This is a genomic window from uncultured Streptomyces sp. (assembly GCF_947488945.1).
GTDB lineage: Bacteria > Actinomycetota > Actinomycetes > Streptomycetales > Streptomycetaceae > Streptomyces.
In genome coordinates this window covers 282,503-339,837 of the sequence record NZ_CANLBS010000009.1, presented here as the reverse complement: position 1 = coordinate 339,837, position 57,335 = coordinate 282,503, and the positions used below count along the sequence as shown (strand labels likewise).

Genomic DNA, 57,335 nt, shown 5'->3' with positions numbered 1-57,335 from the left:
CGTGGGACTGTCGTTCCTGATCTCGCTGATCTTCCAGCAGGGGTACGTCGGGCTGCCGGTCGCGATGGGGGCCGACGGATTCACCAGCTCCGACTTCGGCACCGCCATCGCGGTCAACGGGGTTCTGATCGTCGCCGTCCAGATCCCCGTCACCCGCATGATCCAGAACCGGGATCCACGCCGGCTGCTGGTGGCCTCGGCGCTGCTGGCGGGCTACGGGTTCGGGCTGACGGCGTTCGCCGGTTCGCTCGCCGTGTACGCGATGACCGTGTGCGTGTGGACCCTCGCCGAGATCGTCAACGCGCCGACCCAGTCCGGTCTCGTCGTGCAGCTCTCGCCCACCCATGGGCGGGGCCGTTACCAGGGCGTCTACACGATGTCCTGGTCGGTCGCCGCACTGATCGCGCCGCTCATGTCCGGCGTGGTGATCGACCGCTTCGGTGCCGAGTGGCTGTGGGGGGCCTGCGCGGTGCTCGGCACGGTGGCGGCGCTGGGCTACTGGGCGCTGATGCGGAACCTGCCCGCACCGGGCGAGCTCCCGGCGGCGGCGGACGCCGCGCCGGAGGTGGTGGTGCCGGTCGAGGCGCCGACTGTCGTGGTGCAGCCGCTCCCGGAGGCCGCCACCCTGCCGTCCGGTCCGGCCGCGCGGTCCACCGGGGCCGTCGCGATCGTCGCGGCCGTGTCCCCCGCGGACCGGACCGGACCGGTCGCGCCGGGGCCGCGCTCCCACGACCGGTAGCCGGACCGCGGACCGCGGACCGCGGACTAGGGACACGCGCTACGGCGGCGAGGTACAGCGACGGTACGGCGGCGAGTTACGCCGACGGGACGAGGGCGAGGCGCGGCGACGGGGCAGGCAGAGCGGCGAGGTACGGGCACGGGGGCGGGCCGGGGTCCCGCGGCGGGAGCACCCGCCGCGGGACCCCGGCCCGCCGGTCGGGTCCGGTCAGCCGCCGCACTGGCAGGGCGCGCCGGACTGGCAGCCGCACCCGCAGCCCGAGCCGCAACCGCAGGCTCCCAGGAGCGGCAGGCGCACCGCTTCCGCGGGCGCCTCGGTCGGGGTTTCGGTCGTCGGGGAGTCGGCCATGGTTCCTCCTCAGGGCATACCGCGGGCCGGCGCGCGGGGCGCCGCACACCGGCGCCGTACGCGTCGCGCGCACGGCGGGGCGTGACGTGGTCGTACCGCCCCGTCCATTGCATGCCCAGCCGGGAGGGCGCATCAACGGCGCACACGCGCAGAGCCGGGCGGGTCGGACAGAACGGGTGGGGCCTGCGGGCCGGAACCGGCCCGTGCACGCGGAGGCCCGGCCCGTCCGTGGGGACGGGCCGGGCCCGGGGTCCGGTCCGCGACGAGGGCTCCGCGGCGGTCAGGCCCCTTCGGTCTGCGTGCCGGCCTGGATCTCGTCGGCGTGCTCGCCGGTGACCAGGTAGACGACGCGCTTGGCCACCGAGACCGCGTGGTCGGCGAACCGCTCGTAGTAGCGGCCGAGCAGGGTGACGTCGACGGCGGTCTCGATGCCGTGCTTCCAGCGGTCGTCCATCAGGTGCTGGAAGAGCGTGCGGTGCAGCAGGTCCATCTCGTCGTCGTCCTGTTCGAGCTGGAGTGCCAGGTCGACGTCCTTGGTGATGATCACCTCGGCGGCCTTGGCCATCAGCCGCTGGGCGAGCTGGCCCATCTCCAGGATGGTGGCGTGCAGGTCGTGCGGGACGGCCTGCTGCGGGAAACGGAGCCGGGCCAGCTTGGCCACGTGCTGGGCGAGGTCGCCCGCCCGCTCCAGGTCGGCGCTCATGCGCAGGGAGGTGACGACGATCCGCAGGTCCGTGGCGACCGGCTGCTGGCGGGCCAGCAGCGCGATCGCGCGGGCCTCCAACTCGTGCTGCAGGTCGTCGACCCGCTGGTCGGCGGCGATCACGGTCTCGGCGAGATTGAGATCGGCGTCGAGCATGGACGTGGTGGCCCGCCCGATCGCCGAGCCGACGAGCCGGGCCATCTCGACCAGGTCGTCGCCGATCGAGTCGAGTTCCTCGTGGTAAGCGTCGCGCATGGAAGTCCCTCTCCAGTCCTTCGGGGCCGGGGTCGCTTGCCGGACCCCCACGCTCCCACGGTGCGGCGGGAACGCGTCCGGTTCCGACCGCCGAAATGAATCAACCCTTTATCCCAGGTGAACTCTGGGCGACGAGTGTTCGAGTTGACACTCGAATGGCTGGGAGGAGGGCTGAACACCCGCATAACCTGGACACATGGACGTGAACGCGGCGGTCGCCGCAGCTGCCGCGATCGCCGGTCTCGCAACCGGTGTGATCGCCATGCTGGCGTTCCGCTGGAGCGAACGCGAACAGAAACGCCCGACGCGCGCCTCCGTGCGGCCCGAGAGCGGCGCCCCGCTGCCGCCCGGGGTGGACACCGTCCTCTCGGTCCTCAGCTCCTCCGCGGTGGTGCTGGACGAGAGCGACAGCGTGGTCAAGGCCAGCTCCGCGGCGTACGCGCTGGGCCTGGTGCGCGGCGGCCGGCTCTCCGTCGAGGCCATGCTGAACATGGCCCGCGACACCCGCAGGGACGGCGAGATACGGCAGGTGGAGCTCGATCTGCCCCGGCGCGGCACCGGCCGGGGAGAGGCCCTGGCGGTCTCCGCCCGGGTCGCCCCGCTGGGCTCGCGGCTGGTGCTGCTGCTGGTCGAGGACCTCACCGAGGCGCGGCGCATAGAGGCGGTGCGGCGCGACTTCGTCGCCAACGTCAGCCACGAGCTCAAGACCCCCACGGGCGCCCTGTCGCTGCTCAGCGAAGCGGTGATGGACGCCTCCGAGGACCCCGAGGCGGTGGAGCGGTTCGCCGGCCGGATGCAGATCGAGGCGACCCGGCTCACCAACCTCGTACAGGAGCTGATCGACCTCTCGCGGGTGCAGAACGACGACCCGCTGGAGGACTCCGAGTCCGTGCGGGTGGACGAGCTGGTGGCCGAGGCCATCGACCGGTGCCGTCAGCAGGCCGGATCGAAGCAGATCACCATGGCCTCGGGCGGCACCGCGGAACTGCGGGTCTGGGGGAACCGCGGTCAGCTCGCCGCCGCGCTGGGCAATCTCGTGGAGAACGCCGTCAACTACAGTCCCGCCCGGACCCGGGTCGGCATCGCCGCCCGGCGTATCGTCGCCCAGGGCGGGGGACTGATCGAGATAGCCGTGACCGACCAGGGCATCGGCATCTCCGAGAAGGACCGTGAGCGGGTGTTCGAACGTTTCTACCGCGTCGACCCCGCCCGGTCCCGCGCCACCGGTGGCACCGGTCTCGGCCTCGCCATCGTCAAGCACGTGGCCGCCTCGCACGGCGGGGAGGTCACCGTCTGGAGCTCGGAGGGACAGGGCTCCACCTTCACCCTGCGGCTGCCGGAGTCGGGCAGCGTCAGGGAACGCACGACCGGCGGACAGCTCTTCGTCGTCCGGGACGACGACCGGCCGTCCGAGACCGACACCGATGAACCCATTCCTGCCCCGGAGGCTCTTCCGTGACCCGAGTGCTTGTCGTCGAGGATGAGGAATCCTTCAGCGACGCTCTGTCCTACATGCTGCGCAAGGAGGGTTTCGAGGTCGCCGTGGCGGCGACCGGGCCCGATGGTCTCGACGAGTTCGAGCGCAACGGCGCCGACCTCGTCCTCCTCGACCTGATGCTGCCGGGGCTGCCCGGCACCGAGGTGTGCCGACAGCTCCGCGGCCGCTCCAACGTCCCGGTGATCATGGTGACCGCCAAGGACAGCGAGATCGACAAGGTCGTCGGGCTGGAGATAGGAGCCGACGACTACGTGACCAAGCCGTTCTCCTCGCGGGAGCTGGTGGCCCGCATCCGCGCGGTGCTGCGGCGCCGCGGCGAGCCCGAGGAGGTGACCCCGGCGGCCCTGGAGGCCGGCCCGGTCCGGATGGACGTGGACCGCCACGTCGTGACGGTGGGCGGCGGCAAGGTCGACCTGCCGCTCAAGGAGTTCGACCTGCTGGAGATGCTGCTGCGCAACGCGGGCCGGGTGCTGACCCGGATGCAGCTCATCGACCGGGTGTGGGGCGCCGACTACGTGGGCGACACCAAGACCCTCGACGTCCACGTGAAGCGGCTGCGCGCCAAGATCGAGCCCGACCCGGGCGCGCCGCGCTACCTCGTCACCGTCCGCGGCCTGGGCTACAAGTTCGAGCCGTAAACCGGGCGCCGGTCCGGCCCGGCCACCGATGCGCGAAGGGGCGCCTCCGTGGGGAGGCGCCCCTTCGCGCGTGCCGGGGACGGGGCCCCGGCGGGGTCACTCGGCGGCGGACTCGGACCCGGTGGCGTCGGGGGAGGCGGACTCCGATGTGGTGGCGTCGGGGGTGGCCGACGCGTCCGCCGACTCCGAGGCGGACGGCGACGGGCTGCCGGCGGCCGAGGGCAGCGCGCTCGGACCGAAGCCCTCGAAGAAGCCGGTGGCCGGCACGACGGTGGCGCCCAGCTGGATCTCGCCGGTCTCGCTGAGGTGGAAGACCACCGACTGGACGTTGCCGTTCCGGGTGGCCTCGCGGCCGTTCTCGATCACGGCGGAGGCGTTGCCCTCGCCGCCGATGATGACCCGGCCGCCGGCCGGGATCTCGATCGGGCCGTCGCCCTTCGCGGCGTGCAGTTCCACCGGGGCGTCGGAGCCGGGCAGCTCGACCGACTGGAGCGTCTCGGCCTTGGTGCCGCCGTTGAACAGCGTCGCGGCGACCACGGCCGGGCCCTCGGCGTCGTGCTCGGGCTGCGTGATCACGTTCACGTTCTGGATCTTGATGGTGCCGACCGAGGTGGCGGCGTTGTCCGGCTTCACCTCGAGCGTCTGCGCATCGTTGCCCGCACCGCACGCGGTGAGCGAGACGATCGAGACGACGAGGGCAGTGGCGGCGAGGGCGCCGTGTCGAAGGCTGCGGCTCACGGCGGCGGCAACTCCTTGAACGTTCGGACTGCGGACTTCGGAATGTGCTCGGGTGGGGCGGTGCGGACGTACCCCGGGGACCGCGGGAACGAGTGGACGTAAAGCCGTCCTAAGGGTGTGTCAGCGGCCTTAGGCTACCGAGCCGCTGTCACCGGTCCGCACCCGACCCGCCCCAGTGGCGCCGGGGACTTCGGACGGCGGCCCGCCGCCGGACGCGGAACCACCCCGACGCGCCCGGGAGTCCGGCCGTTCGCAGAGGTCGGCGGCCGGCAGACGCGCCCGGGGCCCCAGCCGTCCCCAGAGGTCGGCAGAGGTGCGCCGCGGAGACGCGAGGGCCCGGCTCGCCGGGTACGGCGGGAGCGTCGTACCGGGGCGCGCAGGGTACGGAGGGGCCGTCGGGCGGGATCCAGCGGCGCGGTGCGGGGCCGGGCACGGGACGGCGTGCGGGCGCGACATGTGCTGTTCACATAACCCGAATGATCAATTCTTCGGGTGGGCGCATTCGCGGCGGAAAGCGAACTCGCGCCATGGCTTGATCAATTCCATTGATCGCCGAAAGTGGGATCGACCGGGTGGCCGTTCTTCGAACGGAGTAGGGAAAACGAGGGCTTCCGAACCCGACAAATCGGGATCTTTGGGCCGTCCGGCGAGGGGCCGCGCCTACGTGGCGACCCCGATTCCATTCGGCTGCACAGGGGCTCCCACCTGCGAATACCGCCTTCCGGAAGCCGTCCGCAGCACGTGCCTGTTGGTGTTGTCAAGCCCCGAGATATGCCCTGACCTGCGAAAACACCATTCAGGAGAAGCCGTTCTCGTGTTACTCTGGATAGCCACGGAAGGGGTACCTGTCACATGACGTTCAAGGTTGGCGACACCGTGGTCTATCCCCATCACGGGGCCGCGCTGATCGAGGCTATCGAAACTCGCCAGATCAAAGGCGTGGACAAGACCTACTTGGTGCTCAAGGTCGCCCAGGGCGATCTGACGGTTCGTGTGCCGGCGGACAACGCGGAGTTCGTGGGCGTGCGCGACGTGGTCGGGCAGGAAGGGCTGGACCGGGTCTTCGAGGTGCTTCGCGCGCCGTACGCCGAAGAGCCGACGAACTGGTCCCGTCGCTACAAGGCAAATCTGGAGAAGCTCGCCTCGGGTGATGTCATCAAGGTCGCGGAAGTTGTGCGTGACCTGTGGCGTCGTGAGCGTGAGCGCGGACTCTCCGCAGGTGAGAAGCGCATGCTCGCCAAGGCCCGCCAGATTCTGGTGAGCGAGCTCGCTCTCGCGGAGAACACCAACGAGGACAAGGCCGAAGCTCTGCTGGACGAGGTCCTCGCGTCCTGAACCGGTTCGTCCGGTCCGAATTGCATGTGCAGCGGTGCCCGCTGACCAGCCGTTTTCACGGTGCGTCGCCGGGCGCTGCTGCATGTCCGGACCCGGTTCGGCGCCTTCCGGAAGGCGTCGACAAGCCGTGTCACGGACATCGCATGGGGTCCGGAGGTCACTTTCCGGCCATCGCGTCCTGACGTGATGCAGCCATGTTCTTTTGTGTCCAGCCACGTCGGGGGTGCGGGCTGTCCGGGTGAGCCGGCGCTGCGACTCGCTCGACCGGGTCACGGAAGGGGTCCGGTCGGGCGGAGGCGTGGCGCCCGCTCGCTGTGGGCCCTACCCACGTCCCCCGTGGAAACAAACCTGCCGAAGCCTCGGAGTGCAACTCGATGTCATCGATGTCACCGTCGCCGGAAGATCAGCGGACGTCCGGCGGCACGCCGGCGCCCTCCGGCGCACCGTCCGGGCGCGTCGCCGCCGTCATCCCCGCCGCCGGCCGCGGCGTCCGGCTCGGTCCCGGAGCGCCCAAGGCACTGCGCGCGATCAACGGCACGCCCATGCTGATCCACGCCGTGCGCGCCATGGCCGCCTCCCGCGCCGTCTCGCTCGTCGTCGTGGTCGCCCCGCCGGACGGTGCGCCCGCCACCAAGAACCTGCTCGACACGCACGCCCTGCCCGAGCGCACCGACTACGTCGTGGTGCCCGGCGGCGACACCCGGCAGGAGTCGGTGCGTCTCGGCCTCGACGCGCTGCCGGCGGACATCCGGCACGTCCTGGTCCACGACGCGGCCCGCCCCCTGGTGCCGGTGGACACGGTCGACGCCGTCGTCGAGGCGGTCCGCGAGGGCGCTCCGGCGGTGGTGCCCGCACTGCCGCTGGCCGACACCGTGAAGGAGGTCGAGCCGGGGGAGCGGGGGAAGCCGGAGCCGGTGCTGTCGACGCCCGAGCGGGCCAGGCTGCGCGCCGTGCAGACCCCGCAGGGGTTCGACCGGGACGTCCTGGTGCGGGCCCACGCCACCGCGACGTTCGACGGCGAGGGCGCCACCGATGACGCGGGCATGGTCGAGCGGCTCGGCGAGCCGGTGGTCGTGGTGCCCGGCCACGAGGAGGCGTTCAAGGTGACCCGCCCGCTCGACCTGGTGCTGGCGGAGGCCGTACTCGCGCGCAGGAGGGCCAACGATGGCTTCTGAGAACCGTCCGGTGATTCCGCTCGTCGGGGTCGGGACCGACATCCACGCGTTCGAGGAAGGCCGCGAACTGTGGTGCGCCGGCCTGAAGTGGGAGGGCGAGGGTCCGGGGCTGGCCGGTCACTCGGACGCCGACGTGGTGGCGCACGCCGCCTGCAACGCCCTCTTCTCCGCGGCCGGACTCGGCGACCTCGGGCAGCACTTCGGCACCGGGCGCCCGGAGTGGTCGGGGGCCGCCGGGACCGTCCTGCTGGCCGAGGCGGCGCGCATCGTGCGGGCCGAGGGGTTCGAGATCGGCAACGTGGCCGTTCAGGTCGTCGGTCTGCGGCCGAAGATCGGCAAGCGCCGGGAAGAGGCGCAGAAGGTGCTGTCCGAGGTGGTCGGCGCCCCCGTCTCGCTCTCCGCCGCCACCTCCGACGGCCTGGGCTTCACCGGCCGGGGCGAAGGCGTCGCCGGCATCGCCACGGCGCTCGTCTACCGGCCCTGAACCTCCGGGTGCGGTCGGGGCCCGGCCGCACCCGGCGCGTCCCGCCCGGGCCCGTCCCCCGTCCCACCTGGCGCTTCCCCCGCCCGGCGCGCACTCGGACCGTCCGGTGCGCCGTCCTGGCCGTCATGCTCAGGGCCACGCCCCACCGCTTGTTGCACATGGGTTGCACGTACGCTGGTGTGGCGAACGGGTCGAACGACCCGGCGCGCGGGCCGAGCGCCGGTGCGCCGCACGAGGTGAGAGCGAGGGGCCGGTGGCGAGCGCGACCACGATGCCGGTGGGCAGGACGAGCGCGACCGGCCGTGCCGGTCACGGTGTGCGGGACGCGGGCGCGGCGGTCCGGGGCGACGGTTACGTGCTGCGTACCGCGACCGTCGAGGACGTCGGCGGCGCCCGTGCCGTCATGCTCGACACGGTCTACCGGGACCTCGCTTCCGGCTACGTACCGCGCTGGCACGCCGACATCATCGACCCCGAGGCCGCCTATCTGCGGCCCGCCCGCTGCACCCTGCTGGTGGTCGAGCACGGCGGCGGGATCGTGGCGACGGGCGCGGTGCGCGACCGGGGTCCGCAGGCGCCGCCCAACCCGCGGTGGGTCGCGGACCGTTTCCCCTCCGGCTCCACGGCGCAGCTCTGCCGCGTCTACGTGCGGCCCGAGCACCGCCGGCACGGGCTGGCCCGTCGGCTGGTCCGCGAGCTGAGCGCCTTCGCGGCCGCGGCGGGCGGCTACACCTCGCTGTATCTGCACACCGACCCCGCGGTGCCCGGCGCGGAGCCGTTCTGGCGGTCGCTGGCGGTCGAGGTCTGCGACGAGCGGGCGTTCCCGGGCGGCGGCCAGGGCATCATCCACTTCGAACTGCCCCTGCCGGGGCCGGTGTCCGGCGACGTGCCTCCCGCCGGCTGACCGCCCGGTTCCGGCCGCATTTTTAAATGACAATCGTTTTCATATAAGGTCGCTGCCATGCCCACGCCCCGACGCCGCCCGCTGCCCCTGGCCCTCGCCACGGCGGTCCTGCTCGTCCCGCTCGCCGCCGCCTGCTCCTCGGACGGCGGCGGCTCGTCCGCCGAAGGCGGGCGCGTCCGGGTCGTCATGGCCTTCCCGCCCGCCCAGGCCATGTCGCCCTACGGCGACGACGCCGTGACCCTCAGCCGCCTCGCGGTGGTCGAGGGACTCACCACCCTCGGCGCGAACGGCGACGCCGAGCCCTCGCTGGCGGCGTCCTGGAAGCAGGACGACGACCGCACCTGGACCTTCACCCTCCGCGACGCGCGGTTCCAGGACGGCACCGAGGTCGACGCGACCGCGGTCGCCCGCTCCCTCACCGCCGCGGCGAAGGCCTCGCCGCTGCCCCGGGTCCTCTCCGACACCCGGCTGACCGCCACGGCGCAGGCCGACGGGACCGTACGGATCGTCACCGGGGACCCCGACCCGCTGCTGCCCCAGCGGCTGGCCAACCCCTCCCTGTCGGTCCTGTCCGCAGCGGCCTACCGGGACGGCAGGGCGGACCCCGTCGGTCACGCCACCGGGCCCTTCACCCTCAGCAAGGTCGATGGCGCGGTCAGCGCCACCCTGGAGCGCAACGACCGCTACTGGGGCGAGAAGGCCGCGGCGCCCGGCGTCGACGTGACCTTCGCGGCCGACGGCACCGCCCGCGCCAACGCGCTGCGCACCGATGCCGTGGACGTCGCGGAGTACGTCCCCGTCTCCCAGGCGTCCCTCCTCGGCGACGACCTGGTCCACTCCTTCCCCTCCGCCCGGACCAACGGCATGTCGCTGAACACGGCCCACGGCGTCTTCGCCGACCCCGCGATGCGCGCCGCCGCGCGCGCGGCCGTCGACTCGAAGGCGCTGGTGGGCGGCGTGTACGAGGGCCGCGCCGACACCGCGCAGGGCCTCCTCGGCCCCGGTGTCCCGTGGGCCGCCGACCGGCGCACCGCACCCACCGGCCGTACCGCCGCCGCGCCGCCCGCAGAGGTGGCGAAGACGGGGCAGATCACCCTCGCCACCTACACCAACCGCCCCGAGCTGCCCGAGGTCGCCACCCTGGTCCAGCAGCAGTTGGAGAAGCGCGGCTTCACCGTCAAGCAGGTGGTGCGCGACTACGCCCAGCTGGAGGCGGACGCGCTGGCGGGGAAGTACGACGCCTTCATCCAGGCCCGCAACACCCTGCTGGACACCGCCGACCCGGTCTCCTACCTCGCCTCCGACTTCACCTGCGACGGCAGCTTCGCCATCTCCCAGCTGTGCGACCGGAAGGTCGACGCCGCCGTGGACGAGGCCGCCTCGCTCACGGACACCGACGCGCGCCACGCGGCCGTGATGAAGGCCGAGGCGGCGATCCTCGGCACCGACGCGCTCGTCCCGCTCGTCCACGAGCGGTTCGTGCAGGGGTACGACGGCGACCGGGTCGACGGCGTCGCCCTCGACCCGATGGAACGGACCCTGATCACCGCCGACACCCGCGTCCGCTGACCGCCGTGGCACGGGCGGCCGGGCGGCTCTGCACGCTGCTCGCGGTGGTGTGCCTCGTCGGGCTGCTGCCCTGGCTGACCCGCACCGACCCGGCGCTGACGCTGCTGCACGCCCGCTACGCGGACCGGGAACCCACCCCGGAGACCCTGGACGCCATCCGGGCCGAGACCGGCCTGGACGGCGGCCCGCCGCACGTCCTGGGCGGCTGGCTGGGGGGCGTGCTGCGCGGCGACCTCGGTGAGTCCTGGGTGTCCGGGCAGCCGGTCGGACCCGACGTCGTCTCCGCGCTCGGCGTCTCGCTGACCCTGATGGGCGTCTCGCTGGCCGTCGCCCTCGTCCTGGCCTTCGCGCTGAGCGCCACCACTCTGCGCCGGGGATCCCTGCACCGGCCCGCGGCCGCCCGCGCCGGGGTCGGCGCGGCGGTGCTGGCCGCGCTGCCGGAGTTCCTGCTGGCCGCCGTGCTGGCGGCGGTCCTCGCGGTCCGGCTCGGCTGGTTCCCGGCGATCGGCTGGGGCGGCCCGGACCACCTGGTGCTGCCCGCGGTCGCCCTGGGCCTCCCCGCGGGCGCGCTGCTCGGCCGCCTGCTGGACGACGCCCTGCCCGGCGCGTTCGCGGAGCCCTGGGCACGGGTCGCGCAGGCCGGCGGGATACCGGCCGGGCGCGTCGCCCGGCACGCCCTGCGCCGCACCCTGCCAGGTCTGCTGCCCCAGCTCGGCCTGGTCGTCGTCGGGCTCACCGGCGGCGCGGTGGCCGTCGAGACCCTGTTCACCATCCCCGGCCTCGGTTCCACCGCCCTGTCCGCCGCCCTCGCCCAGGACCTGCCGGTGCTGCAGGCCTGCGTCCTGGTGCTGCTGCTCCTCGGCGCGCTCGCCGGGCCCGCCGCCCGCGCCGGGTCCCGGCTGCTGCTCGGCCCCGCGCTCGCGGACGCGGCGCTGCCCGGCCTGGTGGCGCCGCGTCCGGCCTCACGGCGGCTGCTCGCCGTCGCCGCGTGCGCGCTCGGCGCGCTCTTCGTCGCGGTGACCGTGGCCGGGTTGCTGCGCGACCCGCTGCACGCCGACGCAGCGGCCCGGCTGCTCGGCCCCTCCGCCGCCCACCCGCTGGGCACCGACTCGCTCGGCCGGGACCTGCTCGCCCGGCTCGGCCACGGCGCGACGCGCACCGTGCTCACCGCGCTCGCCGTCTCCGCCGCCACCCTGCTGCTCGGTCTGCTGCTCGGCGTGGCCCGCGCCGGAGCGCTCACCGAGACCGCCAACGCGCTCCCCGCCGTACTCGCCGGACTGGTGGTCGCCGGGATCGCCGGCCCCGGCGCGTGGGGGGCCGCCCTCGCCGTCGCCGCCGTCGCCTGGGCCCCGCTGGCCGCCCACACCTCCTCCCTGTACGAGCAGGAGCGCGCCGCCCCGCACGTCTCGGCCGCCGTCGCCCTCGGCGCCGGCCGGTGGCACCTGCTGCGCCGCCACGTGCTGCCGGGCGTCCTGCCGCCGGTCGTGCGCCACGCCGTGCTGCGGATCCCCGCGATCGCGCTCGCGCTGGCCTCCCTGGGCTTCCTCGGCCTCGGCGGGCAGCCGCCCGAGCCGGAGTGGGGCGCCATGCTCTCCGAGAACATGGCGTACGCCGAGCGTGCCCCGTGGGCGGTCCTCGCCCCCGCCGCGGCGCTCGCCGTCCTCGGCGCGCTCGCGGTACTGACCTCGGCGGCGGTACGGGGACGCGCCCGGTGAGCCGCACGGACGCCGCCCAGGCCGCCGTACGCCCGGCGCGTGCGCCTCTCACGCCCTATCTGCGCCTGCTCGCCTCCACCCAGCTCGCCTTCAACGTCGGCTTCTACGCCGTGCTGCCCTATCTCGCCACCCATCTGGGCAGCGGCCTCGGCATGGCCGGCTGGCTGGTCGGACTGGTGCTGGGGCTGCGCACCTTCAGCCAGCAGGGCCTCTTCGTGGTCGGCGGGGCGCTGACGGACCGCTTCGGACCCCGGCCCGTGGTGCTGACCGGCTGCGTGCTGCGGGTCGCCGGGTTCGGGTGGCTCGCGTTCGCCGGATCGACCGTCACGGTGGTCGCCGCCGTGCTGCTCATCGGGTTCGCGGCCGCGCTCTTCTCGCCCGCCGTCGAGTCCGAGGCCGCCCGCGAGGCGGTGCGCCACGAGCGGGACACCGGGGCGCCGCGCGCCGGGGTTCTCGCCGTGTTCTCCGCCGCCGGGCAGGCCGGCGCGTTCACCGGCCCGCTGCTGGGCAGTCTGCTGCTCCTGCTGGACGGCGGCTTCCTGGCCGCCTGCCTGGCCGGGGCGGCGGTCTTCGTCGCGGTCTTCGCCGGTCACGCCCGGCTGATGCCCCACCGCCCCCGGGCCGCCCGCCCCGCGCCGGATGCGCGCGCCTGGCGGGAGGTGTTCGGCAACGGGCCGTTCCTGGTGCTCTGCCTCGCGTACGCCGGCTATCTGGTCGCCTACAACCAGCTCTATCTGTCGCTGCCGGCCGAGGTCGAGCGGGTCACCGGCTCGCAGGCGGCCATCGGCTGGCTGTTCGCGCTCTCCTCACTGCTGGTCGTCCTGGTGCAGGTGCCGCTGACCCGCTGGTCGGCGTACCGGCTCGCCCCGCGGACCGCGCTCGTCACCGGGCTGACGGTGGTCGCCACCGGGTTCGCCGCCGTGCCGGTGACACCGGGCGGCCCCGGCGGGCTGCTGCCGGCGGCGGCGCTCGTGGTGCTGCTGACCCTCGGACAGATGCTGCTGGTGCCCGCCGCCCGAGGGCTGGTGCCCGATCTGGTCGACGACCGGCGGCTGGGGCTGGCGACCGGGGCGATGTCGTCGGTCTCCGGGCTGCTGGTGCTCGGCGGCAGCGCCGCGAGCGGCGCGCTGCTGGGCGCGCCGGGACCGGTCCTCTGGACCGCGGCGGCAGCGGTGCCGCTCGCGGGCGCCGCGCTGGCGCTCACCCTGCCGGGGCGGCGCGTTCGGAACACCGGGCGGCCCGGCCGCCGAAATACCGGGCGGGGGCGTGGCGTTCCGGGGTAGGAGTGATCCGTACCACCGTGAGCCCGGTTACATCCGCAGCCCCTGGAGGACGTACCCCATGACCGCCGCACTCTCCGACGCGCTCAAGAACCTGCTGGACGGCCCCGTCTTCGTCAACATCGCCACCATCCAGCCCGACGGGAGCCCCCAGGTGTCCCCGGTCTGGGTGAAGCGGGACGGCGACGACGTCCTGATCTCCACCACCGCCGGCCGCCGCAAGGAGAAGAACCTGCGCCGCGACCCCCGCGTCACCGTGCTGGTGCAGCCCTTCGACTCCCCGTACCAGTACGCCGAGATCAGGGGCGAGGCGGCGCTGACCACGGAGGGCGGCCAGGAGCTGATCGACGAGCTGTCGGTGAAGTACACCGGCAAGCCGTACGCGGAGTTCAACCCGGCTTCCGCGCAGGACGGCGAGCGGGTCGTCGTCCGGATCACCCCGCGCAAGGTCGTCGGCGGCGTCTGAGACCGGGCTCCGGGAAGCGCCGGAGCGCTTTCCGGGCCCCGCCGGACGCGTGCATGCGCACAGCCGTCCGGACACCGGCGCAGAAAATCGCCCCGCGATTCCGCAGGAGTCGCGGGGCACTGGTGCGGGCCTACTACCCTTGAGGGGTGACTATTCGCCTGTACGACACCAGCGCCCGGCAGATCCGTGACTTCGTCCCGCTCACCGCGGGCTGTGTCTCGATCTACCTCTGCGGCGCCACGGTGCAGGCGGCCCCGCACATCGGGCACATCCGGTCCGGTCTGAACTTCGACATCATGCGCCGCTGGTTCGAGTACCGCGGGTACGACGTGACCTTCGTCCGCAACGTCACGGACATCGACGACAAGATCATCAAGAAGTCGGCGGAGCAGAACCGCCCCTGGTGGTCGATCGGGTACGAGAACGAGCGCGCGTTCAACAACGGCTACGACGCGCTCGGCTGCCTCCCTCCGTCGTACGAGCCGCGCGCCACCGGACACGTGACCGAGATGGTCGAGATGATGCGCGGGCTCATCGAGCGCGGCCACGCCTACGAGTCCCAGGGCAACGTCTACTTCGACGTGCGCTCGTTCCCCGGCTACCTCGAGCTCTCCAACCAGGACCTGGACGACCTGCGCCAGCCGTCCGGGGAGGGTGAGACCGGCAAGCGCGACCCGCGCGACTTCGCGATGTGGAAGTCCGCCAAGCCGGGCGAGCCGAGCTGGGAGACCCCGTGGGGCCGCGGCAGGCCGGGCTGGCACCTGGAGTGCTCCGCCATGGCGCACAAGTACTTGGGCACCGCCTTCGACATCCACGGCGGCGGGATCGACCTGATCTTCCCGCACCACGAGAACGAGATCGCGCAGGCCAAGGCCTACGGCGACGAGTTCGCGAAGTACTGGGTGCACAACGGCTGGGTCACCATGTCCGGCGAGAAGATGTCGAAGTCGCTCGGCAACTCGGTTCTGGTCAGCGAGATGGTCAAGGCGTGGCGCCCGATCGTGCTGCGCTACTACCTCGGCACCCCGCACTACCGCTCCATGATCGAGTACAGCGAGGAGTCCCTGCGGGAGGCGGAGTCCGCCTTCGCCCGCATCGAGGGCTTCGTGCAGCGCGTCACCGAGAAGGCGGGCGAGACCGTCCCGCCCGCCACCGAGGTGCCGCCCGCCTTCGCCGAGGCGATGGACGACGACTTGGGCGTCCCGCAGGCGCTCGCGATCGTCCACACCACCGTCCGGCAGGGCAATTCCGCGCTCGCGGCCGACGACAAGGAGGCCGCGGTCGCCCGCCTCGCCGAGGTCCGTGCGATGCTCGGGGTACTCGGCCTGGATCCGCTCGACCCGCAGTGGGCGGGGGAGAGCGACCGGGGCGAGGATCTGCACGGCGTCGTGGACACCCTCGTACGGCTGGTGCTCGACCAGCGGCAGTCGGCGCGCGAGCGCAAGGACTGGGCCGCGGCGGACGCCATCCGGGACCAGCTCAACCAGTCCGGACTGGTCATCGAGGACAGCCCGACCGGCCCCCGCTGGACGCTGGGACCGCGCTGAGCACCCTGAGGATCACGCGCCCCACCGGCGCGAATGTGCCGCCCGGACCTCCGGGCGGCACACTTTCACTTGTAGAAGCACGTCTGAAGCAACGAAACAGGTAGGTCATGGCCGGGAACAGCCAGCGCAGGAACCGCCGCACGTCCAACAAGAAGGGCATGCAGGTCGGCAGCGGTGGTCAGCGACGCCGTGGTCTCGAAGGCAAGGGACCGACGCCGCCCGCCTCCGCCCGCAAGGGACACAAGAAGAACCGCGTGGCCAACGCGCAGGCGAAGCAGGCCGCGGCCCGCCGTCCCGCCCCGCGCCGCGGCGGCGTCAAGGGCACCTCGGAGATGGTCGTCGGCCGCAACCCGGTCTACGAGGCCCTGCGCGACGGCGTGCCGGCCGTGACGCTCTACGTGCAGCAGTACATCGACAACGACGAGCGGGTCCGTGACGCGCTCAAGCTCGCGGGCGAGCGCGGCAACATCAACCTGATGGAGGCCCCCCGCCCCGAGCTGGACCGGATGACCAACGGCCTGAACCACCAGGGCCTCGTCCTCCAGGTCCCGCCGTACGAGTACGCGCACCCCGAGGACCTCACCGCCGCCGCGTACGACAACAACGAGGACCCGCTCATCGTGGCCCTGGACGGGGTCACCGACCCGCGGAACCTGGGCGCCATCGTCCGCTCCGTCTCCGCGTTCGGCGGGCACGGCGTGGTCGTCCCCGAGCGCCGGGCCGCCGGCATGACCGCGGGCGCCTGGAAGTCGTCGGCCGGCACCGCCGCCCGCACCCCGGTCTCGCGGGTCACCAACCTGACCCGCGCGCTGGAGGGCTACCAGAAGGCCGGCCTCACGGTCGTGGGCCTCGCCGCGGACGGCGAGCACACGGTCGAGGACCTGCCGGAACTGGGCGGCCCCGTCGTCATCGTCATCGGCAGCGAGGGCAAGGGCCTCGGCCGCCTCGTCGGCGAGACCTGCGACTACCGGGTACGGATCTCCATGCCGGGTGGCGCCGAGTCGCTGAACGCCGGCGTCGCCGCGGGCATTGTGCTCTACGAGGTGGCCCGCCGCCGCGGCTGACCACCCCCGCACGCACGCCGACGGGCGCCGGAGCACCTCGCTCCGGCACCCGTCGGCGCGTTGCCGGACACCGTCCGCCGGTACCGCGACCACCGCGAAGGGTGGCGGCCGTTGTCGCCCAGAACCCGGCGCGAACCGGCCCCACCTGCCGGAACGCAATCGGCCGCCCGGCGTACGACGTCGGGGAACCGCGCCTCCCGGGTATGCGGAACGAGTGAGTCCGGAAGGTGTTGACGGGTCTCGGACACAGAGTGCCGGTCAAGCAGTGTCCTAACCACACGTCACTCGGTTAGATGAGTGTGGACACCAGAACGCCTCGGTTCGACGACCAACCCGCCCTGAGCATGACCAAGGTGGACAGCGACCCCGCGCAGGTCATCGTCAACCACGCCAGCTTCCGGGTGCAGCTTCCCCCGGGTCAGCGCGCACGGCTGCGCGGTGCCGCGCCGGCCGGCGCCCGCATCCCGGCCATGGCCGGAGCTCCCGGCCGCCGACGGGCGCCCGTCGTGTGGAGCGGCCGGTCGGAGCCGGGCGACCCCGGGGCGAGCGGCCTGCTCCAGGCGGTGCGGAACTCCTCCGCCGAGCCGTACGCCGCCGGCGCCACCCAGGTCATCCCGCGCCTCGACGAGACCCAGCCCAACCCGGTGCTGACCGCCCCGAAACAGCCCGGCGGGCCCGGCCCGCTGCTGCCCCCGATGCGGCGGGCCGTCGGCGCGTACGACGACCTCCACGGCGACGACTACGACGCCGAGGAGACCGAGGCGGCCGACGACTCCGAGGCCCGCGAGCGCCGCTCGGCCGACTCGGTCCGGCACGCCTACTACCCGGGCCGCCGGATGAACCTCGGCGTGGTGCTCCTCCCGCTCCGCGTCTTCCTCGGCTTCATCTCGATCTACGCCGGGATGGGCAAGCTCTGCGACCCCGTCTACTTCGACGGCGGCGAGCGCGGCTCGATGGTCAAGTGGCTGAACCAGCTCCACCCGTGGGCGATGGCGGAGCCGCTGCGCGACTTCGCGCTCTCCCACCCGGTCGGGGCGGGCCTGACCATCGCGTTCCTGCAGGTGGTCGTCGGCGTCCTCACCGTCCTCGGCCTGTGGCAGCGGGTCGCCGCCGGAGTCGGCGTACTGCTGTCGGCCGCGCTGCTGGTCACCGTGAGCTGGCGGACGGTCCCCGCCTACGAGGCCCCCGACATCATCTTCCTGGCGGCCTGGAGCCCGCTGGTCATCGCGGGCGCCCCGGTCTACTCGGTCGACGGCCGCCTGGCGAGCGAGGCGTGGCGCAGGCTCGGCCCGCGCGCCGAACTGTTCGACCTGCGCCGCCGGGTGCTGCGCCGCGGCACGGTCGTGGCGACCGTCGTGGTCGGCCTGACGCTGCTCGTCGGATCGATGCTGGGCGGGGCGGTCCGCTCCACCGAGGTCGTGACCGTGCCGGGGCCGAACGACAACCCGGTCAACCAGCTGCCCGGCCGGCCGCTCCCCGACGAGAGCGGCGACGGCCGCCGCGCCTCCCGCGCCCCGCAGGAGCGCACCCCGGAGCCGACGCGCTCCGCGCCCGCCACGGCCCCGGCCGAACAGCCCGCCACCCCGCAGGCCACCGCGGGCTCCGGACAGTCCACCGGCGGCGCGCGGACGGAGCCCGCCGCCACGCAGGGCACCGTGCAGGAGGCCCCGCAGCAGCAGGAAGCCCCGGCGCCCCCGCCGGCCACCGGCTCGGGCCCGGCGACGTCCGGCTCGGCCTCCACCGGCGGTGACTCCGGTGGCAGCACCGGGGACACCGGCTCCTCCGACCCCACGGGCGGCACCACGACCGGAGGCGAAGGCTCCACCTCCGGCGGTGGCAAGAACCCGATCGGCGGCCTCCTCGGCTGAACCGGGCTGTGGCCGGGCTGGACCGGGCCGGAGGCTGTAGGGACCGGTCGGAACATCACGGAGGGGCGGTACCCGGATCACCGGGGACCGCCCCTCCGTCGTCGTGCCCCTCCGTCGTCGTGCCTCTGTCGTCTCGTGCCCTTCCGTGCGTGCGTGCGTCGGCGGGCGGGGGCCGCTGCGGACGTTGAGGGGCGTCCGGCTCAACCGCTCTGGGCGCTGAGTTCCTTGGCGGCCTCAGTGAGGTCCTTCGCGGTGTCGATGGCCCGCCAGTACGCCCCGTGGGGGAGCGGGAACCCGGCCAGCCGGCGCTCGCGGGCGAGCCGGGGGAAGGTGGTGCGTTCATGATCGCCCCGTTCGGGCAGCAGCTCCGTGAACGCGGGCGAGAGCACGTACACCCCGGCGTTGATCAGATACGGGGACGGCGGCGACTCGATGAAGTCGGTGATGTGGCCGAACGCGTCGGTCTCCACGGCGCCCCACGGAATGCGCGGCCGGGCCAGCGCGAGGGTGGCGGTGGCGTCGCGCTCGGCGTGGAAGGCGGCCATCTCGCGCAGCGAGAAGCGGGTCCAGATGTCGCCGTTGGTGGCGTACCAGGGCTGTTCCGGTTCGGGCAGCCGGGCGGCGGCGAACTTCAGTCCGCCGCCCCGCCCCAGGGGCTCCGTCTCGACCACGGTCGTGACGTTCAGGGGCAGTACGGCCGAGGCGAGCCACTCCTGGAGCACCTCGGCGAGATGGCCGCACGAGACCACGGCGTCGGTGACGCCCTCGGCGGCCAGCCAGGAAAGCTGATGGCCGATGATCGGGGTCCCGGTGCCCGGGATCTCGACCATCGGCTTCGGTCGGTCGTCGGTGTAAGGCCGCAGCCGCGACCCCTGGCCACCGGCCAGGACGACGGCCTGCGTCGGATACGTGTGCATGCGGGCACGATATGCCGTGGGCGGCCCCGTGCCCGGTCGGTTCCGGTCAGGCGAACTGGGCGACCCCGGAGGCGAACGACGTGTCGCAGACCGGGCGGGAGAAGCGATGGGCGCGGGTCGGGCCGTACTGCTCGACGGCCGCCTTGCCGAGGGCCTTGGCGATCGACATGCAGTGCCGGGCCAGCGACGGGCGCTGCTCCACGGCCCGCTGAAGGTCCGTCAGGGCCTTCCCCGGGTCCTTCTCCTTCAGTTCCACCAGCAGCTTGTCGCGCAGGACGTCCTGCGCGGCGCGGGGCTGGACGGCCTTCTTCGAGAGGGTCGTGGAGGCCGCGGTCAGCAGCGGGGATTCGTTGTTCTGCGCCGCCCACGGCACGCGGGTGACCGCGAGGGTCCCGGAGAGGACCATGACGACGGGCAGGACGAGAGCGAGAGTTCGGCCGATTCGGCGCGCGGTGTGGGTCACGCAGCGAGCGTAGCGGTCAGTGAGGAATCGGGGACATTTCGTCACTCTCGCGGGGGAAGGTTCGAGGTGCCCATTCGATTATCCGGTTGACGGTCCGGGGCGAATTGCCCGGCCTGCCGGGGTATTTGCCGGGGTACCTCGCCAACCGTCCCAAACCTCCGGCCGGTCCGTCCCCGCTTCCGGAACGGGGCGTACGCGGACGGCCCCGCACCCGTCGCCGTGACCCGGGGGGTCACGACGGAGGTGCGGGGCCGTCCGTGGAAGGCGTCGGCGCCATGCGTCCGGGGAGCGTCCGTCAGGGCCGCTCGCCGGGCGGCGGGCGTCAGTTGGTGAGGCGCTCGCCGGTGGAGGTGGCGAAGACGTGCAGCTCGTCCGGGCGCGGCACGACGTGGAGCTTGGTGCCCTTCTCCGGGACGGCGCGGCCGCCGACGCGGACCACCAGGTCCTTGTGCTCGCCACCGACCTCGGCGCCACCGTAGACGAAGCCGTCGGCGCCGAGCTCCTCGACGACGTTGACGGAGACGGCCAGGCCGGCCGGGGCGTCCGCGGAGCCCTTGGTCAGCCCGCCGGCGGCGGCGCCGCCGTGCTCCACGATGTCGAAGTGCTCGGGGCGGATGCCGACCGTGACGGTGCGGTCACCGCGGTCCGCGGCGGCGGTGAGCGCCGCGCGGGAGACCGGGACGACGCTGTTGCCGAACTTCACGCCACCGTCGGTGATCGGGACCTCGATCAGGTTCATCGCGGGGGAACCGATGAAGCCGGCGACGAAGAGGTTGGCCGGGCGGTCGTACATGTTGCGCGGCGAGTCGACCTGCTGCAGCAGACCGTCCTTGAGGACCGCGACCCGGTCGCCCATGGTGAGGGCCTCGACCTGGTCGTGGGTGACGTACACGGTCGTGATGCCCAGGCGGCGCTGGAGCGAGGCGATCTGCGTACGGGTGGAGACACGGAGCTTGGCGTCGAGGTTCGACAGCGGCTCGTCCATGAGGAAGACCTGCGGCTCACGCACGATGGCGCGGCCCATCGCCACACGCTGGCGCTGACCACCGGAGAGCGCCTTCGGCTTGCGGTCCAGGTAGTCGGTGAGGTCCAGCATCTTGGCGGCCTCTTCGACCTTCGCCCGGATCTCGGTCTTGTTCACACCGGCGATCTTGAGCGCGAAGCCCATGTTGTCCGCGACGGACATGTGCGGGTAGAGCGCGTAGTTCTGGAACACCATCGCGATGTCCCGGTCCTTCGGCGGCAGGTGGGTGACGTCGCGGTCACCGATCCGGATCGCGCCGGCGTTGACGTCCTCGAGACCCGCGAGCATGCGCAGGGAGGTCGACTTTCCACAACCCGAGGGACCCACGAGGACGAGGAACTCGCCGTCCTCGATGTCGATCTCCAGCTGATCCACGGCCGGCTTCGTGGAGCCGGGGTAGATGCGGGACGCCTTGTCGAACGTGACACTGGCCATGCTGAATCTTCTCCTCAACCGGCAGGAACGTGCCGGACGATCCGAGTAGGGAGTGGTCTGGTCCACTCGGGTGAACCTGAGGCTGACGCTACCTCGCGGTTTCGAAAAAGTCAGTAGGCGTTCGTCACCGGAATTTCACATTCGATCCCGCCCCCGCGTTGGTTACACTGCTCCGGCACGCCTCCTTAGCTCAGTTGGCCAGAGCAACGCACTTGTAATGCGTAGGTCGTCGGTTCGAATCCGACAGGGGGCTCGGTGAAACCCCAGGTCGCATAGCCTGTGACCTGGGGTTTTTTTGATCTTCTTGACCTCGACCCTACTGGTGTGTCAGCCCAGGGGTTCCGCGATGGGTCCGCCGGTGGCCGATCGGTGGCCGATCGGTGGCCAGACGTGCCAACGGCGTGCAGCGGCGGTGGCCGAGAGCGATGACGGGGGCGGGTGCGCGCCCGTCTGGTTGTTGTTCCATTCCCACCAGGCGTCGCCGCGCCTCGCGGCCTACGGAACATCGGCAACCACATCAGGGGCACGGCCATGACGATCGACGAGAGCGCGGCGGAGGATCCGGAACTCAACTTCTGGACCATGCTGCTGGACACGAACACCAGGCTCGTCCGCGAGGACGGATTCGTCTGGCGGCCGAACGCCATCTCTTCCCGCTCCGACCTGGACCTCCCCCCGGTCGTCCCTGATGACCACCGCCTGGGGTACGTCGCCCGGAACTCGGCGGCACATTCCGTGCAGCGGGTGAACACGATCCCGGACAAGCCGTGTCCGCGGTCGACGACGCCCCGTGGGTCGAAGCCGACGATGTCCAGTACCCGTCGCTCGTGGTTGGCCAGGAACCGGGGCCGGCATCCGGTCGGCGGGCTTACGGAGTGCCAGTCAACTGGACTGAGGGGTGAGAAGGGTCACTCAGGAGGGGCCTAACCCTTCCGGAATGCGCCTCTTACATTAGTGCACGTCATGTGAATCCCCAGGTGGGAAGGCATTCGAAGGCGCGGGAGTCGTGCGCGTCGGAGCCTTTGTGGGGGAGCCGTGGCGACGGGGCGATCCAGGGAACGGGTAGGCGACATGGCGCAGGCGACGGTGAGTTTCGCCGTGCTGGGGTCGCTTGAGGTCCGGGTCGGCGAGCGCCGGCTGCGGCTCGGCGGGTCCGTACTGCCCCGTGTCCTGACGACTCTGCTGCTCAGTCCCGGCCAGATGCTGCCGGTGGCCCGGCTCGTCGAGGCGGTCTGGGGGGAGAACCCACCGTCCACAGCTGCCCACCAGGTACGCAAGGCCATCGGTGACTTGCGCCAGCGCATCCCGGGCGGCTCGGCGGTGATCGTCACGGACGGGCCCGGCTACCGGGCGGACATCCCGCCCGGAGAGCTGGACATCAGCCTGTTCTCCCTGCGGTTGCAGCGGGCACGCGAGGCCCTCGGTGCCCGCATGACGGCGGAGGCCGCCGAGCAGCTGCGTACGGCACTCGACCTGTGGCGCGGTCCGGCCCCCGACGCGGAGAGCAGCGGGCCGCTCATCGCGGCCGGCTACGCCGTGCTGGAGGAGCGCCGCCTCGCCGCCGTCGGCCAGCTCGTCGATCTGCGTCTCGACCTTGGTGAGCACCAGGAACTCGTCGGTGACCTGATGGAGCTGGTCGCCAAGCATCCGCTGCGGGAGAGTTTCCGAGGGCAGCTGATGCTCGCCCTGTACCGGTCGGGACGGCAGGCGGAGGCGCTCGGCGAGTACACCGCGCTGCGCGAAATCCTCGTGGAGGAACTGGGGGTCGATCCGGGACGGCAGCTCGGCAGCTTGTACGAGGCGATCCTGCACGGGCGCCCCGAACTGCAGGCCGCACCGCGTACGGCCGGGCACGAGAATCCGTCGGGTCCGGAACCGGTCGCGCCCGACGAGTACACGGCCCCCTGCACGCTGCCGCACGACCTCACCGGCTACGCCGGCCGTGAGCGAGAGCTGGAGCTGCTGCTCGGCACAGCCGACGACACCCGACGGCTGCGGATCGTCGCCGTCGACGGCATGGGCGGCAGCGGCAAGACCTCCCTCGTGGTCCGGGCCGCGCACCGGCTCGCGGATGCCTATCCGGACGGGCGGCTCCACACCGATCTGCGCGGGTTCTCACCGAGCCAGGAGCCCCGTGACCCCGGCATCGTGATCGCCGCGCTGCTGCGCACCCTGGGCGTGCCCGACGAGCGGATTCCCGAGGACCTGGACGGGCGCGTCGCCCTGTGGCGCTCCACCCTGTCCGGCCGTCGGGTCCTGCTCGTCCTCGACAACGCGGCGGACGCGGCACAGGTCCGACCGCTCCTCCCGGCGTCGGCGGGCTGCCTCGTGCTGATCACCAGCCGCAGCCGGATGAGCGAACTCGACGGCTCGGAGTCGGTGAGCCTGGACGTTCTGCCCCCTGCCGACTCCCTCGCTCTGCTCCGGGCCGCGCTCGGGGAGGAGCGCGCCAGGACCGAGTCGGCGGAGATGGAACGGCTCGCCGAGCTCTGCGGGCACCTCCCGCTGGCGCTGTGCGTCGCGGCGGCCCGGCTGCGCAGCCGGGCACGCTGGACGGTGCGCTATCTGGTGGACCGGCTCGCCGACGAGTCCCGGCGCCTGGACGAACTGCGCTCGGGGGACCGCAGCGTCGAGGCCACGCTGCGGCTCTCCTACCAGGCCATGGGAGTGGAGCACCGCACGATGCTGCGGCTGCTCGCGATCCATCCCGGCACGGACTTCGACGTCCCCGCGGCGGCGGCGCTGCTCGGCCTGGAGCGGGCGGACGCGGAAGACGTGCTGGAGCAGTTCCTCGACGTCCATCTCCTGGAGCAGTACGAGATGGACCGCTACGCCTTCCACGACCTGGTCCGCCGGTTCGCGCGGCGGCTGCCGACCGAGGGGGACGAGACGGCGGCCTTCGCCCGGCTGCTCGACCACGGACTGGCCGTGACGGACGAGGCATGCCGCGTCCTGTTCCCTTCGCGGGGCGCCGACCCGCTGCGGGGTTCCCCGTCCGCCGCGCCGCCGGCGGTCATGACGCCCAAGCAGGCGGCCGCGGTCTTCGACCGGGAACACAGCACGCTGCTCGCGCTCGTGCGGCAGGCGGTGGCCGAGGAGGGGTTCGACGAGCAGGCCGTCCCGCTCGCCCGGAATCTCGTGTTCTACCTCGACATGCGCAGCTACCTGCCGCAGTACGAGAAGACCGCCGCCCTCGCCGCCACCGCCGCACGGCGGCTGAACAACCTGCCGGCGTTGCGCAACTGCCTGAACAACCTGTCGGTCGCGCAGTGGAAGGCGGGCCGGTTCACCGAGGGGATCGCCACGGTCGCCGAGGCGCTCGCCATCGCCGAGGAGCTGGACGACCGGCGCGACATGGCGGTCAGCCTCAACTCGCTCGGCCTGCTGAACAGTTCTCTGGGCCGTCTCGCGGCGGCCGAGGAATGCCTGGAACGCGCGGTGGAGTTGTTCCAAGGCTCAGGCGCCGGCCGTCAGGAGGGCTACGCCCACAGCAACCTCAGTTCCGTGTACTCCTACCTCGGACGGCACCAGGACGCGGCGGCGGCCGCAGAGCGGGCCGTCCAGCTCAGCTGCCGCTACGGAGCGGAGAGCGAAGGGGTGACCGCGCTGACCGACCTGGCCATCGCCCAGCTCTCCCTGAACGAGACGGCTCAGGCGCACGCCACCATCTCCCGGGCACTGAGCCTCGGAGACGAGAGACGCACGCCCGAGGACCTCGCTCTGGCGTTCGCCGTCGCCTCGGACATCCACCAGCGCCTGGGCGACCACCGGCGGAGCACGGACTGCGCCGAGCGCTCGCTGGAGCTGATCAGGTCCGAGGGCACCGCCATCCGCCGGCCGGCGGTGGAGAACATCCTGGGCAACGTCCACGGCCGCCGGGGCAGCCACTACCGCGCCCTCGCTCTGCACCGGGACGCCTACCGCCATGCCCAGGTCATCGGATTCCGGGTGGAAGCGGCCCACGCGCTGCGCGGACTGGCCACGGCCGAGGCCGCGCTGGGCGACGCCGAAGCGGCCCGCGTCCACCGGGAGCAGGCCGACGAACTCTGCACGCGGATGGGCATCCCCTTCGACCGTTACGCCGCCTGAGGGGCCGGCCCGGACCACGTCGGCCGGCCGGCCCCTCGGGCGGCGCCCCCGGGTGCGCGTCAGGAGGGGCCGTTTTCCGACTGCGGGTCGGCGGTCGTGCCGGAGTCCGTCGCGAGGGGCGCGAGGTCGCCCGCGGCCGCCGTCGCGGACCACTGCACCGGCTCGGCCTGCGCCGCTCCCGCTGCCGCACCAAGGGCGAGAGCCAGCGCCGCGAACCCCGTGACAGCGGCCTTCTTGATGCTCATTACTGTGCCTTTCGCTCTGACGACATCCTGTGGTGCCGACCCGTCTCGGTCCGGCACCACACAATCTCGCCCCACCCGTTCCCGAACGATTCCCGGAAAGTTACCGGTACCTCAGACCGGCTGGGGGACCGGCAGCAGGATGTCGCGTACCGCGGACACCGCCGTCTCCGCGGCCCTGATCTGGGCCTCCGCCGTGCTCGCCCCGATGTGCGGGGTGGGCAGGAGCGAGGGCAGGGCGAGCAGGTCGCGGGGGACGGACGGTTCGGCGGCGAAGACGTCGAGGCAGGCACCGGCGATCCGGCCCTCGGCCAGGGCCAGGGCCACGGCCTTCTCGTTGACGATGCCGCCGCGGGCGGTGTTGACCAGGAGCAGGTTCCGCTTGGCCAGGCGCAGTTCCCTCTCGCCGATCAGGTTGCGGGTCCCGGCGGTGAGCGGCAGATGTACGGTGAGGACGTCCGCGCCGCTCAGGAGTTCGCCGAGCCCCACCGCGCGGGCGCCCCAGGGGTCGGCCGCCTCCTGGAGTACGTACGGGTCGTGGTACTCGATCCTCATGTCGAAGGCCGCGAGCCGCCGGGCGACCAGCCGGCCGACCCGGCCGAAGCCGAGGATGCCGACGGTCCTGCCGGCCAGCTCGCTCCCTTGGAAGTCGGCGCGCCGCCACTGTCCGGCGCGCAGCGAGGCGGCGGCCGCGGGGATGTTCCGCAGGGCGGAGATGATCAGACCGACGGTGAGTTCGGCGACGCTGACGACGTTGGACTCGGGCGCGTTGGCGACCAGGACGCCGGCTTCCGCGGCGGCCTCGACGTCCACGTTGTCGAGGCCGACTCCGGCCCGTGCGACGATCCGCAGCCGGGGCGCAGCGGCGAGCACCTCGCGGTCGACGCGGGTGGCGCTGCGGATGATCAGCGCTTCGGCGTCGGCCACGGCGGCGAGGAGCGCCGGGCGGTCGGTGCCGTCGCAGCGGCGGACCGTGAACTGCGTGCCGAGTCCGGCGAGTACCTGCTTCGGCAGCGGGTCGGCGACGACGACGGTGGGGGTGGTCATGGGATACGGGGTCTCCGTGTGCGGGAGGGAGGTGGGGCGGGTGTCAGCCACGGCGGGCCGCCGGGGTCAGGCGCAGCGGCAGCGAGCGCAGGCCGTTGACGACGATGGAGTCCAGGCGCTCGGGTGTGCCGTCGAGCCTCATCTCGCCGACCTGGGCGGTGAACTCCCGCAGCACCGCCTTGATCTCCAGTTTGGCCAGCTGGGTGCCGACGCAGTAGTGGGAGCCGGTGCCGAGTGCGAGATGGCGGTTCGGGGTGCGTCGTACGTCGAAGTCGTCGGGGTCGGTGAAGTGCGCCGGATCGCGGTTGGCGGAGGTCAGCCAGCACACCACGAGGTCGCCGCGGCGGACGCGCTGCCCGCCGAGCTCCACGTCGGCGGTGGCCCGCCGTGTGATGTGGGTGGCGCTGGAGGTCCAGCGCAGCATCTCCTCGATCGCGGTGTCCACGGTCGCGTCGAAGTCCCGCCGGAGCAGGTCCCACTGGTCCGGGTGGTCGAGCAGGGCGAGCAGTCCGCCAGACATCGCCAGACGTACGTTCTCGGTGCCGCCGACCAGGAGGTTGTCGCAGTTGAGCACGACGTCGTCCAGTGGCAGCGGCGCCCCCTCGTGCCGTACGCCGGCGAGCACGCTCACCAGGTCGTCGCCGGGCCGCGCACGGCGCTCCTCGACGAGTCCGGCGAAGTAGTCGAGGATCTCCAGGTGCGCGAGGCTGCGCTCCTCGGCACTTCCCGCGCAGAAGGCGTCCGTGGACCACTCGACGATCCGCGGGCGGTCCTCGTCCGGTATGCCGAGGAAGGCGCACACCACGTCGAGCGGCAGCGTGGCGGCGATCTCCGTGACGAACTCGGTGCGACCCACCGCGACGGCGGCACGGACCGTCTCCCTGGCCGTCCGGTCCAGGAAGTCGCTGAGCATCCGCAGGTTCCGCGGCGCGAACCAGCCCGCGATCGCTCCGCGCAGCGCGGTGTGCCGGGGCGGGTCGGACAGGGCGAGTGTGCGGTTGCTGCCGGGGTCGTCGCCCTGGGCGAGCGGGCGGAGGAGGATACCGGAGGACGAGCTGAAGGTGCCGGCGTCGCGGAGCACCTCCTTGATCTCGTCGTACCTGGTCAGGGACCAGAATCCGGGGAAAACGTCCGGTTCGTGCCAGGCGACGGGTGCCCGCTCGCGCATCCGGCGCCACAGGGTGAAGGGGTCGCCGGCGCGGTAGGTCGCACCGTCGAGAAGGGCGGCGATGTCGGGGCTGGCGAGCATGTCGGGGCTCACGGGGCTTCCCTTCGGGTGCGGTCGAGTGCGGCGCGCAGGAGCTCGACGGGCGGCTCCTCGCGCAGGTAGAAGTGGCCGCCCGGCACGGTGAGGGACGTGAAGTCCCCTGCGGTGTGCCGGGACCAGCGGGTGACGTGCTCCCGTATCCCCGGTACGTCCTGTTCTCCGGCGACGGCGGTGACGCGGGCGGTGAGCCGCTTGTCGGAGTGCTCGGTGTACCGGGCGACGAGCCGCAGGTCGCCCTTGATGTAGTCGAGGATCATTTCGAGCAGATCGGGCTCGGCCCGGATCTCGGGGCTGACCGGCTCGTACTGCTCCAGATACGCGAGGACGTCGGCGGTGTCCTCGAACGGAACAGCGGGCCGTTCGGCGGGAGCGGCCGCCGAGGAGATCACGAGGGCAGGTACGGGGGCGCCGGCCTGTTCGAGCCGGTGGGCGACCTCGAAGGCGACGTAGGCGCCCATGCTGTGCCCGAACAGGACGGAGTAGCGCTCTCCGGTACCCAGGATCTCCTCGGCAACCGAGGCGGCCAGGTCGAGGAGGCTCCCGGGGTGGTCCTCGGCGACGCGGTCCTCACGGCCCGGGTACTGCACGGCGTCCACGCGGGCGGCGGGCAGCAGGGAGGGCCAGGAGCGGAAGAAGGAGGCACAGCCGCCTGCGTGCGGAAAGCACAGCACGGCGGGCCCGGAGCCGGGGCCCGGGGTGAGTCGACGCAGGGAGGCAGAGCTCCTGGTGGGCGTGTGGGGCATGGGTGACGACCGATCGGGGCGAGACATCGGGGGGAGTTGGGCCGGAGGCGCCGGAGCCGGTCGCAGCCGCGTGGTTCACGGTGCCGCGAGCAGTTCCGCCTGCTCGGCGACGGTGGCACGGCGGTACACGTCCTTGACCCCGATGGGACGGCCGGCGACCTTCCCGAGGGCACGGGCCAGACGCAGCACGGTCAGGGAGTTGCCGCCCAGTTCGAAGAACGTCGCGTCGGACGAGGCCTGCACGGGGGCACCGAGGAGTTCCGACCAGACGGCGGCGACCAGGGCGGCCGGGGAGTCCGTCACAGAGGGCGGCGGGGTCTCGTGGACCCGCTGCGCGCCCGCCAGCAGGGCCGCCCGGTCGATCTTGTCGTGAGCCGTGCGCGGCAGGACGTCGGGAAAGAGCACCCGGTCCGGTACGACCGCCGGGCCGAGACTCTCCGCCACACGGGCCCGGACCTCCGCCGCGTCGACGGTGGCGCCCGGCCGCAGGGCGACGAAGGCGAAACACGTCGAGCTCGTGTGGTCGTACGCCGCGGCCGCGGCCCGTACGCCGGGGTGGGCGGCGATCGCCTCTTCGAGGGCTTCGAGCGTGACGCGTACGCCACGGATCTTGACCTCGTTGTCGATCCGGCCCGTGAAATCGAGCCCGTCCTGCTCTGTCCAGCGCCCGAGGTCGCCGGTGAGATATGCCCTGACGACCGGACCTGCCGGGTCCGTCAGCTCGACGAACCTGGCGGCCGTGTGCTGCGGGTCGGCCACGTATCCGGCCGCGACACCGGGGCCGGACAGCGCGATCTGTCCCTCCTCGCCGGCCGGCACCGGGCGCAGCAGGTCGTCGAGCAGGTGGACGGTCGCGCCGGGGACCGGGAAGCCGATGGTGGAGCGGCCGGGTGCGTCGTAGAGGCGGCAGGTGGCCCAGACGGTGCACTCGGTGGGCCCGTACTCGTTGGCGAGGGCGGCCCCGGGCAACGCTGCGAAGTGCTGTTCGACGAGTTGCTGCGGCAGGGACTCGCCCGCGCAGACGGCGACCCGAAGAGAGGCGGTGGCCGCGGGGCCGGCGGCGAGCACGGGCAGCAGCTCGGCGTAGAAGCTGGGCACGGTGAGCAGGTGGCTGACGTGGTGGCCGGCGATCAGGCCGAACAGAGCGGCTGGGTCGCGCCGTTCGTCCTCGCGGGCCACGACGAGGGTGCCGCCGGCGGCGAGGGTGCCCCAGACGCCGGCCACGGAGGAGTCGAAGTGGAACGGCGAAAGGAGCAGGAAGACAGGGGTGCCGTACGGCTCGTACACCGCTAGCCGGGCCTGGGTGGAACTCGCCAGGTTGGCGTGCGTGACAGAGACACCTTTGGGCTTGCCGCTGCTGCCGGAGGTGTAGAGGACGTACGCCTCGTCGCCGAGACCGTCGAGACCGCCGAGACCGCCGAGACCGCCGAGACCGCCGAGAGAGCCGAGATCGCCGGCAACGACGGCCTCTCCGGAGAGGGCCGGAGCGCTCGGTGCGACCCGGGGATCGAGCACCGTCGTCACCCCGGCCGTCTCCCGGATGTGCGTGGACGCGCTCGGCGGCGCCTCCGGGTTGAGGAACACGAACGACCGGCCGCTGAGCGCGACCCCGAGCGCGTGTGTGACGGCGCCGACCGTGCGGTGCGCGGCGATGCCGACGCGCCGTGCGTTCGTGCCGGACAGCGAGCGTGCGACCTCGGTGGCGCGCTCGACGAGCTGCCGGTAGTCGAGCACGTCGTCGCCGCAGACCACCGCCGTCCGGTCGGGGTGGCTGCGGGCCCGCTCGACCACGAGGTCGCAGACCCGCTGCACGGGCGGGGGCAGCGGGGGCCCGGAGAAGGCACCCGCCGGGTGGGAGGACAGGGGAAGGGTCATGCCCCCTGATTGTGGGAGCCGGCTTCCCGGCGGACTCCCGGCCCGCTCCGGGAAGCGAACGGGAATCAACCGGTATTCCCGCCGCCTAGAACTCCGTAAGTCAGCGGACGACACCGCCCCCGGCGGACAGCCCCCGCACCCACGACACCGAACTCATCGGAAGGCACGCGGTGTACAAGTCATTTGCCGAGAAACTGTCCGAACCTGACCTCATCGACCTGGGCGACGAGATCTACGTCCTGCGCTTCGAGGTCATGAAGGTCACCTCGGTGTACGCGGCGGTCAAGGCTCTCCTCGACCGCGGAGTGATCCGCCCGGGCCAGACGCTGGTGGACAGCTCCAGCGGCATCTACGGCCACGCCCTCGCCCTGGTCTGCCGCAACCTCGGGCTCAAGTGCCACGTCTTCGCCTCGGTCGCGGTCGACGCGGCGATCCGGACCCAGCTCAAGTACCTCGGCGCGACCTACACCCAGGTGCCGTCCTCCGACGACCCGGGTCTCCAGCACGACCAGGAGACACGCGTCCGCCTCGTGCACGCGTACATGGAGGAGAACCCGGACGCGTACTGGATGCAGCAGTACCACGACGACGTGCACTACATCGGTTACGAGAGCGTCGCGAACACCGTGGTGAAGGAGCTCGGCTCCAGCGGCGTCACCGTGGTCGGCGGTGTCGGCACCGGGGCGTCGACCAGCGCCATGAGCCGCTACCTGCGCCGGCTGTCGCCGGACGTCCGGGTCGCCGGCATCCAGCCCTTCGGCAGCCGTTCCTTCGGCTCCGAGGCCATTCCGCTGGACGGCTTCATCATCGCGGGCATCGGCAGCGGCATCCGGTTCGGCAACATCGACTACAGCGCGTACGACGAGATGCACTGGCTGAACTTCGACGTCTCGGCGGCCGGCTGCCGCCATCTCCTCGCGACGACCGGCGTGTTCGCCGGTCTCTCCTCGGGTGCCGGCTGGCAGGTCGCACGCCATCTGCGCGGGAGCGCACCTGACGGCGGGCCGATCGTCTTCCTCGCCGCCGACCCCGGCCACCGCTACGTCGAGCGGGTCTTCCCGCCGGACGGGCCCGCCCAGCCGGACCCGGAGTTCGCGCCGACCGTCATCACCGACCTCGCGGACATGACCGGCCCCTGGAGCGCGATGGAGTGGGGACGCCGCGCCTACAGCGTCGAGGACGACCTGCCGACCTACACCCCCGCGGCCTGACTCCTTCCCTCCCCGACCCCAGCGAGGCACCAGCCATGACCCCCACCCTCCACGTCGCAGTCATCAACTACGGCCCTCAGAGCGACTACGCCGCGATGCTCCCCGAACTGGCCGGTGCCCTGGAGGTGTACACCCACAACGACCTGAAGAACACGGGCGACTACGCGCGCTACGAGTACGTACCGGACTGCGAGTTCGTGCCCTACGCGGAGCTGATGATCCGCCGCACGGCTCAGGAGAACCCGTTCACGCACGTCATCACGGACAACGAGTACGACCTGGAGCGCACCGCCCGGATCCGCGCGGCCCTCGGGATACCGGGCCAGTCCGCCGCGAGCGCGCTGTCGTTCCGCGACAAGGCGGTCATGAAGGAGGTCGCGGGACGCACGGTGCGCACCGCGCGCTTCACCCGCCTGGAGACGATCACCGACCTCACGGACTTCATCGACGCGACCGGCTACCCGGTCGTGGTCAAGCCGGTCAAGCAGGGCGGTTCGCGCGACATCCGCGTACTGCGCGACGACGAGGACCTGGTGGAGTTCAGCCGGCAGCACTGGCGCGAGGACCTCTTGGCCGAGGAGTTCATCGACGGGCGGATGTACCACGTGGACGCGGTGCTTGCCCCCGGCTACCGGTTCGTCGTCTCGTCCCGTTACCTGCGCAGTTGCCTCGGCGTCTTCGACGGGCAGAACAACGGCTCGGTGCAGCTGCGCCCGGAGGACGAGCTCGCGCTGCGCTTGGAGGAGTTCTTCGACCGGACGCTCGAAGCCTTCGACATCCCCGAGGTGAGCGCGTACCACCTGGAGGTCTTCCACACCCCGGACGACGAGTTCGTCCTGTGCGAGATCGCCTCGCGCGTCGGCGGCAACCGCATCCCGGCGCTTACGCAGCTGACGTACGACGTCGATCTGCGCGCCGCCTGGCTGCGCCAGTCCGTCGGGTTGCCCGTCCCGCCGCCACCCACCACCGCTCCGGACAAGGTGCATGGCTCGGTGTCCCTGCTGCCGCAGGGCCGACCGGTCCAGGCGCCCGAGCGGCCGCCGTTCCCGTGGGTGCGCGATTACCAGGTGAACCCGAATCTCCGCCCGGACGCTGTGGCGCAGAACAGCACGTCGCACCTGTGCTACGCGATCGTGGAGGGCGCGGACGCCGCTGAGGTCGAGGAGCGCCTGTACGAGGTGGAGGCCTGGCTGACGAAGCACCTCCAGGACGTACCGGCGGAAGCCGCCGGCTCGTGAACACCTGGCGCAGCACGTCCGCCACCGGGCGGATGCTCCTGCTCGCGGTGCTGCTCACCGGCCTGACCACGTTCATGTTCCTGCCACTGCTTGCCCTGGACCTCACCGACCAGGGCATCCCGACAGCCCAGGCGGGTTTCCTCGTAGGGCTGCTCTCCTTCTGCGGGCAGGGATTCTCGCTGATCAGCGGGATGATCGTGGACCGTTTCGATTCGCGGTTCGTGCTCGCGGCCGGGTTCGTCCTGCGCATCGCCGGCTATCTGCTGCTCGGACTCGGCCTCGCGGACGGTACGCACATGGGGGCGCTGGTCGCAGGCATCGCGGTGATCGGCGTGGGCGGTTCGCTGCTCGGCATGTCGATCAAGACGCTGCTCGTCCGGGACGACAGCGTGCCCCGGCGCGAGATGCTGGCGCTGCGCTCGACCTTCGTGAACGTCGGTGTGATCGTCGGCCCGGCGCTGGGCGCGTTGCTCTACCCGTTCGGGTTCGATTACATCCTCGCCGCCTGCGTGGCCTCGCACCTTCTGCTCGGCATACGGCTCACGGCACGCCCGGTGCAGGCCGCACCGCCCACCGGGTCCCCGACCGTCGCGAGCGGCGGGCAGGTGCCCGGGAGCGGCGAGAGCTGGGCGCGCTGGCAGTGGGGGCCGCTGGTCCTCGTGGGGGTCGCGTACTGGGCGATCTACAGCCAGCTGAACGTCGTCCTGCCCATTGCTGCCAAGGAGTTGACGGGCAGCGCCGCCGCGACCTCGGTCGTCTTCACACTCAACGGAGCGCTCGTGGTGCTGTTCCAGTACAGCCTGCTGCGCCATGTGTTCCGCAAGGCCGGCACCCGCACCCTGCTGGCCCTCGGCTTCCTGGCCTTCGGTGGCGGCTACGCGCTGCTCATCGCGTTCAGCGGCTGGGGCGCGCTGATCGCCTTCGTGCTGCCGATCACGCTGGCCGAGATGCTGATCTCGCCGAGCCTCGACGAGCAGGCCGTGCGGGCGGGATCGCTGCGCCGCACGGGACTCGCGCTCGGCACGATGAGCGCCGCGGGCGCGCTCGGCAGCCTGCTGGGCTCCGGGCTCGGAGGCTATCTCCTGGGGCCCCTCCACGGCGGCGGCCTGTGGCTGCTGATCAGCTGCCTGTCGCTCGCGGCCGCCGCATTCTGTTTCCTTCTCCCGAAAGGCAGTCCGCAGCATGCCTGATGCGACCACCGACCGCCCGACCGCCGTCCTGCTCAACCCCCGTGACGCGGTTCTCGCTGCGGCCGGGCGACTGGGCCTGGCCGTGGTCCTCGTGGTCGACCCCGGCCAGCCGAGGCCGCCGGCCACGGGCGACCCGGAGATCGAGACCGCCTGGACGGCCGACAGCTCCGAACTGATCGCACGGCTCCGGGAGCACACCTTCCCCGGCCCGGTCAGTTGCTTCGGTTTCGGCGAGATCGGCGCCTCGGTGGCTGCGATCGTCAACGGCGAGCTCGGCTGGCCCGGCAACCCCCCGCACGCGCCGGCCGTCCTCAAGAACAAGGCTGACCTGCGCGCCCTGGTCGGGGACAAGGCGGGCGCACCGGTCGCGTACGCCTTGGCCGCCACCCGGGACGACCTGCTGCCCGCACTCACCGAGGTCGGCTTTCCCTGTGTGGCGAAGCCGGTGGACGGCACGGGAAGTTCGGGCGTGCAGTACCTGGCCGATGTGTTCGAGGCCGAGGCCTACATCGCGGCGCTCGACTGGCAGCGCCCGCTGCTCGTCGAGGAGTTCCTGGAGGGCACCGAGTACAGCGTCGAGGCCATGAGCTCGGACACCGGTCACCGCATCCTGGCCGTCACCGAGAAGCGCACCACGGGCGCACCGCACTTCGTGGAGACCGGGCACACGCTGCCCGTACGCCTGACGGACACGGCCGAGAGAGCGATCGCCGAGCTCGTCCGCGGGACCCTGGACGCGGCCGGCCACCGCTTCGGCACCTCGCACACCGAGGTCATGGTGACCGCGGCAGGGCCGCGACTCATCGAGTCGCACGGCCGCCCCGGTGGCGACCGGATCAGCGACATGCTGCACCTGGCGCTCGGCGAGGACGTGTTCGCCCAGTCGATGGCGGCCGTGTTCGGGCTGCCCGTGCAGCAGGCGCCGTCCCGCGACAGAGTGGCGGGCATCCGCTACGTCACCTTCGACGGGCCCGTCCCCGAAGGCGGCCTCAGGACCGAGCTGGTCGCCTCGCTGCCCGGCGTCGAAGAGGTCAGGATCACCGCACCCGCCGGACAGCTCCCCGGCGCCGTCACCAAGTCGGGGGACCGGCACGGCTTCGTGCTCGCCGTCGCCGACACACGCGACGAACTGGAGGGCCATCTCGACGCAGCCCTCCGCACTTTGACCGCGGGCGTCTGACCAGCCTCCCCCACCCCCCCTTCCTGCTGAGATGTCGAGAGGTACCCCTTGCCGTACAAGATCCTGATCCTGGTGTCCGAGGCCTCGAAATTCGAGCTCAACAACGCCTCGATCATCCCGAGCGCGCTGTACCGCGAAGGCCACGACGTGCACATCGGTGACATCGACAGCCTCGGCGTTCACGAGAACGTGGTCGTGTGCGACCAGGTCAGGCTGTCCGAGGAGTTCGTGGCCGGCGCCGACTTTCCCGCGCTGCGCGAGTCCTACGCGTCCGCCGAGGACTTCGACCTCGTGTGGGTCCTCGCGGGGACCCATCCCGAGACCGACGACGACTCCTTCCGGCTCCTGTGGCTGCTGAACCAGCGCGTCCCGTTCGTCAACGGCGCCGGCGCGCTCTTCCACCTCAACACCAAGATCAACCTTGGTGCGATCGTGCCGGCCGAGAACCTGCCGGTGTCCTACGTCACCAACGACTTCGACTTCCTGAACGGCCTCGTCGAGTCGGACGGCGACCGCTCCTGGGTCGTCAAGCCCACCAGTGACGGCTGCGGCGCCGATGTGTACGTGGTCAACAAGAAGGACCGCAACCGCTCCGCGATCCTCGGTTCGGCGACCGGCAACGAGATGTCGCGCGTCGGCCGCTACGGCCGGGACGTCATCGGCATGGCCAAGCGCCACACCGCGGTCCAGGAGTACATCCCCAACGTCCGTACCAACGAGAAGCGCGTGATCATAGCGGGTGACCAGCCCGTCTCCGGCTTCCTGCGCTTCCACCCGGAGAACGACAACCGCTCGAACGCCACCCTCGGCGCCCGCTTCGAGAAGCTCGAACTCACCGATGAAGAGGACGCGTTCGTTCGCGAGCTCGGCAAACGAATGATGGACCTCGGCATCTTCTACTCGGGCGTCGACCTGGCGTTCCCCTACGTCATCGAAATCAACATGGTGAACCCGGGCGGCCTCAGCTACCACCGCCGCGCCACCGGCGAGGACAAGTCCTCCGAGGCGGTCAACACGGTTCTGGACGCCCTGCGCGCCGCCGGGAAGCTGAAGTGAGCGCGGCACGGGCGGTGTGGTCCGCCCTGGACCGGCGTGCCGTCGCCGCGTGGGCCGACTTCGAGGGCACCGGTGGGGCGGACCAGGACCGTGAGGAGTTCACGGAGCGCATCCACCGCAAGGGCTGGGCGCACGCCTACCCGCCGCAGATCCTGTCGGTGGAGGCGGCGGACGATGTCGCGACGGTCGGCGTGCGCCTGGCGGAGCTCGTCTCGGGTTTCCCGCAGCGGGTGTTCGGCGACGATCTCGCCGCCTGGGCGGAGTACCTGGGCGCATCCGGCGACGACGCGGCCCTGATGACCGAGGCCCTCGCGAGCCCCCGTCTGGCCAAGGCGGCCCGGGCGTTCATGCGCCCCGACCTGGTGGTCACCGACGAGGGCCTGAAGCTGGTCGAGCTGAACGTGGCGACGTCCCTGGGCGGCCTCAGCACCTGCGCGCCCTACACCCGGGCCGCACGCTCCTCCGCGTACGCCCGCTTCCTGGAGTCCCGCGGTCTCGGCCTGGACGCGCCCAACACCTCACAGGTCTGGCTGGAGGTCTTCGGCGGTCTCACCCAGCGGCACACCGACGGACCGCTGCATGTCTTCGAGGCGACCGCGAACCCCGCGGACATCGACTCGGGCCGGCGCTTCTTCGTCGACATGGTGCGCTCGGCCGGGCATCAGGTCAGCTGCGGCCTGGTGCACGACCTCGCACTCACCGACGAGGGCGTCTACTTCGAGGGCCGTCGGATCGACGCGGTGTTCACGGCGTACACCTGGCACGAGACCCGGCGCTATGTGCCGCCGGCGCTCACCCGTCGTCTGATGGAGCTCGACGCGGCCGGCAAGGTCGACTTCATCGGCTCCCCCGCTGCGGGGCTCTTCGACAACAAGGCCAATCTGGCTCTGCTCTTCGAGTACGCCTCGTTGCTCACGAACGAGGAGCGGACCCTGGTCGAGCGACACGTGCCGGAAACGTTCCGGCTGAGTGAGGAGACCCTGGAGCGGGCCGTCGCGGCCCGCGAGCAGTTGCTGTGCAAGCCTGCGTCCGCCTACGGCGGCAAGGGCATGAAGTACGGCTTTCCGCTGGACGACACCGCGTGGCGCGCATTGCTCACGGAGTGCCTGCGGGGATCGGCCGAGCGCCATGTGCTGCAGTACCGTGTTCCGCCGGTCATCGTGGAGCTGCCGGGCGCGAGTCCGTCGGCCCGTGAGGTCGTCCTGGCACCGCTGGTGTTCGGCGGCCGGTTCGCCGGTACGTTCCTGCGCCAGGCGCCGCCCAGGGAGGAGTCGGTGATCAACGCGTCGAGCGGTGCGGAGTCCGCCGGCGTGCTCAGCATCTCTGCGAGAGAGCGCTGACCACCGTGCTGCGCATAGCGATTCCCAACAAGGGCTCCCTGGCCGGTCCAGCCGCCGCGATGCTGAGCGAGGCCGGGTACCAGCAGCGCGGACACGCCAAGGAGCTGGTGTTCGTCGATCCGGTGAACGAGGTGGAGTTTTTCTACCTCCGCCCGCGCGACATCGCGCTCTACGTCAGTGCGGGACGCCTCGACATCGGCATCACGGGCCGGGATCTGCTGGTCGACTCGGGTGCTTCGGCCCAGGAGATCCTGCAGCTCGGCTTTGCCCACTCCACCTACCGGTACGCGGCGAAGCCGGGCACGGTCGGCGACGTGGCGGACTTGGCGGGCCGCACGATCGCCACGTCGTACGAGGGCATTGTCACCCGGCACCTGGCCGAGGCCGGCGTCGAGGCCCGGGTCATCCATCTGGACGGTGCGGTGGAGACGGCGGTGGAGCTCGGCGTGGCCGACGCGATCGCCGACGCGGTGGAGACCGGTTCGAGCCTGCGCGACGCGGGCCTCGTAGCGATCGGCGAGCCGATCCTGGAATCGGAGGCCGTGATCATCACACGCGGTGGCGGTGCGGAGATCGCCCCTGAAGCAAACCGGTTCCTGCGTCGCCTGCAGGGCGTCCTGGTGGCCAGGACGTACGTGATGATGGATTACGACTGCCGCGCCGAACACCTCGACCGGGCCATTCGCCTGACTCCGGGTCTGGAGTCCCCGACAGTCTCGCCGCTGCACAACGAGGGGTGGGTGGCCGTGCGCGCAATGGTCCCGACGGCGCGGGCCCAGCAGATCATGGACGATCTGTACGAGCTGGGTCCGCGGGCAGTCCTGACCACGTCCATCCACGCCTGCCGACTCTGACCGGGCGGAGCAGGAATACGTCACGAGGCGGCGGCACCGGCTGACATGATCGCTCACGGTCTTGTCATGCGTAGGTCGTCGGTTCGAATCCGCCAGGGGCTCACCGCTAGGCCCAGCTCGGATGGTCTCTGAGCTGGGCCTTTGTCGTTCACTGGACGCGGCGTCGGCACCTGGTGCGGCCGGGCCGCCGGGCACCGGACCGGACCTCCCGGCCGCGCCTCCCGGCTGCGCCTCCCGGCCGCGCGGCCCGGTCAGGCCAGCGGCCCGGTGACCGACTCCGCGGCGGCGAGGGCGCGGCCGGAGGCGACGTACTGGACGGCCGCCTCGATCTCGGGGGCGAGCCAGCGGTCGGTGCCGGGGCCTTCGACGGTCTCGCGCAGACCGTCGCGGACCGCTGCGGTGGCGGGGGAGGGGGTGAGCGGTGCGCGCAGGTCGAGTGCGCGGGCGGCGGTGAGGAGTTCCACCGCGACGACGCGGCCGAGTCCGTCGAGGGCGCGGCGCAGTTTGCGGGCGGCGGACCAGCCCATGGAGACGTGGTCCTCCTGCATGGCGCTGGAGGGGATCGAGTCGGTGGAGGCCGGCACGGCGAGGCGCTTGAGCTCGGAGACGATCGCCGCCTGGGTGTACTGCGCGATCATGTGGCCGGAGTCCACGCCGGGGTCGTCGGCCAGGAAGGCGTTGAGACCGCGGTTGCGGGCGGGGTCCAGGAACCGGTCGGTGCGGCGTTCGGAGATCGACGCGACGTCGGCGACCGAGATGGCGAGGAAGTCGAGCACGGCGGCGATCGGGGCGCCGTGGAAGTTGCCGTTGCTCTCGACCCGTCCGTCGGCGGTGACGACGGGGTTGTCGACGGCGGCGGCCAGTTCGCGGGAGCCGACCAGTTCCGCGTAGGAGAGGGTGTCGCGGGCGGTGCCGTGGACCTGGGGCGTGCAGCGCAGCGAGTAGGCGTCCTGGACACGGGTGCACTCCGGGCCCTTGTGGCTGGCCACGATCGCCGAACCGGTGAGCAGGGACCGCAGGTTGGCGGCGCTGTCGGCCTGGCCCGGGTGCGGGCGCAGCGCCTGGAGGTCGGCGGCGAAGACGGCGTCGGTGCCGAGCTGGCCCTCGACGCTCATCGCGGCGGCGATGTCGGCCGTACGGAGCAGGCGGTGCAGGTCGTGGGCGGCGAGGGTGAGCATGCCGAGCATGCCGTCGGTGCCGTTGATGAGGGCGAGGCCCTCCTTCTCCTCCAGCACGACCGGGGTGATGCCGGCCTCGGCGAGTGCCTCGGCCGCGGGCTTGCGCACGCCGTCCGCGGTGCGGACCACGCCCTCGCCCATGACGGCGAGCGCGCAGTGCGCGAGGGGGGCGAGGTCGCCGGAGCAGCCGAGCGATCCGTACTCGTGGACGATCGGGGTGATCCCGGCGTTGAGCAGGGCGGCGTACGCCTCGGCGGTCTCGGTGCGCACGCCGGTGCGCCCGGTGGCGAGGGTGGACAGCCGCAGCAGCATGAGCGCCCGGACGACCTCGCGCTCGACCTCGGGGCCCGAGCCCGCCGCATGCGAGCGCACCAGGCTGCGCTGGAGCTGGGCGCGCAGTTCGGTGGGGATGTGGCGGGTGGCCAGTGCGCCGAAACCGGTGGAGACACCGTAGTGCGGCTCGGCGTCGTCGGCGAGGGCCCGGACGACCTCCCGGCTGCGGGCGATCTCTTCGAGGGCCGGGGGTGCGAGAACCACCGGGGTTCCGAGGCGGGCGACGGACACGACTTCGTCGGCGGAGAGCGCACCGACACCAACAACAACGTTCATGGGCCTATCAAGCCGCAGGCCGGGCGGTTCCGCGACCGGCAACGGACGATTTCTGTCTGGTATCCCAGATGCCATGGAGTGTGGACGTGGAGTCTGGGATCGCAGACGGGTCCGTCCCGGCCGGTCTAGGCTCACCCCATGGCAATCGTCCCGGCAGCCGCGCAGGTGCTCGCAGTGCTGCGCTATCTCGCGCGGCAGGGGGCTCCCGTCCCCGCCGCCGCCATCAGCCGCGACGTCGGCCTGCCCCGCTCGACGACGTACCACCTGCTCGACACCCTCGTGGCGGAGGGCTTCGTGGTCCACCTGCCGGAGGAGCGGCGCTACGGTCTCGGCGTCAGCGCCTTCGAGCTGGCTTCGGGCTATCAGCGCCAGGCGCCGTTCCAGCGTCTGGCGCGGGCTCCGCTGGCCGCGTTGGTCGACCGGACCGGGTACAACGCCAACCTCGCCGTGCTGCACGGCCGCGAGGTCATCTACGTCATCGAGGAACGTGCCCCGGGCCGGGCTCCGCTGGTCAGCGAGGTCGGGGTGCGGCTGCCCGCCCATCTGACCGCCAGCGGCCGGGCGGTATTGGCGTTGCTCCGTCCCGCGCAGGTGCGGGCGGTGTTCCCCGACCGGTCGGCGTTCGTCGTCCGCAACGGCGTCGGTCCCTCCTCGCTCACCGCGCTGAGAGGGCTGCTGACCGAGGTCCGGCGACGGGGGTACGCGACCGAGGAAGGGGAGGTCACCCCAGGACTGTCGTCCGTGGCGGCGGCCGTGCTGGACCATCACGCCCACCCGATCGCCGGGGTCTCCGTCACCTTCCCCGGTGACGAGGCCGACGAGACGGAACGCGTGCGCATCGCGAGCCACGTGGCGCAGACCGCGCGTGAGCTGACCCGCCGGGTGGGCGGCGTCGCCCAGGGGTGAGCGCGGGGCGGGCCGGCGCGCAGGGCCACGCCCCGCGTGGCCGGCCCCGGCCGGCGGCCGGTCAGAGGCTCGGCGCGGTCGCCGGGCCCGCCACGGCCTCTCGCTCCTCGCGGCGGGCACCGTGGGACATCCAGGCGGCCACCAGCGCGCCGGAGATGTTGTGCCAGACGGAGAACACGGCGGCCGGCAGGGCGGCCAGCGGGCTGAAGTGGGCAGCCGCGAGGGAGGCGGCGAGGCCGGAGTTCTGCATGCCGACCTCGAACGCCATGGCGCGGCTGGCCGGCTTGTCCAGGCGGGTGAGCTTTCCCGCGCCGTAACCGAGGGCGAGTCCCAGGCCGTTGTGGAGGACGACGGCGACCAGGACGCTGACAGCGGCCGACTTGATCGCGCTGGCACTGCCGGACACGACGGCGCAGACGATGGCGGCCACGGCGACCGAGGACAGCCACGGCATCGCGCCGAGTATCCGGTCGACGTACGCGCCCGCGACCAGGCGTACCACCAGTCCGCCGATCACCGGCAGGAGCACGGTCTTGAGGATGTCCGCCACCATCGATCCCGCGTCCACCGGCAGGTAGGCGCCGGCCAGCAGCAGCGTCAGCGGCGGGGTGATGAGGGGCGCCAGCACGGTGGAGACGGTGGCGACGGAGACCGACAGCGCCACGTCGCCCCGCGCCAGGAAGGTCACCACGTTCGACGCGGTACCGCTCGGGGCGCAGCCGACCAGGATGACTCCGGCCGCCAACTGCGGCGGGAGGTCCAGCAGATGGGCGATCGCCCAGCCCAGGCCGGGCATGATCACGTAGTGCGCGACCAGGCCGATCGCGACGGCCCACGGACGCTTCGCCACGCCCTTGAAGTCGAGCGGGGTCATCGTCAGTCCCATGCAGAACATCACGATGCCGAGCAGGTAGGGCACCGCCTGCGTCCATCCCGCGAACGTGTCAGGGGTGACGAGCCCGGCCACGCCCGCGACGAGGACGAGGACGGGGAAGACGCTGACGGCGAGTCGCGCCGCCCTGTCGCCCGAGCCGGAGGAGCCGGTCCCGGAGGAACCGGTCGCGGCGGTGTCGGTCCCGGAGGCGCCGGGGCGGGGGGTGTGGGGGGTTACGGGTTCCTTGTGCACAGGCGCGATCAGACGCCGGATTCCGGGCGGCCCGCAAACGCGTCTCGATATGTGGCCTGTACACGCAGAGAGTGCTTCGGCCGCGATGCGTCAGGGACGGTAGCGCAGCGGGTGGTCGGCCGGGACCTCGGTGAGCACGATGCGGTGGCCGTCCGGATCGGCGATCCACATCTCGATCAGGCCCCACGGCTCCCGCACCGGAGGCCGCAGCACGTGGACGCCGCGTGCCGCCAACTCCTCGTGCGCGGCGGCGCAGTCGGCGACCTGGAGCCAGAGGCGGAGCGTGTCGGCGGGCGGCTCCTCGGAGCGCCCCGACACCTCCAGGAATCCGCCGCCGAGGAAGTAGACGGTCCCGCGCTCCGGCCCGGTGCCGAACTCGCGGTACACCTCCAGCGCCAGGGCCTTTCCGTAGAAGTCCCGTGAGCGCTGCGGGTCCCGGGGGCGCAGCAACACCCTGCTGCTCAGTACGTGCACCATGCGCCCGACCCTACGCCGGGAACGTCGGGTCGCGGGGGTGGCCGGGCGGTGGATCGGCTTCTGCCAAACGGTTCGTTCTCGGCCGCCCAGCGGGCGCGGTGCGGGCTTGCTCGGGCGTACGGCCCACCCGGCCGCGCCCGGCCCCCGTGCGGTGACGCCCCGGGCCCGGGCCCGTCAGGCCCCCAGGACCCGCGTCTCCTCACCCGGCAGACCCTTGGCCCACCAGTGCGCGTAGCGCGCGTACGCGGACGGGTCGCGCGGGGCCAGGAAGGCGGTGAGGGCGGCGGCCTCCTCGGAGAGGGCCTGCCAGACGGGCTTCGGGAGCCGGTGGAAGGCGGTGGCCTCGATGCCGTCGGGGGTGGGACGCCAGACCCCGGCCACGCGTCCGTCGACCAGGAGCGTCGGCAGCACGTCGCCGTTCACCCGGGTCACGTATGTGCGGTGGGCGGGCGGGACGACGCGGGAGCGGTCGGCGTAGGCCAGCAGGACGCTGTCCCACATGGCCATCAGCCGGGGCGGCGCCGGGGTGTCCCCGGCCGGGCGTGGCAGGCCGGGAAGGTCGTGCAGCACGGTCCCGTCCGGACCCTCCAGGGTCTCCAGCTCCCCGGACAGCTCCCGCACCGCCGCCCTGGCGCGGTGGCGGCCGACGAGCCCGAACTGTGCGATGTCCGCGACCGAGGCCGGGCCGAACCCCGCCAGATAGCGCCGGACCAGCACCTTCATCCCCTCGGCCGCCGCGTCGGGGCCGACGGGCACGGGCGGCGCCCCGGTGGCGGCGATGTGGGACGGCCGGTGGCCGAACGCCCAGGGGCCGCCGGTGGGCGCGTGCCACAGCGGGGCGTACTGCCGCAGCATGCGCTGCGCCGCCGACTCCAGCGGCCGCCCCAGGAACCGGCGCAGGTGCTCCTCCGACTCGGCCACGGTGCGCGGCCGGTCGGCGTACCGCAGCAGCTCCGCGACGAGGGCGGGGGCGTCGTCGGCGGTGAGACCGGAGGCGGTGAAGCGGGGGTCACGCAGCCGGGAGCCGTGCAGGGTCGGCTCCATGGCCTCGCGGAACGCCCGGTAGTCGTCGGCGTGGACCGCGTGCAGGGTGAGCCGCATCAGGGTCGACTTGACCACGCGGTTCCCGGCCCATGCCGCGTCGAGGGAAGCGGGGTCGAAGCCGGCCAGCCGGTTCCACAGGGCGATGTAGGGGGAGGCGGGCTGCTGCGCCTGGAGGGCGACCACCCGGCGTGCCCCCTCCTCGACGCCGATCGGCGCGCGGTCGAGCAGCAACTGCCGTGCGAGCGTGGCCCGGTTGAGCTCCTGGGCGGTGATCTGCATGCGGGGATTGTCCCGCGGCGGCCCGCCGCCCGCGGCAGCGGCCCCGCCCGGACAAGGGGTACGCGGGTCCGCCCGGACAAGGGGTACGCGGGTCCGCCCGGTCCGGGATACGCGGCCCAGGCTCGGCGCGCGCGGCCCCCGGCTCGGCGCGCACGGTCCGGGACGGGCGCGGGCGGGCACGGCCGGCGCCGCCGGGGCTTTTGCGTCTCGTGTTGCGGGCCGGGCGCACGCCCGGACCATGAAGAGGGAGCCGTTCGCCCCTCTTCAGGTCGGTGGCGGCTCGGCAGCAATCCGTCCCGGTGCCGCCGACGAGCGGTGCCCGGGACGCCGGCGCGCGTGCCGGGGCGGTCTCCCGGAGCGGGAGGCCCCCGCGGTGCGCCGTCCCGGTCGATCCGCAGAGGCGGGAAGTCGATCCGCAACGCGAAAGGAAAACGGCATGCCCACAGTGACCACGCGCGACGGAGTCGAGATCTTCTACAAGGACTGGGGCACCGGGCGCCCCGTGGTCTTCATCCATGGGTGGCCGCTCAACGGGGACGCGTGGCAGGACCAGTTGAAGGCGGTGGCGGACGCCGGTTTCCGCGGCATCGCGCACGACCGCCGCGGACACGGACGTTCCACGCCCGTCTACGACGGCTACGACTTCGACACCTTCGCCGACGACCTCGACGACCTCATCACCGCGCTCGACCTGCGGGACGTCACGCTGGTCGCGCACTCGATGGGCGGCGGTGAGCTGGCCCGCTACATCGGCCGGCACGGCACCGGGCGGGTCCGGTCGGCGGTCCTGCTGTCCGCCATCCCGCCCCTGATGCTCCAGGGCCCGGACAACCCGGAGGGTGTGCCGCAGAGCGTCTTCGACGGCATCAAGCAGGGCATCCTGACCGAGCGTTCGCAGTTCTGGAAGGACTCGGCGGAGGGGTTCTTCTCCGCCGACCGGCCCGGTAACAAGGTGACGCAGGGCAACAAGGACGCGTTCTGGTACATGGGGATGGCCGAGACGATCGAGGCCGGCGTCGCCTGTGTCGACGCGTTCGCGTCCACCGACTTCCACGAGGACCTGAAGAAGTTCGACGTCCCCACGCTGATCGTGCACGGCGACGACGACCAGATCGTGCCGATCGACGCGACCGGCCGCAAGTCCGCGAAGCTCGTCTCCGGCTCCACCCTCAAGGTCTACGAGGGCGGTTCCCACGGCATCGCGCTGGTGCCGGGGGACAAGGAGCGGTTCAACAAGGATCTCCTGGAGTTCCTGCGGGACTGAGGCCCGGTCGGGAGGCCTCCGGCGTGGAGAGTGCGAGCAGCGCGGCCAGTTCGCGCATGTCGTGGAAGACGACGGTGTCCGTTCCCTCCAGCCGGGCGGCCGGGGTGAGTCCGCCCGCGTAGCCGAACGACCGCATGCCGGCCGCGCGGGCGGCCTCGACACCGTAGGCGCTGTCCTCGATCACCACGCACCGCGCCGGGTCGGCGCCCATCGTGCGGGCGGCGTGCAGGAAGAGGTCGGGGGCGGGCTTGCCGCGTGCCACGTCGGCCGCGCTGAAGACGCGGCCGTCGAAGTGGCGGGCCAGCGCCGTGGTCGCCAGGTTGCGGGCGATCGAGGCGTGCGAGCCGTTCGACGCGACGCACACCGGGACGGTCAGCGATTCCAGCAGGGCGGGGATGCCGTCCACCGGTTTCAGCCGGGTGGCCAGCGCCTCGCGGTAGAGGTGGGTGTACGGCAGCTCCCAGTCCTCGGCGAGCGGGCGGCCGAGCCGTTCCTCGACGACGGCCCGGAAGACCTCGGCGGACGAGCCCACCAGCCGCTCGACGATCTCCGCCTCGGTGAGGACGCACCCCAGGTCCGCCAGCACCAGCGCGTCCACCTCGGTGTAGATGCGTTCGCTGTCGATGAGCGTGCCGTCGCAGTCGAAGATCACCAGGTCCACCGGGTTCGCCGTCATGGACGGCAGGGTACGGGCGCCGGGGAAGCGGCCGACACCCCGCCGGGCTCCTGTGCAAGGCGAGGCGGAGCCGCGTGGCCGGGTGCCCGCCGTCCGGACGGGTCGGCCGGTCACGGGGCTTCGGGGTCCCCTCCGGACGCCCGCGCCCGCAGCAGGGCGGCGGTGCGTTCGCACCAGTCGAGGTTGCCCCGCTCGAAGGCGAGTCCCCGGCTGCACGTCAGGTACGGCCCGACGCGGGTGCCGTGGCGCAGGAACTCCTCCTCCGTACGGCCGCCCCGCATGGTGCGCAGCAACTCCTCGAAGAGCGCGACCTTGGCGCGAGCGAACCCGGCCCGCTCGGTGAGGCGTTGGATCAGCGGGCCGGGGGCGAGGTGGTCGGCTGCCTGTACCTGCACGAGCAGGTCGTCGCGGATGAAGGAGGGCTTGGCCGGGGCGGAGGTGAAGCGTTCCAGCTCCGCGAGGCCGGGAGCGGTGACGCGGAAAAGGCGCTTGTTCGGGCGGTTCTCCTGCACGACCTCCCGCCCGGCGATCAGCCCGTCCCGTTCCAGCCGGGTCAGTTCGGCGTAGAGCTGCTGCGGCTGCGCGTGCCAGAAGTTGGCCACGCCGAGGTCGAAGGCCTTGGCGAGCCGGTAGCCGCTGAGCTCCCCGTCGAGCAGTGCCGCCAGCACCGCGTGCCGTAGTGCCACCGGATCGTCGCCTCCGTACCTCTGTCGCCACTCGGACTCGCATGATAGTCATGAAAATGACTGGTCTTATTCATGACTAGATGAAGGGGTGGGTCATGGCCACCGAGGACACCGCAGGCGCCACCGTCACCACCGGAGCCACGGGTGCCGCCACCGTCACCACCGGAGCCACGGGTACTGCCACCGACACCGCGCACCCCACCACCGCGGAGCGGTTCCGGGCCGCTGTGGAGAACGGCGAACTCGCCGCGATGGAGGCGCTGTTCACCGACGACGTCAACCTGTACAGCCCGGTGAAGTTCACGCCCTTCGAGGGCAAGCCGATGGTGATGGGCCTCTTCGGGGTGCTGCTGCGCACCTTCGAGGACTTCCACTACACCGGCGCGTACCGGGGTACCGGGGAGACCAGCGTCGACGGCTCCTCCGCCCCCTCCGAGGTGCTGATGTTCCGTGCCGCCATCGGCGGCAGGGCGATCCACGGCATCGACCTGCTGCACTTCGACGAGGCCGGGCTGATCAAGGAGTTCACCGTGATGGTGCGCCCGCAGTCCGCCGTCCACGCTCTCGGCGCCGCCGTGCTCGCCGGGCTGGTCGAAGCCGGCCTCGCACCCGCGCCCGACATCACCCCGGACACCGGCTTCGCACCCGCCCCGGAGGCCGCCCGGTAGCGGCGGGCCGCTGGGGCGCGGAACGGCGCGCGGCCCGGGCGCGGCACCCCCGTCACGCGCTCCCTCATGCACCCCGGTCCCGCGCCCGATCGCGCACCCCCTCACGCACACCCCTCACGCGCCCCGCCACGCTCCCCGGCCACGTCCCGGTTCGTCAGTGCCGGCCCGCGATGCGGTCCGCCGCTCGGGCCAGCGGGTCGGTGGTGGCGCGGAAGGAGGCGGCCTCCCGGCGGTCGGCGGCGCGGTAGGCCGCGTACATCCCGTGCACGCCGAGCCAGCGCAGTGGTTCCGGTTCCCAGCCGCGGACCTTGTGGTTCACCCACGGCAGCGCGGTCAGCTCGGTGGGTCCGGCCTGGCCGGAGTCCTGCTGGATGAGGTCGCGCAGGGTGCGGGCGGCGAGGTTGGAGGTGGCGACCCCCGAGCCGACGTAGCCGCCCGCCCAGCCGAGGCCGGTGGACCGGTCCAGGGTCACGGTGGCGCACCAGTCGCGCGGCACGCCGAGCACCCCGGACCAGGCGTGGTCGACGTGGACGCCCGCGGTGGTGGGGAAGAAGCGCACCAGCAGATCGCGCAGCGCCTGCACGGTGGCCGGCTGGGTGCGGCCGTCGTTGTCGGTCTTCGAGCCGAAGCGGTAGGGGACGCCCCGGCCGCCGAGCGCGATACGGCCGTCGGCGGTGCGCTGGGCGTACATGTAGGCATGCGCCATGTCACCGAGCGTCTCGCGCCCGTCCCACCCGATGGTCTCCCAGAGCGCGTCGGACAGCGGCTCGGTGACGATCATGGACGAGTTCATCGGCAGCCAGGTCCGCCGGTGGCCCTTGATGCCCGCGGTGAACCCCTCGGTGCAGCGCAGCACGTAGGGGGCGCGGACAGTGCCGTACGGGGTCACCGCGTGCTTCGGCCTGATCTCGGTGACGGGCGTCGACTCGTGGACGGTGACGCCGAGCGCCTCCACGGCCGCCGCCAGCCCCTTCACCAGCTTCACCGGGTGCAGCCGGGCGCCGTGCGGGGTCCAGCTGGAGCCGACCACACCGGCGACCCGGATCCGCTCGGCGGTCTCCCGGGCGCCGCGGAGCACCCGGTCACTCTCCCCGAAGGCGATCTCGACGGAGTGGAAGTCCTTGAGCCGGGCGAGCTGGGCCGGGGTGTAGGCCACTTCGAGGACGCCGCCGCGGTGGATGTCCGCGTCGATCCCTTCCGCCTCGGTGACGTCGGTCACCTCGCGGACGGTGTCGTTCATCGCCCGCTGGAGCCGGACGGCCGCGTCGTGGCCGTGCAGCTTGGCGTACCGGTCGCGGCCGGCGACGCCGTTGTACAGCCAGCCGCCGTTGCGTCCGGAGGCGCCGTAGCCGCAGAACTTGGCTTCCAGGACCGTGATGTTGAGGAAGGGGACGGCCTTCTTGAGGTAGTACGCCGCCCACAGGCCGGTGTAGCCGCCGCCGACGATGCAGACGTCCGCCGTGCTGTCCCCGGGCAGGGGTTCACGGGGTACCGGAATGCCCTCCTTCGCGTACCAGAACGATATGCCGCCGTCCGCGGTGCCCGTGGTTCTGCCGCTGCTCATGTTGGTTCTGCCGTCCCGTGCGATGAGGAGTGCCGGTGTGTGTGCGGGGACGTTACTGCGCCGAGGGGTGTTCCGTCTTGCGCAGGCTCCCGGCCGTCCGGGTCAGCGGGAGACAGGCCAGGCCGGTGAGGGCCGCGACGACGTGGCCGGGTCCGACGAAGGACCGGCCGCCGGCCAGCAGCACCCCGAAGAAGACCAGGACCGCGAAGACGTACGGGTAGCGCCATATGCGCGGAATCCGGTACGTGAGCACGGCGGCGGCCCCCGCGAGACCGTAACCGGCGTCGATTCCGAGGGAGTTGAAGGACGCCTCCGGGGTGTGCCCGTGCCGTACGAGCCAGTTGAGTACCCGCTCGAAGAGCAGCACGGGCACTGTCTGGGCGAGCACGGCGACGCACACCCAGCGCGGTGTCCCGAGCCAGTGTTCGGCGGTGGCGTGCACGAGGGTGAAGAGCGCCGCGTACGCGAGCCACGGCACGCCGTCCGTCCACAGGGCGCCGGCGGTGAGGGCGCGGACGGGGTGCTGGGCGAGTTCCTGGAGCCCGGTGGAGCGCGGGCGCAGGAATCCGCCGGACGCGGGGAGCGCGTGCGGCAGCACGGTGGTGACGAAGAGCGCCGCGAGCCACAGGTGGGCGCCGGGCGCGCCGGTGATCCGGCGGTGGAGCGCGCCGAGAGCGGCGGCCGCACGTTTTCGGGGCATGTCCGATTGACGCACGGTCCTAGGATCGGCGGCGTGAGCGACATTCCGGAGGAGTTGGCCGCCACCCTCGCCGCGCACGGCGGTGCGGCCGGGCGGGCCTTCGCCGCCCGGCTCCCGGAGCTGGCCGGGCACTTCCTCGACCGTTGGGAACTGCGCCCGGACGGACCGCCGATGTACGGGCTCTGCGCGCTGGTGCTCCCCGTGGTGCGGCGGGCGGACGGGCTGCCGTGCGTACTGAAGCTCCAGGCGGTGGACGAGGAGACCGTGGGCGAACCGATGGCGCTGCGGGCCTGGGGCGCGGCGGGAGCCGGGGCGGTGGGGCTGCTCGACCACGATCCGGCCACCGGCACGATGCTGTTGGAACGCCTCGACGAGCGCCGCCCGCTGTCCGCGCTGCCGGACGCGCGGGAGGCGGTGCGGGTGCTGGCCGGGGTGCTGGCGCGGCTGGTGGCGGTCCCGGCGCCGCCGGGGCTGCGGCGGCTCGGCGACCTGGCCGGGGGGATGCTGGAGCGGACCCCGGCGGTGCTGGGCGCCCTGGCCGGGAGCGAGGACCGGCGGCTGCTCGCGGACTGCGCGGCGGCACTGCGCGAGGTCGCGGCGGAGCCGGGCGACCGGCTGCTGCACTGGGACCTGCACTACGACAACGTGCTGGCCGGGCGGCCGGGCACCGCGCTCGCCCACCGGTGGGTGGCGCTGGACCCGAAACCGCTGGCCGGGGACCCGGGGTTCGACCTGTTCCCCGCGCTGCACAACCGGTTCGAACCGGCACAGGTGCGCCGGCGGTTCGACGTGCTGACGGAGGCGCTCGGCATGACGGCGGACCGCGAGCGGGCCCGGTCCTGGACGCTGGCCCGGGTGCTGCAGAACGCCCTGTGGGCCGTGGAGGCGGGCGCGTCGTCGCTGCCCCCGCACCACCGGGAGATCGTCCGGCAGCTACGGGGCGGACCGGGCCCGCGGTAGGGGCCCGGCGTCCCGCCCGTACACCCCGTTTACGCTGCCTGCATGATTCGCACCGCCACCGTCGCAGACGTCCCCGTCATCCACACCATGGTCCGTGAGCTGGCCGATTACGAGAAGGCGCTGCACGAGGCACGGGCCACCGAGGAGCAGCTCAGGGAGGCCCTGTTCGGCGAGCGCCCTGCCGCCTACGCCCATGTCGCGGTGGCGGACGACGGCGAAGTGGTTGGTTTCGCCCTGTGGTTCCTCAACTTCTCGACCTGGCGCGGCGTCCACGGCGTGTACCTGGAGGACCTCTACGTACGCCCGGAACGCCGCGGCGGCGGTCACGGCAAGGCGCTGCTGCGCGAATTGGCCCGTACCTGCGTGGACCGCGGCTACGGCCGGCTGGAATGGTCGGTGCTCGACTGGAACGCGCCTTCGATCGCCTTCTACGAGTCGCTGGGCGCGCGCCCGCAGGACGGCTGGACCGTGTACCGGCTCACCGACGGGGCGCTGGAGGAGCTGGGGTCGGGCGCCTGACGGCCGGACCGGGGAGCAGGGACCGAGGGAGCCGGGCAAGGGGCCGGGGCCCGGCGCGGCGGGGACGGTGCTGCGGCGGACGGTTCGGGCCGACGCCGGCCTTTCGCGCCCCCCTTGCCCGTGGCGCGGCGGGGGACTCCGGGCCGCGGGGGGCGGTGGCCCCGTGTGCGGTGCCGGTGCCGTCGGTGCCATGGGCGACGATGGGCGGATGGCACCGACAGCGCGCAGGACCACGGGCACGACCACGGGCGGGACCACGAGTGGGAAAGGCGCGGCCGGCCGGACGGCCCGGGTGAAGGGGGTGGTGGCGGCGCGACGGCCCGAGGTGCGGCTGCCGCCGCTGGTCCCGTACGAGGGCGGCGGCCTGGAGCCGGACGGGGACTACGACGGTCTGCGGTTCGCCGCCGACGACTTCGCCGACCAGTCGGCCCGCGGCGCCCGCTTCATGGACTGCGCACTCGACGGCTGCGCCCTGGACCGCACGGAGCTGATCCGGGCCCGCTTCATCGACTCGGTGCTGACCGGGGTCCGCGGGGTGGGCACGGAGCTCGCCGAGGCGTCGCTGCGGGACGTGGAGGTGGTGGACGCCCGGCTCGGCGGCGTGCAGATGCACGGGGCCGTGCTGGAACGCGTCGTGGTGCGGGGCGGCAAGATCGACTACCTGAATCTGCGCGGCGCCCGGCTGAAGGACGTCGTCTTCGAGGGCTGTGTGCTCTCCGAACCGGACTTCGGCGACGCCCACCTCGTGCGGGTCGAGTTCCGCGACACCGTGCTGCGCCGGGCCGATTTCAGCAACGCCCGGATGGACTCGGTGGACCTGCGCGGCGCCGCCGAGCTGGACATCGCCCGGGGCATCGAGCGGCTGGCCGGAGCGGTGATCAGCCCGGTCCAGCTCATGGAGCTGGCACCGTCGTTCGCCGCGCAGATCGGGGTGCGCGTGGAGGCATGACGTACGGGGTACGCGTGGAGGCGTGACGTACGGGGTGCGGGCGCGGGAGCCGAGCCTCCCCCAGCCTTCTGCCGTGCGCCGCCCCGGCCCTCTCAGATGCGCGGGAAGCGCGCCTGGAGGTCCCAGACGACGGGGTTGTCGGCCAGGCCCTCGTGCATGTCCGACAGGTCCGCGATCAGGTCGTGCAGGAAGTCGCGGGCCTCACGGCGCAGCAGCGAGTGGCTGAACGTCAGTGGCGGCTCGTCCCCGGGCATCCAGTCGGCCTCGATGTCGACCCAGCCGAAGCGGCGCTCGAACAGCATCCGGTCCGAGGACTCGGTGAAGTCCAGCTCGGCGAACTGCTGCCGGTGCGAGCGGTTGCCGCGGGGGTCCTGGTCGATCTGCTCCACGATGTCGCACAGCGCCCACGCGAAGTCGAGGACCGGCACCCATCCCCAGGCTGTGGACACCTCGCGGTCCGCCTTGGTGTCCGCGAGGTAGACGTCCCCGGAGAACAGGTCGTGGCGCAGGGCCCGGACGTCCGCGCGGCGGTAGTCGGTCTGCGGGGGATCGGGGAAGCGACGGGAGAGGGAGTAGCCGATGTCGAGCACGGTTCGATGGTGTCACGTCCCCCGCACCCTCCCGCCCGCACACCGGTTCGACCGACGCCCGCGGCCGGCCAGGGGGCAGGGGCAGGCCGCGGGCATGGGGCACAGGGCGCGGGGCATCGGCGGCCGGACGCCGGTCCGTGGCGGTGGAGGCCCGACGTCCCGCTTCCGTGGCGGCGGCCGTACCGCTCAGGACAGCAGCCGCTGTTCCTTGGCGACCGCAACCGCGCCCGCCCGGGTGTCCACGCCGAGCTTGTCGTAGATGCGGCCCAGGTGGGTCTTGACCGTCGCCTCGCTGATGAACAGGGCGCGGGCGATCTCCCGGTTGCCGAGGCCGCGGGAGAGCTGTCCCAGGATGTCGCGCTCGCGGTCCGTCAGCGTCGGCGGAGGGGTACGCATCCGGGCCATCACCCGGTCCGCGACCGGCGCCGACAGAGTCGTCCGGCCGAGCGCCGCCGACCGGATGGCCGTGAAGAGCTCCTCCGGCCGCTCGGCCTTCAGCAGATAGCCGGTGGCACCCGCGCCGATGGCCCGGGTGATGTCCGCGTCCGTGTCGTAGGTGGTGAGCACCAGGACGCGGCCGGTACCGGCCCCGACGATCAGCCGGGTCGCCTCGACCCCGTCGATGCCCGCCCCGAGCTGGAGATCCATCAGCACCACGTCCGGGGACAGCTTCGCCGCCAGTGCCACGGCCTCCTCGCCGCTGCCGGCCTCGCCGACGACGTCGAGGTCCGGTTCGCTGCCGAGCAGTGCCAGCAGTCCGGCGCGGACCACCACGTGGTCGTCGCAGAGCAGGACGCGTACGGGCGCGGGTTCCGGTGCGGGCGGGGTCATGCGGACTCCTCGGGGGCGGGCGCGGGCCGGGCCCCGGAGGCGGGGAGCGACGGCGGAAGCGGTACGCAGGCGGTGAGCACGGCGCCCTCGCCCGGCGACGACTCGACGGTCAGCGAGCCGCCGAGCTGGCGGACCCGGGCTCGCATCGCGGGCAGTCCGTGCCCGCGACCGGGGTCCTGACCGGCCCGCTCCCCCGACGGCTCGAAGCCCTCGCCGTCGTCCGCGACGTCCAGCACCACCCGGTCGTCGAGGTGCGTCAGGGTCAGCGCCGCCGTGGTCGCGCCGGAGTGCTCCCGTACGTTGGCGAGCGCCCCCTGGGCGATGCGGAGCAGCGCCGACTGGACCCGGTCCGGCAGCGGGACGCGGGCGGCTCCCTCGACGTGGCAGCGCACCACCAGCGTGCCCGGTCGGCTCTCCCGCCCGGCCAGGGTACGCAGCGCCGCCTCCAGACCGCCCCCCTCGGCGAGGTCGGCGGGGGCCAGGTCGTGCACGAACCGCCGGGCCTCGGCGAGGTTGTGCTCCGCGATGCCCGCCGCCGTACGGACGTGGGAGCGGGCGGTCTCCGGTGCGCCGTCCCAAGTGCGTTCGGCGGCCTGGAGCAGCATCCGCTGGCTGGACAGGCCCTGTGCCAGGGTGTCGTGGATCTCCATGGACAGGCGCTGGCGCTCGGCGAGGGTTCCCTCGCGGCGCTCGGTGGCCGCGAGTTCGCGCCGGGTGCGCAGCAGGTCGTCGATGAGCCCGCGTTGGTGCCGGGCCAGCTCCCTGCTGCGGTCGGACTGGCGCTGCATGCGGACGAAGACGGCGGTGGCGAGCGCGGCGACGGCCGGCGGGGCCAGCAGCAACTGCGGATCGAAGCCGTCGGCCAGCCGTAGCTGCGCGGCCACCACGAACGCCGTCAGCAGGGCCACCAACGCCAGACCGGGGCGGGTCGGCAGCAGGTGCAGTCCGGTGGCGATGAGCGGCACCGCGCACCACGCGAAGCTCGGCGCGAGCACGACCAGCACCATCCACACCGCCACCAGCACGCCGAACCGGACGGCCGGAGCGCGCGCAGGACGACGGCTCAGCACCGGACCCAGCAGGTGGACGACGGCGAGGGTCACCGACAGCGCGACCACCCACGGGGTACGGGCCTCGCCGGGGTGCCGCAGCAGGAAGCGGGCCAGGGAGGCGCCGAGCAGCAGGAAGAACGCGGTGTGCATGAGGAGCGACAGCCAGCGGGCGTCGGGGTCGCCGGGGGCGGAGGTGCTGCCGGCCTCCGCGGGGAGGGGCGGCACGGCGGCGGACGCGTCGGCGGCTGCTTCGGTGGGCGCGGTGGCACGGGCGTCGGCGGGCGCGTCTGCACCGGCTCCGGCGGGTGCAGACGCGCCCTCGGGGGATCCGCCCTCCCGCTCGGTTCTCTGCCGCACCTGGTGCCTCGTACTCTCCGTCGTGGCTCGTGGCTCGTGGCTCGTGGCTCGTGGCTCGTGGCTCGTGGCTCGTGGCTCGTGGCCCGTGGCCCGTGGTCGTCGTCCGTCGTGGTCGTTCTCCGCCGCGCGTTCTCCGCCGTGCGGTGGCTCCAGCATGCGGGAAACCGGGTCTGTCCTGTCCCGTCCGAAGTACCGCACCGGTGCCGGAACCGCCGGGGCGGCGCGAGCGGGGTCACGGCGGCCGGGCATACCGGAGCGCGCGTGCCGCTTCTCCACCCTCACCCCGCCCGGCCACCCCCGCATCAGCCGATCGGTTGACCCGTCCGTCCACCGGAGGGCGCCGCAGCCGCAGCCGGTACGCCGACGGGCCGGGCCGGTCCCCGGGCCCAGCATCGATACCAGGAGCCGACGCGGCGACCGGGACCGGACCCCACACCGGCCCCCGGCCCCGGAGCCCGATCCGACGGCACGCCGGTCCCCCCGGCGCCACCACCTCACCAGGGAGCCACACCATGACCGCCACGCCCGTCCACAGCGCCGACGCCACCACCACCCGTCGCCTCTCGCTGCGCACCCGCGTCCTGACCGGTGCGGTGGCCGCCGCCGCGCTCGGCGCCGGGACCTTCGGAGCGGTGTCCGCCAACGCGTCCACCCCCGCAGCGCCCGCCGCCGCCCCCGCCGCGTCCTCGGACACCGCCGACCGCGACCTCCAGCGGACCAGCCACCTGACGATCGACGCCGCCACCAAGGCCGCGAAGGCCGCCCTGGACGCCGCCGAGAAGGAGAACCAGCACGTCTCCGTAGCGGTGGTCGACCGTGACGGCAACACCCTCGTCACCCTGCGCGGCGACGGCGCGGGCCCGCAGTCCTACGAGTCCGCCGAGAAGAAGGCGTACACCGCCGTCTCCTGGAACGCCCCGACCTCGGACCTGGTCAAGCGGCTGGAGCAGGCACCGAACCTGAAGGACATCCCCGGCACGCTCTTCCTGGCGGGCGGCGTGCCGGTCAAGGCCGGCAGCGCCCCGGTGGCCGGTATCGGCGTGGCGGGCGCGCCCAGCGGCGACCTGGACGAGAAGTTCGCCCGCGCCGGCGTGGCGGCCCTCGGCCGCTGACCCGGGAGCAGGGGGTCCGGGCATCCCCGGGCCCCGGCGGCACCGGCTCCGCCGCCCCGCCCGCATAAGATCGACTCCGTGGATCAGCGAAGCCCCGTGCGGCGCCTGGCGCCCGCGGTCGCCCTCGGAGCCGTACTCGTCACCGTCGCCGGCCTCGGCACCGCGTGCACCGGGACGCAGGCCGGGGTGTCGGGCAAGCCGGGCGCGGCCGGTCTGCGCGATCCCTACTTCCCGAGGCTCGGCAACGGTGGATACGACGTCACCCACTACGGGCTGGAGCTGGCCGTCGGCGCCGACGGCCGGCTCTCCGGCACCGCCGAGATCATCGCGCGCGCCACCCAGGACCTGAGCGCCTTCAACCTCGACCTGGCCGGGCTCGACGTACGGAGCGCGACCGTCGAGGGACGGCCGGCGGCCGTCAACCGGGCGGGGCGCGAACTGACGCTCCGGCCCGCCGCCGACGTGGAGGAGCGGCTGCGCGTCGGCCGCACCTTCCGGACGGTCGTGCGGTACGCGGGCAGTCCCCTCACCCTCACCGATCAGGACGGTTCCGAGGAGGGGTGGCTGAAGACCGGCGACGGCTGGGTGGCGCTCGGCGAGCCGACCGGGTCGATGACGTGGTTCCCGGGCAACCACCACCCGAGCGACAAGGCCACCTACAGCGTCGAGGTCACCGTTCCGGAAGGGCTGACGGCGGTCTCCAACGGGCGGCGCACGGCTGTCCGCACGAGCGGCGGCCGGACCACGTCCACCTGGCGCACCGACGCACCCATGGCGAGTTATCTGGCGACCGTCGCGATCGGCCGGTTCACCGTCGAGGAGTCGAGGACCGGCGACGGGATCGAGGTCCTGACTGCGGTCGACCCGGTCTCGCGCAAGCGGAGTTCGGCGGTCCTCGAACAGATCCCGCAGGTGGTGGCCTGGGCGTCGGAAAGGTTCGGCCCGTACCCGTTCGCTTCGACCGGTGCGATCGTGGACCGTCCCGGTGACTCCGGGTACGCCCTGGAGACGCAGACCCGCCCGTACTTCCCGGGGCCGCCCGACATCGGCCTGCTCGTCCACGAGTTGGCCCACCAGTGGTTCGGGGACTCGGTCACCCCGGCCACCTGGCGGGACATGTGGCTGAACGAGGGGTTCGCGACCTACGCGGAGTGGCTGTGGAGCGAGGACCACCACGGGGCCTCCGCGCAGCACCTCTTCGACGAGGCGTACGCCGACGACGCCAACTGGGCCTTTCCGCCCGCCGACCCGCCGACCGCGGCCGACATCTCCGAGGCCCCGGTCTACGGCC

The 57,335-nt window shown here is 72.7% G+C and carries 51 protein-coding genes, 1 tRNA gene and 1 pseudogene (2 of these 53 running past the window's edge); 32 read left to right on the top strand and 21 right to left on the bottom strand.

The features are described from left to right. Positions 1-739, top strand: the 3' portion of a protein-coding gene (locus tag Q0994_RS17615; protein ID WP_299535698.1) for an MFS transporter. Its footprint begins 689 nt before the window's first position; 739 of the gene's 1,428 nt are visible here — the last part of the coding sequence; the start codon falls outside the window, past its left edge; the stop codon is at positions 737-739. 628 nt (positions 740-1,367) lie between these two features. Here Q0994_RS17615 and phoU read toward each other — a convergent pair. Beyond that, positions 1,368-2,045: a phosphate signaling complex protein PhoU gene (gene phoU, locus Q0994_RS17610; protein WP_299535696.1), complete on the bottom strand. Its 678-nt coding sequence runs from the start codon at positions 2,043-2,045 to the stop codon at positions 1,368-1,370. A 196-nt stretch (positions 2,046-2,241) separates the two neighbouring features. Here phoU and Q0994_RS17605 point away from each other — a divergent pair, with 196 nt between their 5' ends. Further along, positions 2,242-3,504 carry a cell wall metabolism sensor histidine kinase WalK gene (locus Q0994_RS17605; protein WP_299535694.1) on the top strand — a complete coding sequence of 421 codons (1,263 nt, stop codon included), beginning with the start codon at positions 2,242-2,244 and terminating at the stop codon, positions 3,502-3,504. Further along, positions 3,501-4,181 carry a response regulator transcription factor gene (locus Q0994_RS17600; protein ID WP_188271409.1) on the top strand — a complete coding sequence of 227 codons (681 nt, stop codon included), beginning with the start codon at positions 3,501-3,503 and terminating at the stop codon, positions 4,179-4,181. The genes Q0994_RS17605 and Q0994_RS17600 overlap by 4 nt, the downstream gene beginning before the upstream one ends. 96 nt (positions 4,182-4,277) lie before the next feature. Here the strand turns inward: Q0994_RS17600 and Q0994_RS17595 are convergent, their stop codons facing one another. After that, positions 4,278-4,919: a DUF461 domain-containing protein gene (locus Q0994_RS17595; protein ID WP_299535688.1), complete on the bottom strand. Its 642-nt coding sequence runs from the start codon at positions 4,917-4,919 to the stop codon at positions 4,278-4,280. Between the two features lie 852 nt (positions 4,920-5,771). On the opposite strand from Q0994_RS17595, the gene Q0994_RS17590 reads away from it, so the two are divergent. From Q0994_RS17590 to Q0994_RS17540, 11 genes are all read left to right on the top strand, one after another. Next, a complete protein-coding gene (locus Q0994_RS17590) occupies positions 5,772-6,254 on the top strand; it encodes a CarD family transcriptional regulator (RefSeq protein WP_006380568.1) in 483 nt (160 codons plus the stop codon). 383 nt (positions 6,255-6,637) lie between these two features. Then, positions 6,638-7,429 (top strand): 2-C-methyl-D-erythritol 4-phosphate cytidylyltransferase, encoded by a 792-nt coding sequence (ispD, locus tag Q0994_RS17585; protein ID WP_299535670.1) that lies wholly within the window; start codon positions 6,638-6,640, stop codon positions 7,427-7,429. Next, positions 7,419-7,913 carry a 2-C-methyl-D-erythritol 2,4-cyclodiphosphate synthase gene (ispF, locus tag Q0994_RS17580; protein WP_299535668.1) on the top strand — a complete coding sequence of 165 codons (495 nt, stop codon included), beginning with the start codon at positions 7,419-7,421 and terminating at the stop codon, positions 7,911-7,913. Before ispD ends, ispF begins: the two co-directional genes overlap by 11 nt. A gap of 253 nt (positions 7,914-8,166) precedes the next feature. After that, on the top strand, positions 8,167-8,817 hold the full coding sequence (locus Q0994_RS17575) for a GNAT family N-acetyltransferase (RefSeq protein WP_299535666.1): 651 nt from the start codon (positions 8,167-8,169) through the stop codon (positions 8,815-8,817). Positions 8,818-8,874: 57 nt separating this feature from the next. Further along, a complete protein-coding gene (locus tag Q0994_RS17570) occupies positions 8,875-10,386 on the top strand; it encodes an ABC transporter substrate-binding protein (protein WP_299535664.1) in 1,512 nt (503 codons plus the stop codon). A gap of 5 nt (positions 10,387-10,391) precedes the next feature. Continuing rightward, on the top strand, positions 10,392-12,101 hold the full coding sequence (locus tag Q0994_RS17565) for an ABC transporter permease subunit (RefSeq protein WP_299535661.1): 1,710 nt from the start codon (positions 10,392-10,394) through the stop codon (positions 12,099-12,101). Continuing rightward, positions 12,098-13,384 carry an MFS transporter gene (locus tag Q0994_RS17560; RefSeq protein WP_299535658.1) on the top strand — a complete coding sequence of 429 codons (1,287 nt, stop codon included), beginning with the start codon at positions 12,098-12,100 and terminating at the stop codon, positions 13,382-13,384. Before Q0994_RS17565 ends, Q0994_RS17560 begins: the two co-directional genes overlap by 4 nt. A gap of 58 nt (positions 13,385-13,442) precedes the next feature. Continuing rightward, on the top strand, positions 13,443-13,847 hold the full coding sequence (locus tag Q0994_RS17555) for a PPOX class F420-dependent oxidoreductase (protein ID WP_299535656.1): 405 nt from the start codon (positions 13,443-13,445) through the stop codon (positions 13,845-13,847). Between the two features lie 146 nt (positions 13,848-13,993). Beyond that, positions 13,994-15,394 carry a cysteine--tRNA ligase gene (gene cysS / locus Q0994_RS17550; protein ID WP_299535653.1) on the top strand — a complete coding sequence of 467 codons (1,401 nt, stop codon included), beginning with the start codon at positions 13,994-13,996 and terminating at the stop codon, positions 15,392-15,394. Between the two features lie 107 nt (positions 15,395-15,501). Continuing rightward, a complete protein-coding gene (gene rlmB, locus Q0994_RS17545; protein WP_299535651.1) occupies positions 15,502-16,458 on the top strand; it encodes a 23S rRNA (guanosine(2251)-2'-O)-methyltransferase RlmB in 957 nt (318 codons plus the stop codon). Between the two features lie 293 nt (positions 16,459-16,751). Further along, positions 16,752-18,326: a DoxX family membrane protein gene (locus tag Q0994_RS17540; protein WP_299535649.1), complete on the top strand. Its 1,575-nt coding sequence runs from the start codon at positions 16,752-16,754 to the stop codon at positions 18,324-18,326. Between the two features lie 200 nt (positions 18,327-18,526). Here Q0994_RS17540 and Q0994_RS17535 read toward each other — a convergent pair whose 3' ends face one another. From Q0994_RS17535 to ugpC, 3 genes are all read right to left on the bottom strand, one after another. Beyond that, a complete protein-coding gene (locus Q0994_RS17535; RefSeq protein WP_299535647.1) occupies positions 18,527-19,243 on the bottom strand; it encodes a nucleotidyltransferase family protein in 717 nt (238 codons plus the stop codon). Positions 19,244-19,289: 46 nt separating this feature from the next. Then, a complete protein-coding gene (locus tag Q0994_RS17530) occupies positions 19,290-19,706 on the bottom strand; it encodes a hypothetical protein (RefSeq protein WP_299535644.1) in 417 nt (138 codons plus the stop codon). 322 nt (positions 19,707-20,028) lie between these two features. After that, positions 20,029-21,165, bottom strand: coding sequence for an ABC transporter ATP-binding protein (ugpC, locus tag Q0994_RS17525; protein ID WP_299535641.1), 1,137 nt, complete (start codon positions 21,163-21,165; stop codon positions 20,029-20,031). 179 nt (positions 21,166-21,344) lie between these two features. Between ugpC and Q0994_RS17520 the strand changes: the two genes are divergently transcribed. From Q0994_RS17520 to Q0994_RS17510, 3 genes are all read left to right on the top strand, one after another. After that, positions 21,345-21,418: transfer RNA gene (locus Q0994_RS17520), tRNA-Thr, on the top strand. Positions 21,419-21,696: 278 nt separating this feature from the next. Beyond that, on the top strand, positions 21,697-22,092 hold the full coding sequence (locus Q0994_RS17515) for a hypothetical protein (protein ID WP_299535639.1): 396 nt from the start codon (positions 21,697-21,699) through the stop codon (positions 22,090-22,092). Positions 22,093-22,236: 144 nt separating this feature from the next. Further along, entirely contained in the window at positions 22,237-25,254 is a 3,018-nt protein-coding gene (locus Q0994_RS17510; protein WP_299535636.1) for a BTAD domain-containing putative transcriptional regulator, read from the top strand. 59 nt (positions 25,255-25,313) lie between these two features. On the opposite strand, the gene Q0994_RS17505 is transcribed toward Q0994_RS17510, so the two are convergent. The 5 genes from Q0994_RS17505 to Q0994_RS17485 all read right to left on the bottom strand — a co-directional run bounded on the left by Q0994_RS17505 (position 25,314) and on the right by Q0994_RS17485 (position 30,428). After that, the gene (locus Q0994_RS17505; RefSeq protein ID WP_299535634.1) at positions 25,314-25,499 is read right to left on the bottom strand and encodes a hypothetical protein; all 186 of its coding nucleotides are present in this window, start codon (positions 25,497-25,499) and stop codon (positions 25,314-25,316) included. Between the two features lie 111 nt (positions 25,500-25,610). Continuing rightward, a complete protein-coding gene (locus tag Q0994_RS17500) occupies positions 25,611-26,543 on the bottom strand; it encodes a hydroxyacid dehydrogenase (protein ID WP_299535632.1) in 933 nt (310 codons plus the stop codon). A 43-nt stretch (positions 26,544-26,586) separates the two neighbouring features. Then, a complete protein-coding gene (locus Q0994_RS17495) occupies positions 26,587-27,804 on the bottom strand; it encodes a cytochrome P450 (protein ID WP_299535630.1) in 1,218 nt (405 codons plus the stop codon). Continuing rightward, on the bottom strand, positions 27,801-28,553 hold the full coding sequence (locus Q0994_RS17490; protein ID WP_299535628.1) for a thioesterase II family protein: 753 nt from the start codon (positions 28,551-28,553) through the stop codon (positions 27,801-27,803). The genes Q0994_RS17495 and Q0994_RS17490 overlap by 4 nt, the downstream gene beginning before the upstream one ends. Positions 28,554-28,628: 75 nt before the next feature. Beyond that, positions 28,629-30,428: a non-ribosomal peptide synthetase gene (locus Q0994_RS17485; protein ID WP_299535626.1), complete on the bottom strand. Its 1,800-nt coding sequence runs from the start codon at positions 30,426-30,428 to the stop codon at positions 28,629-28,631. A 170-nt stretch (positions 30,429-30,598) separates the two neighbouring features. On the opposite strand from Q0994_RS17485, the gene Q0994_RS17480 reads away from it, so the two are divergent. The 7 genes from Q0994_RS17480 to hisG are packed head-to-tail and all read left to right on the top strand — an operon-like array spanning position 30,599 to position 38,497. Then, positions 30,599-31,639 carry a pyridoxal-phosphate dependent enzyme gene (locus Q0994_RS17480; protein WP_299535624.1) on the top strand — a complete coding sequence of 347 codons (1,041 nt, stop codon included), beginning with the start codon at positions 30,599-30,601 and terminating at the stop codon, positions 31,637-31,639. A 35-nt stretch (positions 31,640-31,674) separates the two neighbouring features. Then, the gene (locus tag Q0994_RS17475) at positions 31,675-32,877 is read left to right on the top strand and encodes an acetyl-CoA carboxylase biotin carboxylase subunit family protein (protein WP_299535621.1); all 1,203 of its coding nucleotides are present in this window, start codon (positions 31,675-31,677) and stop codon (positions 32,875-32,877) included. Beyond that, complete coding sequence (locus tag Q0994_RS17470) at positions 32,874-34,067, top strand: MFS transporter (protein ID WP_299535619.1); 1,194 nt, start codon at positions 32,874-32,876, stop codon at positions 34,065-34,067. Before Q0994_RS17475 ends, Q0994_RS17470 begins: the two co-directional genes overlap by 4 nt. Beyond that, a complete protein-coding gene (locus Q0994_RS17465; RefSeq protein ID WP_299535617.1) occupies positions 34,060-35,247 on the top strand; it encodes an ATP-grasp domain-containing protein in 1,188 nt (395 codons plus the stop codon). The genes Q0994_RS17470 and Q0994_RS17465 overlap by 8 nt, the downstream gene beginning before the upstream one ends. A 48-nt stretch (positions 35,248-35,295) precedes the next feature. Then, positions 35,296-36,303: a RimK family alpha-L-glutamate ligase gene (locus Q0994_RS17460; RefSeq protein ID WP_299535615.1), complete on the top strand. Its 1,008-nt coding sequence runs from the start codon at positions 35,296-35,298 to the stop codon at positions 36,301-36,303. Continuing rightward, entirely contained in the window at positions 36,300-37,643 is a 1,344-nt protein-coding gene (locus Q0994_RS17455; protein ID WP_299535613.1) for a hypothetical protein, read from the top strand. Before Q0994_RS17460 ends, Q0994_RS17455 begins: the two co-directional genes overlap by 4 nt. Before the next feature lie 5 nt (positions 37,644-37,648). Further along, complete coding sequence (hisG, locus tag Q0994_RS17450) at positions 37,649-38,497, top strand: ATP phosphoribosyltransferase (protein WP_299535609.1); 849 nt, start codon at positions 37,649-37,651, stop codon at positions 38,495-38,497. A 251-nt stretch (positions 38,498-38,748) separates the two neighbouring features. On the opposite strand, the gene hutH is transcribed toward hisG, so the two are convergent. Then, the gene (gene hutH, locus Q0994_RS17445; RefSeq protein WP_299535606.1) at positions 38,749-40,284 is read right to left on the bottom strand and encodes a histidine ammonia-lyase; all 1,536 of its coding nucleotides are present in this window, start codon (positions 40,282-40,284) and stop codon (positions 38,749-38,751) included. A 138-nt stretch (positions 40,285-40,422) separates the two neighbouring features. On the opposite strand from hutH, the gene Q0994_RS17440 reads away from it, so the two are divergent. Continuing rightward, the gene (locus tag Q0994_RS17440) at positions 40,423-41,190 is read left to right on the top strand and encodes an IclR family transcriptional regulator (RefSeq protein ID WP_299535603.1); all 768 of its coding nucleotides are present in this window, start codon (positions 40,423-40,425) and stop codon (positions 41,188-41,190) included. A 61-nt stretch (positions 41,191-41,251) separates the two neighbouring features. On the opposite strand, the gene Q0994_RS17435 is transcribed toward Q0994_RS17440, so the two are convergent. From Q0994_RS17435 to Q0994_RS17425, 3 genes are all read right to left on the bottom strand, one after another. Further along, positions 41,252-42,316 carry a bile acid:sodium symporter family protein gene (locus Q0994_RS17435; RefSeq protein WP_299535600.1) on the bottom strand — a complete coding sequence of 355 codons (1,065 nt, stop codon included), beginning with the start codon at positions 42,314-42,316 and terminating at the stop codon, positions 41,252-41,254. Positions 42,317-42,406: 90 nt separating this feature from the next. Beyond that, a complete protein-coding gene (locus Q0994_RS17430; protein ID WP_299535597.1) occupies positions 42,407-42,793 on the bottom strand; it encodes a VOC family protein in 387 nt (128 codons plus the stop codon). 174 nt (positions 42,794-42,967) lie between these two features. Further along, on the bottom strand, positions 42,968-44,116 hold the full coding sequence (locus Q0994_RS17425; RefSeq protein WP_299535594.1) for a winged helix DNA-binding domain-containing protein: 1,149 nt from the start codon (positions 44,114-44,116) through the stop codon (positions 42,968-42,970). A 436-nt stretch (positions 44,117-44,552) separates the two neighbouring features. Between Q0994_RS17425 and Q0994_RS17420 the strand changes: the two genes are divergently transcribed. After that, positions 44,553-45,380: an alpha/beta fold hydrolase gene (locus Q0994_RS17420; RefSeq protein ID WP_299535592.1), complete on the top strand. Its 828-nt coding sequence runs from the start codon at positions 44,553-44,555 to the stop codon at positions 45,378-45,380. Here the strand turns inward: Q0994_RS17420 and Q0994_RS17415 are convergent. Both Q0994_RS17415 and Q0994_RS17410 read right to left on the bottom strand, forming a co-directional pair. Beyond that, positions 45,346-46,056, bottom strand: a complete 711-nt coding sequence (locus Q0994_RS17415; RefSeq protein ID WP_299535589.1) for an HAD family phosphatase — start codon at positions 46,054-46,056, stop codon at positions 45,346-45,348. The genes Q0994_RS17420 and Q0994_RS17415 overlap by 35 nt on opposite strands. Before the next feature lie 110 nt (positions 46,057-46,166). Then, positions 46,167-46,742, bottom strand: coding sequence for a PadR family transcriptional regulator (locus Q0994_RS17410; RefSeq protein ID WP_299535586.1), 576 nt, complete (start codon positions 46,740-46,742; stop codon positions 46,167-46,169). 206 nt (positions 46,743-46,948) lie between these two features. Here Q0994_RS17410 and Q0994_RS17405 point away from each other — a divergent pair. Next, positions 46,949-47,410, top strand: a pseudogene (locus Q0994_RS17405) (nuclear transport factor 2 family protein); the annotation flags it as partial. 154 nt (positions 47,411-47,564) lie between these two features. On the opposite strand, the gene Q0994_RS17400 reads toward Q0994_RS17405, so the two are convergent. Then, on the bottom strand, positions 47,565-48,974 hold the full coding sequence (locus Q0994_RS17400) for an FAD-binding oxidoreductase (protein ID WP_299535583.1): 1,410 nt from the start codon (positions 48,972-48,974) through the stop codon (positions 47,565-47,567). 52 nt (positions 48,975-49,026) lie between these two features. After that, the gene (locus Q0994_RS17395; protein WP_299535580.1) at positions 49,027-49,674 is read right to left on the bottom strand and encodes a rhomboid-like protein; all 648 of its coding nucleotides are present in this window, start codon (positions 49,672-49,674) and stop codon (positions 49,027-49,029) included. A 33-nt stretch (positions 49,675-49,707) separates the two neighbouring features. On the opposite strand from Q0994_RS17395, the gene Q0994_RS17390 reads away from it, so the two are divergent. The 3 genes from Q0994_RS17390 to Q0994_RS17380 all read left to right on the top strand — a co-directional run bounded on the left by Q0994_RS17390 (position 49,708) and on the right by Q0994_RS17380 (position 52,102). Continuing rightward, positions 49,708-50,634, top strand: a complete 927-nt coding sequence (locus Q0994_RS17390; protein ID WP_299535577.1) for an aminoglycoside phosphotransferase family protein — start codon at positions 49,708-49,710, stop codon at positions 50,632-50,634. A gap of 42 nt (positions 50,635-50,676) precedes the next feature. After that, positions 50,677-51,153, top strand: coding sequence for a GNAT family N-acetyltransferase (locus Q0994_RS17385; RefSeq protein ID WP_299535574.1), 477 nt, complete (start codon positions 50,677-50,679; stop codon positions 51,151-51,153). Positions 51,154-51,454: 301 nt separating this feature from the next. Then, positions 51,455-52,102: a pentapeptide repeat-containing protein gene (locus Q0994_RS17380; protein ID WP_363325556.1), complete on the top strand. Its 648-nt coding sequence runs from the start codon at positions 51,455-51,457 to the stop codon at positions 52,100-52,102. Between the two features lie 92 nt (positions 52,103-52,194). Here Q0994_RS17380 and Q0994_RS17375 read toward each other — a convergent pair whose 3' ends face one another. The 3 genes from Q0994_RS17375 to Q0994_RS17365 form a co-directional block, all read right to left on the bottom strand. Next, entirely contained in the window at positions 52,195-52,692 is a 498-nt protein-coding gene (locus tag Q0994_RS17375) for a hypothetical protein (protein ID WP_299535568.1), read from the bottom strand. Between the two features lie 186 nt (positions 52,693-52,878). Next, complete coding sequence (locus Q0994_RS17370; RefSeq protein WP_299535566.1) at positions 52,879-53,523, bottom strand: response regulator transcription factor; 645 nt, start codon at positions 53,521-53,523, stop codon at positions 52,879-52,881. Next, complete coding sequence (locus Q0994_RS17365) at positions 53,520-54,800, bottom strand: sensor histidine kinase (RefSeq protein ID WP_299535752.1); 1,281 nt, start codon at positions 54,798-54,800, stop codon at positions 53,520-53,522. Before Q0994_RS17365 ends, Q0994_RS17370 begins: the two co-directional genes overlap by 4 nt. 644 nt (positions 54,801-55,444) lie before the next feature. Here Q0994_RS17365 and Q0994_RS17360 point away from each other — a divergent pair. Then, positions 55,445-56,044 carry a heme-binding protein gene (locus Q0994_RS17360; protein WP_299535563.1) on the top strand — a complete coding sequence of 200 codons (600 nt, stop codon included), beginning with the start codon at positions 55,445-55,447 and terminating at the stop codon, positions 56,042-56,044. 78 nt (positions 56,045-56,122) lie between these two features. Then, positions 56,123-57,335, top strand: the 5' portion of a protein-coding gene (locus Q0994_RS17355; protein ID WP_299535561.1) for a M1 family metallopeptidase. 209 nt of this gene lie beyond the right edge of the window; the window shows 1,213 of its 1,422 coding nt (coding positions 1-1,213); it begins with the start codon at positions 56,123-56,125; the stop codon falls past the right edge of the window.

Coding starts and splice junctions, on each gene's coding strand:
- ispF (WP_299535668.1), top strand. CDS start 7,419: ATGGCTTCTGAGAACCGTCCGGTGATTCCGCTCGTCGGGGTCGGGACC.
- Q0994_RS17515 (WP_299535639.1), top strand. CDS start 21,697: ATGACGATCGACGAGAGCGCGGCGGAGGATCCGGAACTCAACTTCTGG.
- Q0994_RS17505 (WP_299535634.1), bottom strand. CDS start 25,499: ATGAGCATCAAGAAGGCCGCTGTCACGGGGTTCGCGGCGCTGGCTCTC.
- Q0994_RS17425 (WP_299535594.1), bottom strand. CDS start 44,116: ATGCAGATCACCGCCCAGGAGCTCAACCGGGCCACGCTCGCACGGCAG.
- Q0994_RS17490 (WP_299535628.1), bottom strand. CDS start 28,553: ATGCCCCACACGCCCACCAGGAGCTCTGCCTCCCTGCGTCGACTCACC.
- Q0994_RS17535 (WP_299535647.1), bottom strand. CDS start 19,243: ATGCACACGTATCCGACGCAGGCCGTCGTCCTGGCCGGTGGCCAGGGG.
- Q0994_RS17590 (WP_006380568.1), top strand. CDS start 5,772: ATGACGTTCAAGGTTGGCGACACCGTGGTCTATCCCCATCACGGGGCC.
- Q0994_RS17420 (WP_299535592.1), top strand. CDS start 44,553: ATGCCCACAGTGACCACGCGCGACGGAGTCGAGATCTTCTACAAGGAC.
- Q0994_RS17500 (WP_299535632.1), bottom strand. CDS start 26,543: ATGACCACCCCCACCGTCGTCGTCGCCGACCCGCTGCCGAAGCAGGTA.
- Q0994_RS17465 (WP_299535617.1), top strand. CDS start 34,060: ATGCCTGATGCGACCACCGACCGCCCGACCGCCGTCCTGCTCAACCCC.
- Q0994_RS17540 (WP_299535649.1), top strand. CDS start 16,752: ATGAGTGTGGACACCAGAACGCCTCGGTTCGACGACCAACCCGCCCTG.
- Q0994_RS17430 (WP_299535597.1), bottom strand. CDS start 42,793: ATGGTGCACGTACTGAGCAGCAGGGTGTTGCTGCGCCCCCGGGACCCG.
- Q0994_RS17570 (WP_299535664.1), top strand. CDS start 8,875: ATGCCCACGCCCCGACGCCGCCCGCTGCCCCTGGCCCTCGCCACGGCG.
- Q0994_RS17385 (WP_299535574.1), top strand. CDS start 50,677: ATGATTCGCACCGCCACCGTCGCAGACGTCCCCGTCATCCACACCATG.
- Q0994_RS17485 (WP_299535626.1), bottom strand. CDS start 30,428: ATGACCCTTCCCCTGTCCTCCCACCCGGCGGGTGCCTTCTCCGGGCCC.
- Q0994_RS17555 (WP_299535656.1), top strand. CDS start 13,443: ATGACCGCCGCACTCTCCGACGCGCTCAAGAACCTGCTGGACGGCCCC.
- rlmB (WP_299535651.1), top strand. CDS start 15,502: ATGGCCGGGAACAGCCAGCGCAGGAACCGCCGCACGTCCAACAAGAAG.
- Q0994_RS17370 (WP_299535566.1), bottom strand. CDS start 53,523: ATGACCCCGCCCGCACCGGAACCCGCGCCCGTACGCGTCCTGCTCTGC.
- ugpC (WP_299535641.1), bottom strand. CDS start 21,165: ATGGCCAGTGTCACGTTCGACAAGGCGTCCCGCATCTACCCCGGCTCC.
- Q0994_RS17440 (WP_299535603.1), top strand. CDS start 40,423: ATGGCAATCGTCCCGGCAGCCGCGCAGGTGCTCGCAGTGCTGCGCTAT.
- Q0994_RS17360 (WP_299535563.1), top strand. CDS start 55,445: ATGACCGCCACGCCCGTCCACAGCGCCGACGCCACCACCACCCGTCGC.
- ispD (WP_299535670.1), top strand. CDS start 6,638: ATGTCACCGTCGCCGGAAGATCAGCGGACGTCCGGCGGCACGCCGGCG.
- Q0994_RS17395 (WP_299535580.1), bottom strand. CDS start 49,674: ATGCCCCGAAAACGTGCGGCCGCCGCTCTCGGCGCGCTCCACCGCCGG.
- Q0994_RS17475 (WP_299535621.1), top strand. CDS start 31,675: ATGACCCCCACCCTCCACGTCGCAGTCATCAACTACGGCCCTCAGAGC.
- Q0994_RS17415 (WP_299535589.1), bottom strand. CDS start 46,056: ATGACGGCGAACCCGGTGGACCTGGTGATCTTCGACTGCGACGGCACG.
- Q0994_RS17510 (WP_299535636.1), top strand. CDS start 22,237: ATGGCGCAGGCGACGGTGAGTTTCGCCGTGCTGGGGTCGCTTGAGGTC.
- Q0994_RS17605 (WP_299535694.1), top strand. CDS start 2,242: ATGGACGTGAACGCGGCGGTCGCCGCAGCTGCCGCGATCGCCGGTCTC.
- Q0994_RS17400 (WP_299535583.1), bottom strand. CDS start 48,974: ATGAGCAGCGGCAGAACCACGGGCACCGCGGACGGCGGCATATCGTTC.
- hutH (WP_299535606.1), bottom strand. CDS start 40,284: ATGAACGTTGTTGTTGGTGTCGGTGCGCTCTCCGCCGACGAAGTCGTG.
- phoU (WP_299535696.1), bottom strand. CDS start 2,045: ATGCGCGACGCTTACCACGAGGAACTCGACTCGATCGGCGACGACCTG.